Origin of the sequence: Thiothrix sp. (genome assembly GCF_028714775.1) — a bacterium.
Taxonomy (GTDB): Bacteria; Pseudomonadota; Gammaproteobacteria; order Thiotrichales; family Thiotrichaceae; genus Thiothrix.
Genome location: NZ_JAQTLS010000028.1, coordinates 1 through 41064 on the forward strand (window position 1 = coordinate 1; position 41064 = coordinate 41064).

At 54.1% G+C, this 41064-nt stretch carries 37 protein-coding genes and 2 pseudogenes; 25 read left to right on the forward strand and 14 right to left on the reverse strand.

All coding sequences use genetic code 11. From position 1 onward, the window contains the following. Positions 1-136 (forward strand): annotated as a pseudogene (locus PHE17_RS19005) (biotin synthase); the annotation flags it as partial. A 31-nt stretch (positions 137-167) separates the two neighbouring features. Here the strand turns inward: PHE17_RS19005 and moaA are convergent. From moaA to PHE17_RS19060, 11 genes are all read right to left on the reverse strand, one after another. Next, positions 168-1154 carry a GTP 3',8-cyclase MoaA gene (moaA, locus tag PHE17_RS19010; protein WP_301017494.1) on the reverse strand — a complete coding sequence of 329 codons (987 nt, stop codon included), beginning with the start codon at positions 1152-1154 and terminating at the stop codon, positions 168-170. A gap of 7 nt (positions 1155-1161) precedes the next feature. Continuing rightward, positions 1162-2418: a gephyrin-like molybdotransferase Glp gene (gene glp, locus PHE17_RS19015; protein ID WP_301017495.1), complete on the reverse strand. Its 1257-nt coding sequence runs from the start codon at positions 2416-2418 to the stop codon at positions 1162-1164. Between the two features lie 98 nt (positions 2419-2516). Next, the gene (locus tag PHE17_RS19020) at positions 2517-2825 is read right to left on the reverse strand and encodes a TusE/DsrC/DsvC family sulfur relay protein (protein WP_301017496.1); all 309 of its coding nucleotides are present in this window, start codon (positions 2823-2825) and stop codon (positions 2517-2519) included. 114 nt (positions 2826-2939) lie between these two features. Next, positions 2940-3635 carry a respiratory nitrate reductase subunit gamma gene (gene narI / locus PHE17_RS19025; RefSeq protein ID WP_301017497.1) on the reverse strand — a complete coding sequence of 232 codons (696 nt, stop codon included), beginning with the start codon at positions 3633-3635 and terminating at the stop codon, positions 2940-2942. A 16-nt stretch (positions 3636-3651) separates the two neighbouring features. After that, positions 3652-4170 carry a nitrate reductase molybdenum cofactor assembly chaperone gene (gene narJ / locus PHE17_RS19030; protein WP_301017498.1) on the reverse strand — a complete coding sequence of 173 codons (519 nt, stop codon included), beginning with the start codon at positions 4168-4170 and terminating at the stop codon, positions 3652-3654. A 10-nt stretch (positions 4171-4180) separates the two neighbouring features. Beyond that, a complete protein-coding gene (narH, locus tag PHE17_RS19035; protein ID WP_301017499.1) occupies positions 4181-5731 on the reverse strand; it encodes a nitrate reductase subunit beta in 1551 nt (516 codons plus the stop codon). Between the two features lie 10 nt (positions 5732-5741). Then, positions 5742-9500, reverse strand: coding sequence for a nitrate reductase subunit alpha (locus tag PHE17_RS19040; protein WP_301017500.1), 3759 nt, complete (start codon positions 9498-9500; stop codon positions 5742-5744). Between the two features lie 5 nt (positions 9501-9505). Further along, positions 9506-9898 carry a TusE/DsrC/DsvC family sulfur relay protein gene (locus PHE17_RS19045; protein WP_301017501.1) on the reverse strand — a complete coding sequence of 131 codons (393 nt, stop codon included), beginning with the start codon at positions 9896-9898 and terminating at the stop codon, positions 9506-9508. A 24-nt stretch (positions 9899-9922) separates the two neighbouring features. Beyond that, positions 9923-10129: a hypothetical protein gene (locus PHE17_RS19050; protein WP_301017502.1), complete on the reverse strand. Its 207-nt coding sequence runs from the start codon at positions 10127-10129 to the stop codon at positions 9923-9925. 2 nt (positions 10130-10131) lie between these two features. After that, positions 10132-11841: a hypothetical protein gene (locus PHE17_RS19055; RefSeq protein ID WP_301017503.1), complete on the reverse strand. Its 1710-nt coding sequence runs from the start codon at positions 11839-11841 to the stop codon at positions 10132-10134. A 51-nt stretch (positions 11842-11892) separates the two neighbouring features. Beyond that, positions 11893-13158 (reverse strand): nitrate/nitrite transporter, encoded by a 1266-nt coding sequence (locus tag PHE17_RS19060; RefSeq protein ID WP_301017504.1) that lies wholly within the window; start codon positions 13156-13158, stop codon positions 11893-11895. Positions 13159-13479: 321 nt separating this feature from the next. On the opposite strand from PHE17_RS19060, the gene PHE17_RS19065 reads away from it, so the two are divergent. The 23 genes from PHE17_RS19065 to PHE17_RS19175 all read left to right on the forward strand — a co-directional run bounded on the left by PHE17_RS19065 (position 13480) and on the right by PHE17_RS19175 (position 37990). Further along, positions 13480-15363 carry a histidine kinase gene (locus PHE17_RS19065; protein ID WP_301017505.1) on the forward strand — a complete coding sequence of 628 codons (1884 nt, stop codon included), beginning with the start codon at positions 13480-13482 and terminating at the stop codon, positions 15361-15363. Beyond that, positions 15353-16000, forward strand: coding sequence for a two-component system response regulator NarL (gene narL / locus PHE17_RS19070; RefSeq protein ID WP_301017506.1), 648 nt, complete (start codon positions 15353-15355; stop codon positions 15998-16000). The genes PHE17_RS19065 and narL overlap by 11 nt, the downstream gene beginning before the upstream one ends. Before the next feature lie 99 nt (positions 16001-16099). Then, positions 16100-16534 carry a cytochrome c gene (locus PHE17_RS19075; RefSeq protein ID WP_301017507.1) on the forward strand — a complete coding sequence of 145 codons (435 nt, stop codon included), beginning with the start codon at positions 16100-16102 and terminating at the stop codon, positions 16532-16534. A gap of 12 nt (positions 16535-16546) precedes the next feature. Continuing rightward, a complete protein-coding gene (locus PHE17_RS19080; RefSeq protein ID WP_301017508.1) occupies positions 16547-17920 on the forward strand; it encodes a cbb3-type cytochrome c oxidase subunit I in 1374 nt (457 codons plus the stop codon). Positions 17921-18039: 119 nt separating this feature from the next. After that, a complete protein-coding gene (locus PHE17_RS19085; RefSeq protein ID WP_301017509.1) occupies positions 18040-18759 on the forward strand; it encodes a glutamine amidotransferase in 720 nt (239 codons plus the stop codon). 69 nt (positions 18760-18828) lie between these two features. Next, entirely contained in the window at positions 18829-19776 is a 948-nt protein-coding gene (locus PHE17_RS19090; RefSeq protein ID WP_301017510.1) for a 4Fe-4S binding protein, read from the forward strand. Next, positions 19773-20984 (forward strand): NnrS family protein, encoded by a 1212-nt coding sequence (locus tag PHE17_RS19095; RefSeq protein WP_301017511.1) that lies wholly within the window; start codon positions 19773-19775, stop codon positions 20982-20984. The genes PHE17_RS19090 and PHE17_RS19095 overlap by 4 nt, the downstream gene beginning before the upstream one ends. 145 nt (positions 20985-21129) lie before the next feature. Next, the gene (nosZ, locus tag PHE17_RS19100) at positions 21130-23550 is read left to right on the forward strand and encodes a Sec-dependent nitrous-oxide reductase (RefSeq protein ID WP_301017512.1); all 2421 of its coding nucleotides are present in this window, start codon (positions 21130-21132) and stop codon (positions 23548-23550) included. 112 nt (positions 23551-23662) lie between these two features. Beyond that, on the forward strand, positions 23663-23986 hold the full coding sequence (locus tag PHE17_RS19105; protein ID WP_301017513.1) for a c-type cytochrome: 324 nt from the start codon (positions 23663-23665) through the stop codon (positions 23984-23986). A 16-nt stretch (positions 23987-24002) separates the two neighbouring features. Then, complete coding sequence (locus PHE17_RS19110) at positions 24003-25277, forward strand: c-type cytochrome (RefSeq protein WP_301017514.1); 1275 nt, start codon at positions 24003-24005, stop codon at positions 25275-25277. A 12-nt stretch (positions 25278-25289) separates the two neighbouring features. Further along, entirely contained in the window at positions 25290-26477 is a 1188-nt protein-coding gene (locus PHE17_RS19115; protein WP_301017515.1) for a hypothetical protein, read from the forward strand. A gap of 3 nt (positions 26478-26480) precedes the next feature. Beyond that, positions 26481-27770, forward strand: a complete 1290-nt coding sequence (gene nosD / locus PHE17_RS19120) for a nitrous oxide reductase family maturation protein NosD (RefSeq protein ID WP_301017516.1) — start codon at positions 26481-26483, stop codon at positions 27768-27770. Continuing rightward, entirely contained in the window at positions 27767-28576 is an 810-nt protein-coding gene (locus tag PHE17_RS19125) for a 4Fe-4S dicluster domain-containing protein (protein WP_301017517.1), read from the forward strand. The genes nosD and PHE17_RS19125 overlap by 4 nt, the downstream gene beginning before the upstream one ends. Further along, complete coding sequence (locus PHE17_RS19130) at positions 28573-29547, forward strand: NapH/MauN family ferredoxin-type protein (RefSeq protein WP_301017518.1); 975 nt, start codon at positions 28573-28575, stop codon at positions 29545-29547. Before PHE17_RS19125 ends, PHE17_RS19130 begins: the two co-directional genes overlap by 4 nt. After that, entirely contained in the window at positions 29544-30413 is an 870-nt protein-coding gene (locus PHE17_RS19135) for an ABC transporter ATP-binding protein (RefSeq protein ID WP_301017519.1), read from the forward strand. Before PHE17_RS19130 ends, PHE17_RS19135 begins: the two co-directional genes overlap by 4 nt. Beyond that, entirely contained in the window at positions 30410-30895 is a 486-nt protein-coding gene (locus tag PHE17_RS19140; protein WP_301017520.1) for a hypothetical protein, read from the forward strand. The genes PHE17_RS19135 and PHE17_RS19140 overlap by 4 nt, the downstream gene beginning before the upstream one ends. Further along, the gene (locus PHE17_RS19145) at positions 30892-31827 is read left to right on the forward strand and encodes an ABC transporter permease subunit (protein ID WP_301017521.1); all 936 of its coding nucleotides are present in this window, start codon (positions 30892-30894) and stop codon (positions 31825-31827) included. Before PHE17_RS19140 ends, PHE17_RS19145 begins: the two co-directional genes overlap by 4 nt. A gap of 2 nt (positions 31828-31829) precedes the next feature. Beyond that, the gene (locus PHE17_RS19150) at positions 31830-33233 is read left to right on the forward strand and encodes an isochorismate synthase (RefSeq protein WP_301017530.1); all 1404 of its coding nucleotides are present in this window, start codon (positions 31830-31832) and stop codon (positions 33231-33233) included. After that, on the forward strand, positions 33220-34893 hold the full coding sequence (gene menD / locus PHE17_RS19155; protein ID WP_301017522.1) for a 2-succinyl-5-enolpyruvyl-6-hydroxy-3-cyclohexene-1-carboxylic-acid synthase: 1674 nt from the start codon (positions 33220-33222) through the stop codon (positions 34891-34893). Before PHE17_RS19150 ends, menD begins: the two co-directional genes overlap by 14 nt. A gap of 11 nt (positions 34894-34904) precedes the next feature. Beyond that, a complete protein-coding gene (gene menB, locus PHE17_RS19160) occupies positions 34905-35729 on the forward strand; it encodes a 1,4-dihydroxy-2-naphthoyl-CoA synthase (RefSeq protein WP_301017523.1) in 825 nt (274 codons plus the stop codon). Next, positions 35729-36598 carry a 1,4-dihydroxy-2-naphthoate polyprenyltransferase gene (locus PHE17_RS19165; RefSeq protein WP_301017524.1) on the forward strand — a complete coding sequence of 290 codons (870 nt, stop codon included), beginning with the start codon at positions 35729-35731 and terminating at the stop codon, positions 36596-36598. Before menB ends, PHE17_RS19165 begins: the two co-directional genes overlap by 1 nt. Further along, on the forward strand, positions 36595-37614 hold the full coding sequence (gene menC, locus PHE17_RS19170; RefSeq protein ID WP_301017525.1) for an o-succinylbenzoate synthase: 1020 nt from the start codon (positions 36595-36597) through the stop codon (positions 37612-37614). Before PHE17_RS19165 ends, menC begins: the two co-directional genes overlap by 4 nt. Further along, positions 37601-37990: an acyl-CoA thioesterase gene (locus tag PHE17_RS19175; RefSeq protein ID WP_301017526.1), complete on the forward strand. Its 390-nt coding sequence runs from the start codon at positions 37601-37603 to the stop codon at positions 37988-37990. The genes menC and PHE17_RS19175 overlap by 14 nt, the downstream gene beginning before the upstream one ends. Here the strand turns inward: PHE17_RS19175 and PHE17_RS19180 are convergent. From PHE17_RS19180 to PHE17_RS19190, 3 genes are read right to left on the reverse strand one after another with little or no spacing between them, the layout of a single operon-like run. Next, positions 37947-39203, reverse strand: a complete 1257-nt coding sequence (locus tag PHE17_RS19180; protein WP_301017527.1) for an AMP-binding protein — start codon at positions 39201-39203, stop codon at positions 37947-37949. The two genes, PHE17_RS19175 and PHE17_RS19180, sit on opposite strands and share 44 nt — an antisense overlap. A 5-nt stretch (positions 39204-39208) precedes the next feature. Continuing rightward, positions 39209-39946: a class I SAM-dependent methyltransferase gene (locus tag PHE17_RS19185; protein ID WP_301017528.1), complete on the reverse strand. Its 738-nt coding sequence runs from the start codon at positions 39944-39946 to the stop codon at positions 39209-39211. Further along, positions 39943-40419, reverse strand: coding sequence for a hypothetical protein (locus tag PHE17_RS19190; protein ID WP_301017529.1), 477 nt, complete (start codon positions 40417-40419; stop codon positions 39943-39945). Before PHE17_RS19190 ends, PHE17_RS19185 begins: the two co-directional genes overlap by 4 nt. A gap of 278 nt (positions 40420-40697) precedes the next feature. On the opposite strand from PHE17_RS19190, the pseudogene PHE17_RS19195 reads away from it, so the two are divergent. Next, positions 40698-41064: pseudogene (locus PHE17_RS19195) on the forward strand (IS4 family transposase); the annotation flags it as partial.

The window sequence follows — 41064 nt, forward strand, 5'->3', positions numbered from 1 at the left end:
ATGGTGTTTTTTTGCAGGGGCAAATTCAATTTTCTATGGTGAACGATTGCTGACAACTGATAATCCATCTGAGGAAGGGGATCAGCAACTGTTTGCAAGGTTGGGACTCCAAGTAGAGGCTATGCCTCATCACTAGGAGTACCGCTCATAGTCCTGATGCGGTATTTCTAGCCGCCAGTCATCGACATAAAACGCATTACTTGTGAATGCCCGTTATTGAAAACATGCTGGAGTGGTTTCAATGCCAATGCTTGTTGGATAGTCGCTTGTAATTCCCTGTCACTGATCCCGGCGCGTAGTAGTGGACGCAGCGCAACACTGTGTTCATGACCTAAGCACAAGTACAGTGTGCCATCCACTCCCAGCCTGACCCGGTTGCAGGTTTCACAAAAATGCTGCGAAATCGGGGTAATGAAACCAATCCGCAAGCCAGTATTTCCAATCGTGAAATACTGCGCTGGCCCACCTCCGTCCATAATTGACGGCAGTAAGTTGTAGCGTTCCGCCAAGCGTGCCTTGACAGTTTGTAAGCTAAGGTAGTGGGAATCGCTGGTGCTGCGCCCAGTTTCTCCCATGGGCATGGTTTCGATGAAACGCAGGGTGAAGCGGTGTTCCAGACAAAATTCCACCATATCCAGCACTTCGTCATCATTGATACCCTTCATCACCACCATATTGAGCTTAATAGGAGCAAACCCGGCAGCTTTGGCAGCCATCAGGCCATCCATGATTTTACCCAATTTACCTTTGGTGATGAGTTGGAAACGCCGTGGCTGCAAGCTGTCTAAACTGACGTTGAGGCGTGTTATCCCTGCCTGCTTGAGGGTTTGGGCATCCTGTGCAAGGCGGTTGGCATTAGTACTTAGCGAAAGGTCGGTAATGCCCGGAAGGGCAGAGAGGCGACCAGCCAGTTCGGGCAAGCCTTTGCGCACCAGTGGCTCACCGCCAGTTAAGCGGATGCGGCTGACCCCCAACGTGGCAAAAGCTCCCGTAACCCGCTCAATTTCATCGAAAGTCAGCCAGTTATCCGGCACTGTATAATCGTGGAAGTGTTCTGGCATACAGTAGAAGCAGCGTAAGTCACAGCGGTCAGTGACCGATACCCGTAAATAGCTGATAGTACGTCCAAATGGGTCAACCAATCCCTTGCCCATAAATACCTCACAATAATTCCCTAAATGGAATGATACTAATGGTAGAGCCTGTTTCAAGATTTCCCATAAGCAGCGGCAGCACGATAAAGCAATTTGCCATACTCATAGAACGCAGGATGTGTGAACCCTGCATCCCGGTACTGCTGACTCGCCATTGTCCTTGCCCATCCAGATGGCAAATACCGCGCTGGTAGTCTTTTCTGCCCGGTGTTTTGTAGATTGGTGTATCGCAAATGGCTTGGTATTCCGGCAAATCTGTCACGGATTCCCCACGTAATTTCAAAATGGCAGACCGGGCAAATAGCAGGAAGGTTGCCATCACTGATACGGGGTTACCCGGTAATCCAAAGAACAGGCAATGGGCATTGAGTTTGCCAAATGCCAAGGGCTTGCCCGGTTTGACAGCAATTTTCCAGAAATCCACCGTGCCTGTTGTACGTAAAGTATCGGTTACATAATCTGCGTCACCCACGGATACGCCACCACTGGTAATCACTACATCAGCAAGCTGGCTGGCTCGTGTGAATGCACTTTCTACTGCCTGTGGCTGGTCAGGAATTACACCCATGTCTAGGATGTCTACTTCTAATTTACTGAGCATCCCGTACAGGGTGTAGCGGTTGCTGTCATAAACATCGCCTGGTTGCAGGGTCTCGCCAATACCTTTGAGTTCATCACCAGTGGAAAAAAAGGCAATGCGTGGGCGGCGCAATACATCCACTTCACCAATCCCTTGTGAAGCCAATAGGCCAAGGTCAGCCGCATTCAGTTTTCGCCCAGCAGGTAGCAGGGTAGTTTGTGCACGAAGGTCTTCCCCCGGATGGCGGACATTTGCGCCGGGCTTGGGGATACGTTGCAGGGTAATCAGATCACCTTCATGGGATACATGCTCCTGCATGATCACAGTATCAGCATCTGTAGGTACAATAGCCCCCGTCATGATGCGTACACATTGCCCTATATCCAGCGTATCGTGGAACGGATGTCCCGCCAACGATACACCGGCCACGTAGAATGCTGCGTGGATGTCAGTATCAATATGGCGGAAGGCGTAACCATCCATTGCTGAATTGCGGTGGGAGGGTACGTCCTGCCGTACCTGTACTTCACAAGCAAGGATACGTCCCAAACTCTGCCGTAAATCTACCCGCTCGGTAGCTACCAATGGCTGGATACTTTGCAAAATATGAGTTTGAGCTTCTTCCACGCTGCGCATGTGCTGTTCGGTGTTGTCATTACAGTAAGCTGAATCAGATTTCGGCATAAATTATCTCCAAAATAAAAAACGGGCGGTATCGCTACCGCCCGCCCCTCTCAGCCAGTGGCTTACTTCCGGCTGCTTACGGAGGGTGTAACTAAATTTCAGTGTTCGCCCTTGGTGCGGCGCACACCCGCCAGCCGGTTGCCCTGCTTTTGCGGCCCGCCCTTGGGGAAGATTTCATGCAGGTAATGGTTATTACCCTTTTCTTCCCCCCACGCATGGCGGAAATGCTTGAGCATGTCACGCACCGGGGCTTGCACCCCGTGTTCGTGCTGGTAATCGCGGATGAAATGGATCACTTGCCAATGCTCATCAGTCAGTTCCAAGCCTTCCTTGGCGGCGAGGGCTTCGACGAAACCCTCGCTCCAAGCGTCCATGTCTTGGATGTAACCTTCTTGGTCGATCAGCACTTCCTTGCCTCCACCATCACCGACAGGTTGTAGATGGCGTAAGGGTTGGTGTGCATCTTGGCTTTGATTTCCTAGGTAATTTGCACGGTCATGATGTGTATCACCTTAAGTCAATTACAGGCCGCGTTTGGTGCGCACAATCTGGTAAGCACGGAACAGGTACGGGATGGGGGCACTCCACACATGCACCAGCCGGGTGAACGGGAAGAACAGGAACACTGACATCCCGAAGAACACATGAACCTTGTAAACGGTGTCCACATTGCGGATCAGTTCCGGTTCGGGTTGCAGGATCAAGATGCTACGAATCCACTCACCCAACACCAACATGGTGGTGGCATTACCACCCACGGCATGACCGATGGAGAACGGGATAGTCAATAAGCCAAAGCAGGCGGTAATCACCAACCAACCGAGGATATTGATGTCCATCCAGCGGCTGGCAGCACGCACACGCGGGTTAAACATGCGCCGATGCCACAGCATTGCGCCACCCGCAACCACTGCGCCACCAAACACCAAACCCGCCAAGATCGCAATCCACTGGTGGGCGATGTCGGAAATACCCAACCCAACCCACAAGCCATGCGGGAACACCATCCCGGCGATATGCCCAAAGAAAATTCCCAGTATCCCCACATGGAACAAATTGCTCATCAGGCGCATGTTCTGTTTGGACAGCAACTGGCTGGAATCACTTTTCCACGTGTATTGCTCATGGTCGAAACGTATCCAGCTTCCCAGCAGGAACACCACGGTGGCGATGTAGGGGAATACCCCGTACAAAAACGTATGCAGATCAAAGTTCATCAGGTCATTCCTCCCTTCAGGCCGCTTTTGCAGTAACAAGCTGGCTGCGTTGTTCAATCAGGCGGATCAGCGGCGCGTAGGGGCTTTCCACCTTCTCCAGATTCAGGGCAAGCTGGCTGAACACCTTGGCCCATTGGCTCAGGAATACCTTGGCCTCCACCCGGCTCAATTGGTCGGCAAATTCCAGCACCAGCGGCAGGAAGTCTGGCAACTCGTTGGAATCGTTCGCCGCGAGTTCTAGGCCGTATTCCTTGTAGAATTCGCTCAGGTCAATCAGTGCTGGCCCCCGGTTTTTGTCATCCCCAAACAGGTGATGGGTCAGGTGTAAGGCATTGTCAGGAACCATGTCGAAAGTGCGCACGTATAAGGCTTGCCATTCGGTCATATCCTCCCAGTGCAGGTGGGCAAGGAAGTTGCCCACGACTTTGCGTTCCCCTTCCGGCAGGTTGTCCAGTTGCGCCCAGATTTCCGGCAGTGCGGCCTGTAATTCGGCAGTGGGGTAATCCAGCAACCTTGCGAGTAAACGGTAAAACATGGCTTGCCTCCTATGGCTTCATCTTCGCGAGGGGTTGGATAACGCAGACTTCCACTGTTTCCTTGCGCCGTTCCGGGAACAAGGAGGTTTTGGAAATGCCTGCGGAAGAGTCATTGCCGAAGGTAAAACCGTTCTGCCCCTGGAAGGCGTAGAAGTCTTCCAGCCGCACTTCCTCATGCCCGGTGGGGATGACGAAACGGTCTTCGTAATTGGCAATCGCTAGGTAACGGTACATTTCCTTGGCCTGATCTTCGGTAATCCCGGCTTTGTCGAGGGCGCGGGTATCGGCAATGCCTTCCACATGCACGGAACGCTGGTAACTGCGCATCGCAATCAGGCGGTTCAGGGCGCTTTCCACCGGGGCGGTTTTGCCTGCGGTGAGTAAGTTGGCAAGGTACTGGATCGGGGTACGCATCGTGCCAGCCAACGGAATTGCACCATCGGGGCCGACGGGCAAATTGCCTTGGTCGATCTGGGATTGCACCGGGGAAAGTGGCGGTACATACCACACCATCGGCAAGGTGCGGAATTCAGGGTGCATCGGGAACGCAATCTTCCAGTCAATCGCCATCTTGTAGATCGGCGACTTTTGCGCGGCGATAATCCAGTCTTCGTTGATGCCTTCGGCGCGTGCTGCTGCAATCACTGCCGGGTCGTTGGGGTCGAGGAAAATGTTACACTGGGCTTCGTACAAGTCCTGCTCGTTCTGGGTACTCGCCAGCGTTTCGATCTTGTCGGCGTCGTACAGCATGATACCGTTGTAACGGATACGCCCGACGCAGGATTCGGAACACACGGTCGGCATCCCGGATTCCACCCGTGGGTAGCAACCGATGCACTTTTCAGCTTTGCCGGATTCCCAGTTGTAAAACACCTTTTTGTACGGGCAGGAGGAAATGCACATCCGCCAGCCCCGGCATTTGTCCTGATCCACCAGCACGATACCGTCTTCCTCGCGCTTGTAGATCGAACCGGATGGGCAAGCCGCCACACACGCAGGGTTTAGGCAGTGGTTGCAGATGCGCGGCAGATACATATGGAACGTGTTCTCGAACTGGCTGTACATCTCTTTCTGGATGCCATCCATGTCCACATCCATGCTGCGCTTGGAATACTCGCCTGCGAGGTCATCTTCCCAGTTTGGCCCCCAATGGATTTTTTCCATCGTCTCACCCGTAATCTGCGATTGCGGGCGGGCGGTCGGGGTCGCTTCCAGCAACGGCGCGTTCTGCAAATGCGCGTAGTTGTAGGTGAACGGCTCGTAGTAGTCGTCAATTTCTGGCATATCCGGGTTGGCGAAAATGTTCAGCAGTTTGGATTTGCGGTCGCCGGATTTCAGCTCCAGCTTGCCGCCTTTAAGTTCCCAGCCACCTTTCCACTGGTTCTGGTCTGCCCAGTTTTTGGGGTAGCCGATGCCCGGTTTGGATTCGACGTTGTTGAACCAGGCGTATTCCACGCCCTTACGGTTCGTCCACACGTTCTTGCAGGTCACGGAACAGGTGTGGCAACCGATGCACTTGTCCAAGTTGAAGACGAATGCGAATTGTGCTCTTACTTTCATGTAAATCTCCTCACTTGCTGCCGATGCCATTGGGGTTGCGTTGCGCTTCGCGGGCTGGGGTGAGCGGGCGTTCCAGCCAGTCCACATCTTTGTCCGCGATCTTGTGCAAGGCCACCATCGTGTCGCGTTGGCAACCGACCGTGCCGTAATAGTTGAAGCTGTACGCCAACTGCGCGTAACCACCGATCATATTGGTCGGCTTGACCAGCACGCGGGTCACGGAGTTCAGGATACCGCCGCGTTTGCCAGTGGAAGGCGAACCCGGTACGTTGATGTTCTTCTCCTGTGCGTGGTACATCATCGCCATCCCGCGTGGGATACGCTGCGAAACGATTACCCGTGCAACGGTCGCGCCGTTGTGGTTGACCGCTTCGATCCAGTCGTTGTCTTCCAGCCCGATACTCTTGGCATCGTCTTCGGATACCCACACGTAAGGCCCACCCCGACCCAAGGTCAGCATCCGCAGGTTGTCCTGATAGCTGGAGTGGATGCCCCATTTGGAGTGCGGGGTAATCCAGTTCAGGCTCAGGTGCGGCTTGTTGAGGACAGCAGCAGGCAGACCCTTGAGTTCGCCCAAATCCACCATCGGCTTGTAGGTACAGAAACCTTCACCGAAATCCAGCATCCATTCATGGTCTTGGTAGAAATGCGCCCGTCCGGTCAGGGTACGGAACGGGATGTGTTCGTGGATATTGGTGTAACCAGCGGTGTAAGACACGTGTTCGGACTCAATCCCCGACCACGTAGGTGCGGTGATGATCTTGCGCGGCTGGGCTTGGATGTCGCGGAAGGTGATCTTGTCCTCGTGCCGTCCGGCGTACAGGTGATGATGGTCAATGCCGGTCTTTTTCGACATCGCTGACCATGCCTTGTGCGCCACTTCACCGTTGGTTTCCGGTGCCATGCGCATCACGGAATCACACACGTAGATGTCTTCTTCCAAGGAAGGCATCCCGAAGGAAACACCCGGCTCTTTCACCGTGTAATTGCACTTCTTCAGCTCTTCGTATTCCTGTTCGGTGTTCCAGTCCACGCCCTTGATGGTGTTGCCGAGCTTGACCATCAAGGGCCCTAGGGCGATGTACTTTTTGTAGGTGTCACCAAAATTGCGCTCGACCACTTTCAGGATCGGCATGGTCTTGCCGGGAATGGGGGCAACGCCGTCACGCTTCCAGTCCACCACTTGACCAAACGGTTGCGCCAGTTCCATTGGGGAATCGTGCTGCATCGGCAGGGCTACCACGTCCTTGCGTGTACCCAAGTGCTTTTCTGCCAGTGGCGAGAAAGTCTTGGCAATCGACTTGAAGATTTGCCAGTCGGACTTGGATTCCCAACCCGGTGATACCGCTTCTGCCAATGGGTGGATGAAGGGGTGCATATCCGTAGTATTGAGGTCGTTTTTCTCATACCACGTCGCGGTCGGCAGGATAATGTCGGAGTAAGCCCCAGTGGAATTGAGGCGGAAGTTAATGTCCACCATCAGGTCGAGCTTGCCGATGGGCGCATCTTCGTGCCATTTCACTTCCTTGTTGCCGCGCCCCGCGCCGCTTTCTTGCAGTACGCCATTTTGCGCACCCAGCAGGTGTTTGAGGAAGTATTCATGGCCTTTGGCGGAAGTCCCAATTAGGTTGGCACGCCACACGAACAGGTTGCGCGGCCAGTTGACCGGGTTATCCACGTCGGCGAAGGCCACATCCAGCGAGCCGTCTTGCAGCTTGCCGACAATGTGCTTGCCGATGCTGGCTTCATCCGTTGCCCCGGCTTTTTCAGCTTCAGCGACCAGTTCCAGCGGGTTCATGTTCCAGTGCGGAGCGGTTGGTAGCCAGCCCATGCGCGAGGCGGCAACGTTGTAATCTGCCAGTGAGTAGCCCTTGTTCTTGGCTTTCCCAGCAGGTGTCAACAGCGTGTCAGCATCAAGGGTTTCGTAACGCCACTGGTCAGTGTGGAAATACCAGTACGAAGTGGAGTTCATGTGGCGTGGCGGACGCTGCCAGTCGAGTGCGAAGGCAATTGGTGCCCAGCCTGCTTGTGGACGCAGCTTTTCCTGCCCGACGTAATGCGCCCAACCACCACCGGATTGCCCGACGCAGCCGCACATGTGCAGCAGGTTCATGATCGAACGGTAAGCGAGGTCGTTGTGATACCAGTGGTTGATCGCCGCACCCATGATGACCATCGACTTGCCTTTGGTTTTGGAGGCGTTGTAGGCAAACTCGCGCCCAGTGCGCTCAATGTCCGCCGCTTTCACGCCAGTGACTTTTGCCGCCCACGCGGGGGTGTAAGCTACACTGTCATCCGCGTAATCGGTGGCAACGTTATCACCACCCAAGCCCCGGTCGATGCCGTACTGGGCAATTTGCAGGTCGAACACCGAAGCCACCAGCGCGGTTTCACCATTCGCCAGTGTTACCTTACGCACGGGTACATTGCGGAACAGTAGGTCAGGTTCGTCATGGTTGAAGTGCGGGAAGCCAACGGAAACGATGTCGTCTTTGCTGCCAATGCAAGTCAGTTCAGCTTGGATGTCGCTTTGGTCAGCGGCATTTTTCGGCAACAGATTCCACTTGCCTTCCTCACCCCAGCGGAAACCAATCGAGCCGTTAGGGGCAACAAATGCCCCACTTTTGGCATCATAGACGATGGTTTTCCAGTCAGGGTTATTGGTTTCACCCAATGCGCCGTCGAAATCGGAAGCGCGTAACAGGCGGTCAGTGACAAAGGTTTGTTTGTCATGCTGGCGCAACATCACCTGCATCGGCAGGTCGGTGTAGGTGCGGGCGTATTCTTGGAAGTACGGGTCTTGATTGTTGATGTAGAACTCTTTCAGTGCTACATGACCCATTGCGAGGAACGCAGCCGCATCCGTGCCTTGGCGTACTGGCATCCATAAGTCGGCGGCTTTGACGTATTCGGCATAGTCAGGAGCCATTGAGACGATCTTCGCACCCTTGTAACGCACCTCGAAAGCAAAATGCGCATCCGGGGTCCGGGTCATCGGCAGGTTTGCGCCCGCAATGATGATGTAAGTGGAGTTGTACCAATCGGCTGATTCCGGTACGTCGGTTTGTTCGCCCCAAGTCTGCGGGGAAGCCGCTGGTAAATCGCAATACCAGTCGTAAAAAGAACCGCAAGCTCCTCCTATGAGGGATAAATAGCGGGAGCCTGCGGCGTAGGAAATCATCGACATGGCAGGAATGGGGGAGAAGCCGTAAATCCGGTCTGGCCCCCATTTCTTGATGGTGTGGACATTGGCGGCAGCAATGATTTCGGTCATCTCCTCCCACGTTGCCCGCACGAAACCGCCCAAGCCGCGCACTGCCACATATTTCTGGCGTTTGTTTTCATCAGCTTGAATGCTTGCCCACGCTTCCACGGGGTCTTTGCCCAGCTTACGTTCAGCGCGGTACAAATCCAGCAAACGACCCCGGATCAGGGGGTATTTGATGCGGTGCGGGCTGTACAGATACCACGAAAACGAAGCCCCGCGCTGGCAGCCACGCGGTTCGTGGTTCGGCAGGTCTTCGCGGGTACGCGGGTAGTCGGTTTGCTGCATTTCAAATGCAACCAAGCCATTTTTGACGAAAATTTTCCACGAACAACCGCCCGTGCAGTTCACCCCGTGGGTGGAACGCACCACCTTGTCGTGCTGCCAGCGGTGACGGTACGAATCTTCCCATTTGCGGTCTTCGATGGTCATCACCCCGTGACCGTTAGAGAAGCTTTCCTTCGGGCGGGTGAAATACATTAAGCGGTCTAAGAAATGGCTCATGGCAATCAATGCTCCCCTTTGGTTCTACGGATACCCGCCAAGCGATTGCCCTGCTTTTGCGGGCCGCCCTTGGGGAAAATTTCGTGTAAGTAATGGTTGGTGGCGAACTCTTCACCCCATGTCTTTTTGAAATGCTTGAGCATATCGCGCACTGGGGCTTGCACCCTGTGTTCCTGATGGTAGTTACGCAGGAACTCGATGATTTCCCAATGCTCGTCGGTCAGCACCAAGCCCTCACGTTCAGCGAGGGCTTCCGCAAAACCTTCGCTCCAGTCATCCATGTTCTGGATGTAACCCTCTTGGTCGGTGAGGATGGACTTGCCATCGACCTCCACCGACAGGGTGTAAATTGCGTAAGGGTTGGTTTGCAGGTTTTCGTCGTATTGTTGAATTGCCATGTTTATCTCCTTGGACAAATCACTTTAGCGGGACATCAAGGCATAGATGCCGTAACCCGCTACCAATAGCCCAACCAGAAGGTTCAATGGTCGGGTGTTTTCCGTATATCCCTTGATGAACAGCGCGTCGATGCGGAGGGCTTCGGTGAGGTTGCTGCGGATAAATACCGCAGCAACCAACAACGCGCCGTACAGGATGCCTATTACATTAACCAGTACGTCGGGGTTCATGTTTATGCCTTGTGCAAGTCAACTTGGCGCATATGTTCCTTTTCGCGTTCGCTGAGCTTGTCCCACCATGTGCCACCCGCGTTGCCATAGTCGAAGCGTTCCGCGCCTTTGCGGGTGTAGTAGTACCAGTTCACCAAGAAGGAATAGGCGTAGAACACCGCCACCCCGATGAAGAACAGCTTGGCATTACCCGTGGCAGTGATGGCAGCACCCACCAGTGAAGTCCACACAAACGGGCCGAAAGCTGCCCAAGCCCCTGTCCAGCCGAGCATTTGTGCGCCCTTGGCAGGTGAATAAGCAAACACGATGGGGTATTGGCGGAAGGTGGCAGCGTTATTGATGCCCGTCATCAGGAAAATCCACAGCATCCCGTACAGGAAGCTTGAGAACTGCTCAGTGCCTGTTGGAGTAAGCGCACCGCTAAGCACCAGATAAACACAGCCTGCAATTTGCCCCAAGGTTGTCCAGTGCATCCCTTTACTGCCGCCAATCTTGTCGAAGAAACCACCGGACAAAGCACGCACCGCACCACCGATCAAAGGGCCAAGGTAAGCGTAAGCCAGTGGGTCGGGCGCACCGTCAAAACCACCGTAAATGGTCTTAATCATCATCGGGAAAGCGGCGGCGAAACCCGCAAATGAACCGAAGGAGCAGATGTAGGTGATGGTGCAGTTCCACGTATGGACGGCAGCGCGGTTACGCATACTCAGGATTTCAAACTGCCCCATGAAACCGCGTGACGGCACCGAGATGCTTTTCAAACCGAACACGGCAAACAGGAAAGCCACCACGAGGAATGGTATCCAGATGAAGGCAGCGTTCTGTAACCACATCCCTTTCTTGACCACATTTTTGAAAGTTACATCAGTGATAGCCCCTTCTGGGTTTTTCACCACGTCCAGCTTGACCCCTTTGGTCGTCACCACTTCAGTGATAACGCCATTCGCATCCTTCTTGACATCCGGCTTGATGGCTTTGTAGGCATCGGTTTCCTTGAAGATAACATCCTTGATGACACCGTTTTCCTTCACCACCTCAATGGAAGAGGCAAATTCTGGTTTGACCACCACATCCCTGACAATGCCCGCTTCCTTGGTCACGGTGATCGCACCCTTGACCGCATCACCCTTGGTGAACACTTGCGGGCCACCCGCTACCATACCAATTGCCGCAAAACCGATGATCCACGGTGCGACGAACTGGACGATGCTTACCCCAAAGTTACCCAAGCCTGCTTGGATACCCAATGCCAGCCCTTGTAGGCGTTTCGGGAAGAAGATACTGGTGGAAGGCATAAAGGACGAAAAGTCACCACCACCCATGCCGCACAAGAAACCGATGACCATGAATGTTTCCCATGAGGTGTTCAGGTCTTGCACGGCAAACCCCAACCAGATCATCGGGAACACCTTGATAATGGTGGAAATGCTCACCACTGGACGTGTCCCCAATACAGGGATAAAGTTGGAATGAATCAGGCGCAAAATACCCGAAGCCAAGCCTGGAATCGCCGCCAGCCAGAACAGTTCCATGGTGGTGAACTTGAAGCCAATGGCAGGCATTCGTACCACTACTGCACTCATCACGAACCAAGTCGCAAACGAGAAAATCAGTGAAAAGGTGGTGATGGCGCAGGTACGCCATGCAATGGCTTTGCCGGTTTTTTCCCAGAAATCCGGGTTTTCCGGTTCCCATTTGGGCAGTTTAGACATAAACGTATACTCCTCAATTAACTAACTTGGGTTGTGCGCGAGCCTTGCCTTTCATTCCATCGGGTCAGCAGCGGGGATACGCCTGCTTTCCCGTTCCTTGTCCAGTGGGCGTACTTCCGTCCAGTACATCCACATCAGCGACACCCATACCACCCCGAACATCAGCATGAAGGCGGAGGAACGGATACCAGTTAGGTCAACCAGCGCCCCGAACATGATTGGCATCAGGAAGCCACCCAAGCCACCTGCCAAGCCCACCACGCCGGAAATCACTCCGATGTTGTGCGGGTAATCATCCGAGATGTATTTGAAAACCGAGGCTTTGCCGATGGCGAACACCACGCCCAAGCTGAACAGGATGATGGTGAAAACTGTGGGGGTCAGGCCGAAATGGAAGGTGGAAGGGCCATTGACCGTCTGGATGGTGATGTCACTTTGCGGGTAAGACAGGAAGAACAGGCACACCAATGAAATCCACAACACCCACCAAGTGATGGTGTGTGCCCCGAATTTGTCAGAGAAATAGCCGCCGATGGCCCGCAAAATTCCGCCGGGGATGCTGAATGCGGCTGCCAGCAAGGCGGCAGTCTTGAGGTCAAAGCCGTATTCGCTGACGTAATATTTTGTCATCCACAGTGCCAGCGCCACGTAGCCGCCGAATACGATGGAATAATATTGACTGTACCGCCACACCTTGGGGTCTTTGAACGCCGCAAGCTGTTCGCGCACGGTGACAGATTTGCCAACCACATGGGTCGGGTCACTGAAGGTGAAAAACCAGAAGATGATTGCCGTGACCAGCATAAGCACCGCGTAGACTTGCGGAACCATTGTCCAGCCGTACCCCACCACAATGATGGGTGCGAGTAACTTGGTGACAGCAGCGCCAGTATTGCCCGCGCCGAAAATCCCCATCGACAGCCCTTGGCGTTCCTTAGGGAACCAGCGGGCGCAATAGGCAATGCCAACGGTGAATGAACCGCCTGCCATCCCGACGAACAAACCCGTTACCAAGAAGTGCCAGAATTGGGTTGCCTGCGAGATCATCCAGATCGGGATTACCGTGGACAGCATCAGGATGAAAAACACGATGCGCCCGCCGAATTTGTCCGTCCACATCCCCAGCGGGACACGGATCAGCGAGCCTGTCAGCACCGGGGTGGCGATCAGGATACCGAACTGGGTTTCGTTCAGCCCCAGCAGTTGTTTGATGGGAATGCCGATGACCGCGAACATCATCCAAATCATAAAGCACACTGTGAACGCCAGTGTACTCATGATAACGACCGACCAAGCTTTGTAGTTCTGCGTTGCCATAAATCACCTCATAACAAAACCATGAGTGGTTTCAAGGTGGTTTCTACGCTGTTGTAAAAACGGTTTCTAGTGGGGTAATTAGTGTTCTGGATACGCCGCATACCACTAAAGTGGTATTGGTGGTACTCAATAACATGTTGTTATTTAATGTGTTGTTGTTGTCGGTGGTGACGTGTGTCAGTTGTTTGTATCTTGAGGTGGTACACCTTTTAATTCATCAAGCTACATAAGTGGGTATCCCTATTTTCTTTAACCTTGGTTTGGCAAATACTTACATCATGCTAGGAAGCCTATTGGCTGACTCAAAATGGGAGACGAACGTTGGTAAGCCGCTTACTGTGGAGAAAGTTACAAAACTCCCTGTTGCTACGGTTGGGGGGGATGATTGCTGCTATTACTGTCTTGGCAGTAGCCAGTATGTCCACCTCTTGGATGGTGGCAGAAACCACTCAAGGTAATGGGGGGGCTATTAATATTGCCGGTAGCCTGCGAATGCAAAGTTGGCGGATGGCCTCCCTTTACCAGCGTATATTGCAGGATAATAAACCAGAACATCACCACAGTCTGGCACAGGCTATCAAACGGTTTGATGCTGACCTAACAGCAGAGTCTATCCTGTCTGTTTTGCCAAAAGATGAAACAACCCCACTGAAGTACACTTATCGGCAGGTTGAGACAGGCTGGCGTACACAGATCAAGCCTAGCCTCCAGTCTACAGATACCTATAACGCCACGGTGTTAGATGATATTTCGCTGTTCGTTGCCCATATCAATGATCTGGTCAAGCAGATTGAAGAAGCGACTGAGGCTAAAATTTTTGTCCTGCGGGTTATCCTTGGCGTTGCTGTTATTGGTACGATTCTTGTGGTTATCCTGTCAATCTATTTAGTTAACAGTATTCTGGTGAACCCCTTGCGTGGGCTATTGGGACTGACTGACCAAATCCGTCAAGGGAACCTTGCCGTGCGTACTAATTTGATGGGGGAGGATGAAATTGGGCAGTTGGGGCAAGCTTTTAACCTCATGGCAGAGGACTTGTCCAAACTCTATCACGACCTTGAAATACGGGTTGAGCAAAAAACTGCCGAACTCACCCGTAGCAACTGCTCACTGGATTTGCTGTACCGTTCTATTACCCGGCTACATGGCACGGCTCCTGACCGTGAGGTATTCCATCATGTGTTGCAAGATGCTGAAGCTGTCTTAGGTTTAGGCAATGGTACGATTTGCCTGAAAGGGGATAATGACCAACAAGGGCATGTTGTCGCCACTACCGCCAGCGACAACATCAGCCCACTGTGTCGGCACGCCAACAATTGTACAGAATGTCATGACTCCCGCGTTGTCCGTATGGATGCGCTCCCAGACGGCAGACAAATCATGAGGATGCCGCTGACTGATGCCGAAAAACGCTACGGTATGTTGGCTATCGACATTCCTCCCAACACCCATGCGGAACTTTGGCAGGTGCAATTACTGGAAGCTTTGTCGCATCACATCGGTGTTACCATCGCTTCTGAACAACGTAGTGAGCAACACCGTCGTGTCTCCCTATTGGAAGAGCGTGCTGTTATCGCCCGTGAATTGCATGATTCATTGGCACAATCCTTGGCTTACATGAAAATTCAAGTCAGTCGTTTGCGTAATGCCCTAACGCATCCCGATGATGGTGGGGAAATTGCCGCTGCGCTGGAAGAGTTGAGGGATGGACTGAACAGTTCCTATCAGCAATTACGGGAACTGCTTTCCACTTTTCGTCTGCGCATGGAAGATGCTGACCTTGGAATGGCATTGGCGCAAACGACAACCGAGTTTGCTGAGCGAGGTAGTCTCCCTGTTGAGTTGGTTGTTAATCTGGGGAGTCTCAACCTCGGCCCTAATGAAGAAATTCACTTGCTGCAAATTGTGCGCGAGGCTCTGTCCAATACCTTGAAGCACGCCCATGCGAGCCATGCTTGGGTGATACTGCAACGGCAGAATAACGGTCATGTACTGCTACGGGTGGAAGATGATGGCATAGGCATCAATAAATCTGCTGCCATGCACCATTACGGCATGGCTATTATGGATGAGCGTGCCCGTGCTTTGCGCGGCATAATCCAGTGCTTGCCACGAGTAGGGGGGGGGACTTGTGTGCAACTGGATTTCTCCCCCGTTAATGGCGACCGACCGATTCTGAATACGAGGATTTCCTATGCCGCATGAAGCACTGCAACGCCTATTAATTGTTGATGACCATCCACTATTCAGAAAAGGTGTGCGTTACCTTGTCAATATGGTTCCCAGTTTTACCATTGTCGGCGAAGCCTCCTGCGGGCAAGAGGGTATCGACATGGCGCTGTCCCTAGCCCCTGATATGATCCTGCTTGACCTGAATATGAAGGATATGAGTGGCATTGACGTACTGAAAGTGGTTAAGGCATCTGCGCTGGATGCGCGGGTTGTGATGTTGACAGTTTCCGATCAAGTCGATGATCTGGTAGCGGCCTTGCGTGCTGGGGCGGATGGCTACTTATTGAAGGAGATGGAGCCAGAAGAATTAGTGGAAAAGCTGGGGGAAGCCGCTGCTGGACGTATCACGCTGACTGAACGTTTGATTAATTTGTTAGCACATGCCATGCGCTATGATGCCAACCCCAAGACCAGCATGGAGGCTGGCTTGACCGAACAGGAGCAACGTATCCTTGAACAGGTTGCTGCTGGCAAGAGCAACAAGTTGGTGGCGAAGGAGCTAAGTATTGCCGAAGGTACGGTCAAGGTGCATATCAAGCACATACTGCGCAAGCTCAACCTGCGTTCACGGGTGGAAGCCGTAGTATGGTTTGCAGGCCAGCACAAGTAAGGGAGTAGCTCCCTTGATTCAGGTCAAGGCGGCTTCCCCCACGATTCATTTAGTCTCGACTCGTATTCCACACTTTACAAATACGGAGGGACTTATACCATGCAGGAGATATTCACCAAAAGCATGGCAAGGAACATTTACTACGGCGGCTCAACTTTTTTCATTTTGCTGTTCCTTGCCCTAACGCTCGACACGCACCAAGCTTGGCCTGCGCGTGACAACCATCAAAACCTCACTGAACAGGTTGCCGCAGGCAAGCGCCTGTGGGAGCGCAACAACTGTATCGGTTGCCATACCCTACTAGGTGAAGGTGCGTACTTTGCGCCGGAGCTGGGCAATGTCTACAAGCGTTTCGGTGGCAGTAAAGATGCCCTCAAAGCCTTCATCCGTAGCCGTCCGGTAGAGGGTGTTCCCGGTCGACGCAGTATGCCGCAATTCAATTTTACCGATGCGGAACTGGATGAAGTCGTTGAATTCCTGAAATACACCAGTGAAATCAATACCAACAACTGGCCACCAAATATTCAGGGTTAAGGAGGAACTATTATGCAATATCAATCCCAGTCGGTTGCTAAACTGTATTTTATTGCCGCTATCGGGTTATTTTTAGCGCAAATACTGTTTGGCCTTATTATGGGTCTCCAATACGTGATGGGGGATTTTCTATTCCCTGAAATTCCGTTCAATGTGGCGCGTATGGTGCATACCAATACCTTAATTGTGTGGTTGCTCATGGGGTTTATGGGTGCATCCTATTATCTCGTACCGGAAGAGTCACAACGGGAACTGTATTCACCCAAGTTGGCGGTGCTGATGTTTTGGACGTTCCTGATAGCAGCGGCACTAACCGTGGTTGGCTACTTGGCTGTCCCGTATGCAACCTTGGCGCAAATCACCGGCAATGACTTATTGCCGACTATGGGGCGTGAGTTCCTTGAACAGCCAACCATTACCAAGATAGGCATCGTCATTGTGGCATTGGCCTTTTTGTTTAACATAGGTATGACTGTACTGAGTGGGCGCAAGACCGTTGTGACCATCGTATTGCTGACAGGTTTGCTCGGCTTGGCGGTGTTCTTCCTGTTCTCGTTCTATAACCCGGACAATCTGGTCAAGGATAAGTATTACTGGTGGTGGGTTGTGCATCTGTGGGTAGAAGGTGTGTGGGAACTGATTTTGGCCTCCATCCTAGCATTCGTGCTGATTAAGACGACCGGAATTGACCGTGAAGTGGTTGAAAAATGGCTGTACATTATCATTGCCATGACCTTGATTACCGGCATCATCGGTACGGGGCACCATTTTTACTGGATTGGTACGCCGGAATACTGGCAGTGGTGGGGTTCCATTTTTTCCGCACTCGAACCTATCCCGTTCTTCATGCTGACCCTGTTTGCCTTCAATGTCATCAACAAGCGCAAGCGTGAGCATCCGAACAAGGCAGCGGTACTGTGGGCGATGGGGACGGCAGTCATGGCATTCCTTGGCGCGGGCGTGTGGGGTTTCCTGCATACTTTAGCTCCAGTGAACTACTACACCCACGGTACACAGATCACGGCAGCACACGGGCACATGGCTTTTTACGGTGCGTATGTCATGGTGGTGTTGACGATCATTTCTTATGCCGTACCGCTGATGCGTGGGCAGGAAGCGAAAAGCAATGCCAAGCAAGTGATGGAAATGTGGTCATTCTGGTTGATGACTATTTCTATCGTCTTCATCACCCTGTTCCTGACAGGTGCGGGCATCCTGCAAGTGTATTTGCAACGTTACAGCGATGCGCCGCAAGCGTTCATGATGGTGCAGGAAAAAATCAGCCTGTTCTACTGGATGCGTGAGTTTACTGGATTGGTGTTCCTCGTAGGGGCTATCCTGTTTGTGCTGAGCTTCTTGCCGGATAAGAAAGCCCAACGGGCGTAAATTTTTCGTTAACTGAGCCGCTGACTCCTTTGGTGGTAGACGTGTACTAAAAGGCGGCATTATCTTCCGGCAGGGGAATACCCTGCCGGTTTTTCTATTTTTGACCAAGGAGTTTTTCCATGCCTAGAAAAAAGGTTGTTGCCATTCGTCATGTGGCATTTGAAAATATTGGGACGCTCAAGCCTGTACTGGAAAAACGTGGTTATGAAATTCAGTATTGTGATATTGGTGTCGATTCGTTAGCGGCACTTAGTAATGCCCGCATTGGTTTGTTGGTGGTATTAGGCGCACCGATTGGCGCTTATGACGATGCCTTATTTCCTTTTTTAGGGGATGAAGTTGCACTGATCTCCCAACGCTTAGAGGAGGGATTACCTACGCTGGGCATCTGTTTGGGGGCACAATTGATGGCTCGGGCATTAGGTGCGCAAGTTAGCCCGATGTCAAAGAAAGAAATCGGCTTTGCTCCGTTGACCTTGACGGCGGCGGGTAGATACTCGGTATTGCAAAATTTGCCAGCGGATTTTCCCGTCCTACATTGGCATGGTGATCAGTTTGAGGTTCCTGCTGGCCTTGATTCATTGGCACAGACCCCCCTCTGCCCAAATCAGGCATTCAGTTTGGGCAACTATGCATTGGCCTTCCAATTTCATTTGGAAGCAGATACCCGCTGTATTGAGCAATGGTTGATCGGTCATTCGGTAGAGTTATTGAATAATGGGATTGATCTAACGCGCCTGCGCAGGCAAGCAGAACAACACGGTGAGGCACTTCGACAGGCAGGGGAGACGGTGATTGGAGCATGGTTGGATGAGCTTGATTTTGGTCAAGGCGCGTAATAGTTGCTTTCCTTAGTGTGTTACTCAACAATTGTCATGAGATTTTTTGGTTAACTTTAGGTGTTGAGTATGCAGTATTACCGCACTTTATCCCGACTGGCTTTTTTTCTGCTATTCATGCTTGCCCCGCCGCTGGATTTATTTCGCTTTGACCTGAATGCTAACCACCTATTTTTTCTAGGGGAACCGTGGCGGCTGGGTTTCACCGCACAGAGTGACAGTATGCAAATGGTGGGCAGCATTTTCTTGCGTATCTTCATGCCGATCTTTTTGGTTGTGAGTATTGGTGGCTGGATTTCATGGAAATATGGACGCTTGTACTGTGGTTGGCTTTGCCCGCATTTTGCGGTGGTGGAAATCATCAATAGTCTGATGCGACGTGCATCAGGCAAACCCAGCTTATGGGAGAAGCAAAGCTTGCCAGAACAGCAGTCGGATGGTAAGCACATTCCGCGTAATCCTTGGTATTGGCCTGTAACGGTGCTGGTGGTCGGGCTGATTTCTTTTTTCTGGGCGGTGGTGCTGCTGACTTACCTGCTGCCTCCCAAAGAAATCTACGGTAACCTGCTGTTATTTTCCTTGACCCGCAATCAAGCTATTTTTATTGGGGTGGGTACGTTGCTGTTCATCCTTGAGTTTACCTTAGCACGCCATTTGTTTTGCCGCTTTGGCTGCGCTCTTGGTGTCGCCCAAAGTTTTGTCTGGATGACGAACCGCAAGGCATTGGTGGTGGGGTTCGACAGCCCACGCGCCAAACTATGCAGTGATTGCGATGCTTCCTGCGAACACGCCTGCCCGATGCGCCTAAAACCGCGCACCATCAAGCGAAATATGTTCACCTGCACCCAGTGTCATAGCTGCATTGATGCTTGCGGAAAGGTACAAGAATATGCCAGCGGGATTTCCCTGCTGCAATGGGTACAGGGCGAATGTGCCCAAGCAGTGGCAAAGGATGCTGGGGTGGCGGCGAACCCTCCGGCAAATTGTTTTCAACATGGCAAGAAGAAGTCCCTATGATCAAATTGAATAGTAAACCGCCCGTGACGGGCAAATATGCCCTTTCCCATCTCGGTTTTCGGCCTTTTTTTCTCGCTGCCGGATTATTTGCGGTGATAGGTATGGTGTTGTGGACAGGCATTTATGGCTTTGGTTGGGGTGGTTTACATAGCGGGTATCCAACCGTTACTTGGCACGCCCATGATATGGTATTTGGCTATGCGGTGGCGGTTGCTGCGGGCTTCCTGCTGACCGCCATCAAGAATTGGACGGGGCAACAGACCTTGTACGGTTTGCCTTTGCTGGGGCTGGCGGGTGTCTGGTTGCTGGCACGTATCCTGCCTTTCACAAGCTTGCCGCTGGCGTTTACAGCATTGGCGGATACGCTGTTCTTGCTGTGGCTGCTGGCGGCAACAGGGCAGCCGATTGTCCGGGTAAAACAGTGGCAGCATATGGCTATTGTTAGTGAGGTTGCCTTATTGCTGGCAGCTAATGCATTGTTTTACCTTGGCTTGCTGGGGTATTGGCCTGCGGGGATGCAAGTGGGGCTGTATGCTGGTTTTTACACCATTCTGGCACTGGTTTTCACGATGGGGCGACGGGTTATTCCGTTTTTTATTGAGCGGGGTGTGGGTTGCCCATTTGAGGCACGTAACAACGTATGGGTAGACCGCTTCAGTATGGGGCTGTTTGTGGCCTTCGCTTTGGCAGATTTGCTGGCGTTGGGGACGGGCAGTGCTATTGCTGCTTATTGCGTTGCCGCGTTGGCACTGGGGCAAGTTGGGTTACATGGCATCCGTCTGGCAGGCTGGTATCATCCCAATATCTGGCAAAAACCATTGCTGTGGGTATTGTATCTGGGCTATGGCTGGCTGTTGTCAGGGTTCTTGTTGAAATTCCTTTCGGTGGCGGTGGGTGTTTCCCCGTGGCTGGCGGTACATGCTTTTGCCTATGGTGGTATTGCGATGATAACGGTTGGCATGATGGCGCGGGTGACGTTGGGGCATACCGGACGCAATGTATTTGACCCGCCGCGCATTGTGATCCCGGTCTTTCTGCTGCTTTTCATGGGTGCATCCATTCGGGTATTGGCTGTGTGGCTGCTTCCGCAGTTCCATACTGTCTGGATAGTGGCAGCGCAACTTTTGTGGATAGCTGCCTTTATTTTGTTCGTTTGGCAATACGGGGCAATGCTAGTTCAAGCAAGGGTTGATGGGCATTATGGTTGAGGGTTTATCACAATTTTTGGCTTGACTCAGGTCAAGGCAGGTTTTCCTGCAAAACAGCATAGTGTGTGAAATCACACACCACCACGTGTGAAATGACACATCGTATTGACGCAGGTTTCCAAAAATTGTTGAGGATAAAATTACCATGAAAGTTATACGTAAAACCATGCTGGCATCCTGCATTGCCTCGCTGGTCACACTTGCCGCCCCGGTGCAGCAAGTGTGGGCAGAAGGCAATTTGCAGGATGTCATGAAAGCACGTGGGTTAACCGAGAAAGATATTCTCGCCGCAGCCAAAACCTATACCCCTACTGGTGGGCGCGACGAATACCTTGCGTTCAGTTCTGGCGGGCAAAGCGGACAGGTGATCGTGTACGGTATCCCGTCCATGCGCATTCTCAAATACATCGGGGTATTCACCCCTGAACCGTGGCAAGGCTACGGCTTTGATGACGAATCCAAGGAAGTCCTTGCCCAAGGCAAGATCAACGGCAAGGACATCAACTACGGTGACACCCACCACCCGGCCTTCTCCGAAACCAACGGGGATTACGATGGGCGTTACCTGTTCATCAATGACAAAGCCAACCCGCGTATTGCCGTCATTGACCTGAAAGACTTCGAGACCAAGCAGATTGTGGTCAACCCTTTCATGAAATCGGCACACGGCGGCGCATTCGTCACCACCAACACCGAATACGTGATGGAAGCCAGCCAGTATGCGGCACCCTACAGCAAGGATTTCGTGCCCTTAAGCAAGTTCAACGACGAATACCGGGGGGCATTGACCTACTGGAAGTTCGATAAGGAAAAGGGGCGGATTGACCCGGAAAAGTCATTTACGTTTGAGCTTGCCCCTTACAGCCAAGACTTGTCCGATGCGGGCAAAGGGCCATCTGAAGGCTGGGGCTTCACCAACTCGTTCTGTTCCGAGCGTTATGTCGGCGGTATTGAGAAAGGCCGCCCGCCCTATGAGGCAGGTTGTTCCGCCAAGGACACCGACTTCATGCACGTCACCAACTGGAAAAAGGCTGCTGAACTGGTGGCAGCGGGCAAAGTCCCCAAAGTCAATGGCGCTTACCTGATTACCCTGAAGCAAGCGACTGAGGAAGGTTTGCTGTACCTGATCCCTGAACCCAAAAGCCCGCACGGGGTTGATGTCGTGCCAACCGGCGACAAGATTGTGGTAGGTGGCAAACTGGACAGCAATACTTGGGTATATGACTGGAAGAAAATTCAGGATGCCATTGCCAATAAGAAGTTTGAAGGCAAGGATGACTACGGTGTACCCATTATTTCGCTGCAAGACGCGCTGCACAAATCCGTGCCAGTGGGCTTGGGGCCATTGCATACCCAGTTTGACTCCAAACCGTGCGTGGCCTACACCTCCATCTACGTCGATTCGATGATCACCAAATGGGATTACTGCGAAGGCAAGGTGCTGGATCAGTTGGCCATCCACTACAACGTCGGTCACTTGATGACGATGGAAGGCGATACCGTTAGCCCGGACGGCAAGTACTTGGTTGCCCTGAACAAACTGGCGATTGACCGCTTCAACCCGGTCGGGCCGTTGCATCCACAAAACCATCAGTTGATCGACATTAGTGGCGACAAGATGCAACTGTTGTATGACATGCCCATCCCACTGGGGGAACCGCACTATGTGGCAGCGATCAAGGCTGACAAGCTCAAACCTGAAATCCGTTACAGGTCTGGCTGGAACTCACGTACAGACACAGAATCTCCCTACAAGACCCGTGCCGGTCAGGAAAAGACCGTGCGTGAAGGTACCGATGTGCATGTTTATGGCACAACCATCCGTTCCCACATCACCCCTGAAACCATTGAGGTACAGGAAGGCGATACCGTGCATATCCACCTGACCAACTTGGAGCGGGCGGAAGATGAAACCCACGGTTTTGCGATGTACGGGCAGAATGTCCAGCTTTCCCTCGAACCGGGCAAAACCTCCTCCGTTACTTTCAAGGCTGAGAAAGCGGGTGTTTACCCTTACTACTGCACCGAGTTCTGTTCCGCGCTGCACTTGGAAATGCAAGGCTATTTGTTAGTCCAGCCTAAGGGTTACGTCGCACCAGCAGGTGAAGGCGAAGTGACCGACGGCACGCAATACACCCAAGCGGACTACGACAAGCAAACCAAGACCAACGTTGAAACTCAGGCGGTTATCGACTCGGTGGTGGGCTTCATTACCAGCCACAACTACAAGGACTTCCCTGAAGTGGTGGCACTGGTTGAGGACGCAACCGACCAGCTTGGTTTCGCTAAGGATGCCAAAACCAAGGGCGAAGAGTTCGCGGCAAAAGGCGACTGGAACAAGGCAATGGGTTGGGCGAACCAGTGGTGGCAGTATCAGGTGAAAACGGCTGACATGGGCTTGCGTGCCAAGACCTTCCTTGAGGAACATGGCGCGAAAGCGGCTGATCCGGCGGCGGCTCCAGCTCCGGCGGCAGCGCCTGCACCAGCAGCGGCTCCAGCAGCAGCTCCGACAGCACCTGTGCCAGCGACTCCAGCAGCGCCCGCACCAGCTCCAGCAGCCAAGTAGGGAAATCTCCCCCTTGATTTGAGTCAAGGCGGGAATATAAGTAATAGTTGATAAAGGGGGCAGTCTACCTGCCCCTTACTTTTGGGCTAACCCAATTCGAGGAGAACCGTTCATGTTCAAGTTTACCAAAACCGCTTTGCTGACAGCCGTGGCACTGACAGCCTTTTCCAGCGGAGCGTTGCAAGCAGCCGATGGCGCAGCACTGTACACCGCCAAAACCTGCGTTGCCTGTCACGGTGCGGATGCCAAAACCCCGATCCTGCCCGCTTACCCCAAAATTGCGGGGCAAAATGAAACTTACGTCCTGCAACAGTTGAAAGACATCAAGTCCGGGACGCGCAGCAATGGCATGTCAGCAGCGATGAAAGCGGTCATGGCGACTGTTTCCGATGAAGAAATGGCAGCCTTGGCAACGTATGTTGCTGGCTTGAAGTAATACGGGGAGAACCATCATGACAGGAATCAACAAAATCACCCTCGTGCTGGTGGCGCTGTTTGCCAGCACTGCGGGCAGCCATGCACTTGCCGCCGATCTGGATGGCGCAAAACTGTTTGCCGACAAGACCTGTGTCACTTGCCACGGTAAGGATGCCAATACCCCGATCATGGCAGGCTACCCAGCGATTGGCGGTCAAAGCGCCGAATACGCCCTCCAGCAAATGAAGGACATCAAAAGCGGCGCACGCAAGAATGGTCAGGCAGAAGCCATGAAGGTCGTCATGCAACTCGTCAGCGACGAGGAAATGGTAGCCTTGGCAAAATACGTTGCCACCTTGGAATACAAGCCGGGGATGGCGGTTTCTAGGCTGGAAAAGAAAGATGCAGCCCCTGCTGCTGCGGCTACCCCAGCGGCAGCAGCACCAGCTACGCCTGCGTCCGCACCCACGGCGGAAGCCAAACCCGCCGACAGCATGGAAGAGCAGTTGAAAAAGATTGCAGCGGCAGGCAAAACCGATGCACCAGCGGCTGCACCCGTAGCAGCAGCAATGCCCGCAGCGGCAACCACCACCCCATCCGCAGCCCCCGCCACGGGTGAGAAACCCGCCGCCGCCATGACTGGCAAAAGCGGTGAAGGCAAGAACGTGTGGATGGCGGAAGGCTCGGAGCGCGAAGCGGTCATGGACTTGAAACCCGACCTGAAAAATGGCCTTGAAGTCTACGAAGTCTGTTCCGGCTGCCATCTGGGCGAAGGCTGGGGCAAACCAGACGGCACCTTCCCGCAACTGTCCGGGCAACACAAGGAAGTGCTGATTAAGCAATTAGCGGACATACGCGCCAAAAACCGCGACAACCCCACCATGTACCCGTTTGCCCTGCCCGAAGCCATCGGCGATGAACAGGCATTGGCGGATGTGGTCGGTTACATCGAAAGCCTGCCCATGAACCCGGACAATGGCAAAGGCGAATGGGCGGAAGGTACACCCGAATTTACCAAGGGCAAGCAACTCTACGCCGACAACTGCGTGAAGTGCCACGGTGAGGACGGCATGGGCAAGGCCGACAAGTTCTACCCGCGCATTGACGGGCAGCATTACAACTACATGCTGCGCCAGTTTGAATGGATTCGTGATGGCAAGCGCCGCAACGCCAACCCGGAAATGGTGGATCAGATCAAAGTGTTCACTGACATGGACATGAAGATGGTGGTCAACTATGCCTCGCGCCTGCCAGTTCCCAAGGATGACGTAGCGCCCTCGACAGACTGGAAAAACCCTGACTTTAACTAGGGATGGAACATCATGAGCATTGGCAAAAATCGGGTGCTGTTCGCCAACCTGTTAATCATCGGGGCGATTGTCACGCTGGTGGCAATCTATTTTACCCCGGTGTGGTGGGTATCGCTGACCGCGCCCAATTACCCTGAGGAAGCGTTCCCCGATGGGGTGCGCATCCACTTCGGCATGAGCGGCGTGACCAACGGCTGCCAAAAAGTGGAAAAGGCCGAGATCAGCGAAGGCGAGGCACTCGATTGTGTGCATGAGATGGACACCATCAACCACTACGTGGGCATGTACCCGATTGCCGCAGGCGGGGTGGTGGAAAAAGCCTTTTCCCCGTTCCTGACAGGCTTGCTGGTGGTGATGTTACTGGGCTTTTTGTTCTCCAACCCGAAAGCACGGGCTGGGGTCATGGCTCTCGGATTTGGCGGCATTGTGGTGTGGATGGCGATGACATGGTACGGGGCAGATGGCTTGAAGTACCAAAGCACCGGCTACGTCTACGCTTTGGTCACGTCACTGGATCAGGACACCTCCAAGGATGAAGGTGCGGCGGATGCGGAATCGGATGGGGGGATTGTGGCACGCCTCAAGGCTTCAATGGCGAAAAGCACCGGGGAAGCCGCTCCCGCTGCTGCTGCCCCCAAGGCAACTCCGGCGGAAGGGGTGGAAAAGGACGGTTACATCCAGCATTTGCAGGTGATGTTCGAGAAAGCGCAGGAACGCAAACCCGCCAATGAGCGCCAGACTTGGGATGGCAGCGGCTCACAGGTGATGTCGTGGCATTATGGGCAGAGTCTGGGGCGTTACTTCAACAACCCGGCGGAAATCCTGCCGATGGTAAGTACCATGTCGGTGGTTGCCCAAGTGGTGTTCTGGGGCATCCCGCTAGCCATGCTGCTGTTGCTGTGGGGGGCTTGGAAAGGTATCCGCCCGCTGTACTGGTTGCTGATTCTGGTGCCGCTGGCATTGCCGCTGTTTTTCATCATCGAGTATTCCGGCTGGCTGTGGTGGTACGGGCATAGCCTGAATGCAATGGGTGCGTTTACTGTCAAGCCGTTTATGCCGACGGTGTTTGGGCAGGGCAAGGTGGCGCAATTCACCACCCATTCCTACCCCTACATCGGCTTCTTCCTGATGCTGTTGTCGGCGGGGATGCTGAGCTTGGCGGCCTTGTTGCGGCGTAAGCAAATGCAAGCGGGGGAATAAGGTATGAAAATCGGGGGGATGCTTCTGGTTCTCTTGCTGCTGTCACCCCTGCCAGCACTGGCAGCCTTCCCCTCCTTCCAAGCCTTGGTCGATGCCACCGCAGAAGGCGGCATCCTGACCCCACCCGCCGGAACGTATGCAGGCCCAGTGGTGATCAACAAACCCATGCAAATCGACGGGCGCAATGAAGTCACCATTGACGGCGGCGGCAAAGGCACGGTGGTATTGCTGGACACCGACAATGCTACCCTGAAAAACCTGCACCTGACCAACTCCGGCGTATCCCACAATGACATTGATTCAGGGGTGCAAGTGCGCGGCAAAAACAATGTCATCAAGGACAGCGTGATCGACAATTGCCTGTTCGGGGTGGACTTGCAGCAGTCGGAAAGCAATGTGGTGCGCCGCAACCACATCAGCTCCAAGCCGTTTGAACTGGGCTTGCGCGGCGATTCGGTACGCCTCTGGTACAGCTTCTACAACAAGATTACTGACAATATTGTGGAGGACAGCCGCGACATGGTGGTGTGGTATTCCGCCAATAATGAAATCAAGCACAACAAGGTGACAGACAGCCGCTATTCGCTGCATTTCATGTACTCCAAGACCAATCTGGTGGAAGACAACGAGTACTACAACAATGCGGTCGGCATTTTCCTGATGTACAGCGACGGGGTGGTGGTGCGCAACAATTCGATCACCCATGCGGCAGGGCCAACCGGGGTGGGGATTGGTTTCAAGGAAACCTCCGACCTGATGGTCGAAAACAACAAGGTGTTGTATTGCGCCAGTGGGTTTTACATTGATATGTCGCCGTTCCAGCCGGACACCACCAACCAGTTCAGGAACAACCTGCTGGCGTATAACGACATCGGGGTGCGGTTTTTGAATGACTGGCGCGGCAATACCTTCCAGCAGAACCAGTTTGTGGACAATATGACCCCAGTGGTGGTGTCCGGGCGCGGCACTGCCAATAACAATGTCTGGGATGATAATTACTGGAGTGATTATCAGGGTTTTGACCGTAACCATGATGGGGTCGGCGATACCCCGCATGAAATTTATTCCTATGCCGACCGGCTGTGGCAGCAAGTCTCGGATGCACAATTCTTTAAAGGATCGCCCCTGCTGGAGGCGCTGGATTTTCTGGAACGCCTTGCGCCATTTTCCAAGCCCACCCTGTTGATCCGCGATAAAACCCCACGCATGGCGATGCTGCAAGCGATGCCTGCGGCAGCCGCTAAACCGCAGAAAAAAGATGCACTGGAAATGTTACTGGAGGCACAACAATGAGTGTCCTGAACCCGCTGATAAAACAGAAACAACGCCGCCAGTTCCTGCGGTCTGCCTTGCTGATGGTAGGCGTAGTGGGCGTGTCCCTGCTGGGGGCAATACCCGTGCTGGGGCAATGGGCCAAACGCCTGCGCCCGCCCGGTGCGTTGAAGGAACGGGAATTTCTGGCCTCCTGCATCAAGTGCGGACAATGCGTACAGGTCTGCCCGGTCAATGCCATCAAGTTGGCAGATTTGGATGAGGGCTTTGGGGTCGGTTCGCCCTATATTGATGCCCGCGCCCAAGCCTGCGATTTTTCCTGTGACGGGCTGCAATGTGTGCTGGCGTGTCCTACCGGAGCCTTGACCCACCACATCAATTACCCGCATGAAGCCAAGATGGCAGTTGCCAAGGTCGTTTCCCCGCAAACCTGCCTTGCTGTACAGGGCAAAGGCTTCAAGGGGCTGGCACGCGGGGCGGATTACAGCGGGAAACTACGCTTTGAAGAAATCGACCGCTGGAACCCTATCCCGCTGGCAGAACACCCCTTCGACCTAGAAATCTGTGACCTGTGCGTGCGTTTATGCCCCATCGAAATCCGTGCCAACCAGTGCGATGCAGGCAAACCACCTTCCGGCGACCCCGGTCAATGCCCGCCACGCCACGCTATCCGGCTAGTGGATATTGATCAGGATGGCAGCACCAAAAAGATGCGCCCCGAAATACTCGACGGTTGTGTCGGCTGCGGGGTATGTGAAATGGTTTGTCCGGCAGAACCCGCTGTCATTGTGATGGACAGTACTGCCAGCCGGGGGTTATCCGCATGAAACTGAAAGACTCATTACTGGAGCTGCTGGGGCGTGACCCGATAAAGCCTGTCAAAGAGGATATTTCCGCGCCCGCGCAGGTGATCCACAAGTTGCACCGCGAGGACAAAAGCCGCATCACCCAAATCCGTGCCGAACTGGCACACAAAGCTGCACATGATGCGCCCCAGAAATGGCGGCGGCGGCGCTGGGCAGTGTTGATCGTGGTCAACTTGCTGTTCGTGCTGTCCTACTGGCTGGACATCCAGATGCTGGAAGGCGCGTTGACTGGCTCACGTTTCGTCGGTTTCCACATGGCTGACCTGAATTCTGCCCTGCAAGTGATGTTGGCGTTCAAGGAGGTGGTGATCAACCTGCTGATCGGCATTGTCACCGTGGCACTGATGTGGTGGCTACTGGGCGGGCGCACCTTCTGCTCGTGGGTTTGCCCTTACCATCTGCTGGCGGAATGGGCGGAAATCCTGCACCTGAAGCTGGCGGATAAAAAGCTGGTCAAAGACCACCCATTCGACCGCCGTACCCGTACTGCCTTCTGGCTGGTGTTTGCCTTGCTGGCGCTGGTCACGGGTTACACCGTATTTGAAACCATTTCACCCGTAGGCATTTTGAGCCGGGCGCTGATTTATGGCCCCGGAGTGGCGCTGGCATGGGTAGCCACCCTGCTGCTGTTTGAAATTTTCTATTCACGCCGTGCATGGTGCCGTTACGCCTGCCCGATTGGGCTGACTTACGGGTTGGTCGGTTCCACCTCGCCGCTGGTTGTCACCCACAAACTGGAAAACTGTTTCCACGAGGGCGAATGCCGCAAGGTTTGCCTCGTCCCGCATGTGCTGGATACGGTGATCAAGGGACGGGCGAAAGACGTGCAGACTGAAATCGGCGCAGATTGCACCCGTTGCGGGCGCTGCGTGGATGCTTGCCCCACCCAGTCGCTGACCTTCAAATTCAAGGGCATCGGAAAACATCTATGACGAATCCAATTTCCATCCAGTTTGACAAGGTGTCGAAAACCTTCCGGGGCAACAAGGTGCTGGACGACATCAGCCTTGGCATCCAGCAGGGCGACCGGGTGGCCTTTGTGGGTTCCAACGGCGCGGGCAAAACCACCCTGTTCCGCTGTTTGCTGGGTGAATATCTGCACGGCGGCACGGTCAGCGTCAATGGCAAAGCACCGCGCAATCACCGTCAGGAAGTGCTGAAACAGATCGGTTTCGTGCCGCAATTGCCGCCACCGCTGAAAATGCCGGTTGGGCAATTGATCCAGTTTGCCGCAGGGGTGTGTGATAGTGATGCCGGGCGCATGTTTGCGGTTGCCACCCAACTAGGGCTGGATGCCCATGCGATCCGCCGCCAGCCTTTCGTCAAATTGTCCGGCGGGCAAAAGCAGAAATTGCTGATCAGCATTGCGCTGGGACGTGACGCTGATCTGCTGGTGCTGGACGAACCTGCCGCCAACCTCGATCCCGCCGCCCGCCATATTTTTTTCCAGTTGCTGGCACAAAAGCAGCGCGAGGTGGCAATGATCATTTCCAGCCACCGTCTGGATGAGGTCGCCGCATTGGTGAACCGGGTGGTGGAACTGGATCAGGGGCGCATTGTGCTGGATGACCACGTTGCCGACCAAGTGGCGATGGACAGCTTGCTGGATTGCCGCATTACCCTGAGCAGCGCCAATAGTGCCTTTGCTGAAACCGTGCGTGAATGGGGTTTCCAATCCACACCCGCAGGTAATGTCTGGGAAGGCAAGGTGGCAGGGCCAGACCGGCTGCGGTTTCTGGGGGTGCTGTCGCGTTATGCAGGGTTATTGAAAGGGATCAGCATGGAGGAGAAGAAATGAAACAGTGGTGGTTGGTATTAATGCTGCTATTCCTCACTGCCTGTTCCGGCAAACCCGACACAGGGCCGGAGAAAGTCCGCTGGGATAGCGATACCTGTGTGCGCTGTGCAATGGCAGTCAGTGATCGGCATTATTCGGCGCAAATACGCGGCAGTGTGCCGGGGGAAAAAACCAAGGTCTACAAATTTGATGACATTGGTTGCGCCGTCATCTGGCTGGATGAGCAGGCGTGGAAGGATAACCCGGCGGTGGAAATCTGGGTGACAGATTTCAAAAGTGGGGAATGGATTGATGCCCGCAAAGCGTGGTATGCCCCGAACAAGATTACCCCAATGGCCTACGGGCTGGGTGCGCAAGCTGAGCAACAGCAAGGTACGCTGGATTTCACCCAGGCCAAGGCACACGTCTATAAAGTTGAAGAAAAATATAACATCCACGGAGGGGCAGCACACCCCCCACCCGTTGAGGAACCCGCCCGATGAAAGCCCTGAAAGCCCTGAAAGCCCTGAAAGCCCTTAACCTGCCTAACTTTGCCATGATGACCAACAAACATCTGCGCTTGCCCAAGTGGCCGGACAGTGGGCAGTTGCATCACCTGCGCTTGACGGCGATGGCGGACATTAACGAATCGCTGCGTTCGCGCTGGTTTATTGTTTACAGCCTGATCTTTGGCGGCATTGTGGTGGCACTGTTCATGACGGGCTTAACCGAATCGCGGGTGATGGGTTTCACCGGGCTGTCGCGCTTGCTGGTGACTTACCTGCAAATCACGATGGCGATTTTGCCGATTTTTGTGTTGCTGACCACGGTGCGCTCGGTGGCAGGCGACCGGGAGGCGGGGATTTTTGAATACCTGTTGTCGCTGCCAGTGTCCTTGTCGGCGTGGTATTGGGGCAAGATGGCGGGGCGTTTTCTGGTGGTGTTCCTGCCGGTGGTGCTGGCTATGCTGGTGGCGGTTGTCTGGGCAGCACTCAAGGGGGCAGACATTCCGTGGACGCAAGTGTTGTTTTACACCGGATTTTTGCTGTCGCTGGCGTGGTGCTTTTTGGGCATTGGCATGTTGATTTCCACTTTGGTGAGGGCGGCGGATGTGGCGCAAGGCGTGGCTTTTATCTTGTGGCTGGTGTTGTTGCTGTTCCTGGATTTGATCCTGCTGGGGGCATTAGTCAATGGTGGGATGGAACCTGATAACGTGATTGCCATTGCGCTGGCGAACCCACTGCAAGTGTTCCGCACTGCGTCGATGATGTTGTTTGACCCGCAACTGGTGATGCTGGGGCCTTCGGCTTACCTGATTCTGGATATTTTTGGCAATACCGCTTATTTGCTGTGGGCGCTGTTTTACCCGATTGCGTTGGGGATGGGGTGCGCGGGGCTGGGGTATTGGTTGTTCCAGCGTGGGGATTTGCCTTGAAGATGTTGCCGGAACTGCCGTTGCTGGCGTGGTTGCGGCGGCGGTTGGCTGAGGAGGGTGTTGGGGAGGGCGCACACGGGGGTGCGCCCCTACGGGAGGATGCGCTGTTCAGTGTTACGTTGGTCGTGCCGTCGGGATTGTGTCCACTGCCTGATTTGCGTACCGATTTTCTCCAATCCTGTTTTTACTGGCATCGGCCTGAGCAACAGCATGGTGTGGTGGGGCTGGGCGAAGCTGTACGCTGTGTGGCAACGGGGGAAAGCCGCTTTGCTGACCTGAAACAGCAGTTTGCCCAACTGGATAGCAACTGGCACAAGGTCGGGGAGGCGATGCCCATTGCTGCCATGACGGGCTATGCGTTTGATGCCACAGATACAGATGGGGATGGCTTGTGGCAAGGGTTTCCCAATGCCCTGTTATATGTGCCGGAACTGGTGATGGAGCAGCGGGGGCAACGCACGACGTTGACATTGACGGTGCGGCTTGGTGGCAAGGCATGGCAGGAGGTGTTGGTGCGGTGGCGGGAATTGGTGGCAGGGTTGGATGTAGGGTGGGTGGAGCGAATGCGATACCCACCGCTCCGAATGGTGGGTATCGCTACGCTCCACCCACCCTACGTATCTTCCTCCCAACAAGACTGGTTTTCCTTGGTCAACCAAGCCAAAGCCGCCATCCACAACGGTGAACTGCACAAGCTGGTAGTCGCCCGCCGCACCCGCCAGCCGCTCCTGCCCGGTGTTGATGCCGCCGTGCTGATGCGCCGGATGCAGCAACATTACCCCTCCTGCACCCTGCTGGCAGTTTCCTTTGGCACTAGCTGGTTGCTGGCAGCCACCCCCGAACGGCTGGTATCGCTGCGTGATGGCAGGGTGAGCTGCGACGCGCTGGCTGGAACCATTGCCCGCAAGCCGGGACGGGCGAATTTCCCCGCCCGGATGCGCGAAGCGGAACACCCGCCCGTAATCGCAGCTATCCGTCAGGCACTCACCAAGGTGTGTAGCGAAGTCAGTGTCGGCCAGCAGATGCAGACCCTTTCCCTGCCACATTTGCAACACCTGTGGACAGAAATCAGCGGCAAGGCACTACCGGGTATCCGGGTACTGGACTTGCTGGAATGTCTGCATCCCACCCCCGCCATCAACGGTTTCCCCGCAGCCCCGGCGCGGCAATGGCTGCGCACGCATGGCAACCACCAGCGTGGCTGGTACAGCGGCGGGGTCGGCTGGTTGCGGCATAATGGGGAAGGCGAACTGTCGGTGCTGTTGCGCTGCGCCCTGCTGCAAGATGGGGAAGCCCACCTGTTTGCCGGGGCAGGCATCGTGGCGGATTCCGACCCCCAGCAGGAATGGGATGAAACCGAACTGAAACTGGACACGCTGCGGAGGCTGCTGGATGCAGGCAACTGATACCGGAACCGTCAACCTGCTCTGGTGTGCTGCCTTGTTGGCAGGGCTGGTGGAGGCAGGGGTGGAAGAAATCGTCATTTCCCCCGGCTCACGCAACACCCCGATGACGCTGGTAGCCGACCTCAACCCCGACTTGCGTTGCTGGGTACAGATTGATGAACGCAGTGCTGCCTTTTTTGCCCTTGGCATGGCAAAAGCCAGCTGCAAGCCCGTAGCCTTGCAATGTACTTCCGGCACGGCTGCGGCCAACTGGTTCTCTGCCGTGGTCGAAGCCAGCCAGAGCGGTATCCCGCTGATCCTGCTGACGGCTGACCGCCCGTGGGAATTGCAGCAGTGCGGCGCAAACCAGACCATCGACCAGATCAAGCTGTTCGGCTCCCATGTGCGGGCTTTCCACCAACTCTCCGAAGCAGACGGTTCGGACAAGGCATTGCGGCGTGTCCACCAACTGGCAGTACAAGTGGTGCAGGAAAGCCTGTGGCCCAAACCGGGGCCAGTGCATATCAACGTGCCGTTGCGTGAACCATTGCTACCTACAGGTAAAATCCCTTCCCTCTTGCCCCCTTCACCCCTTGCGGGGGAAGGGCTGGGGACGCGGGGGAATGCGTGTGGTACGGTCTATGCCCCACCCGCCCAATTAACCCACATCTGCGACACCATCAGCGGCAAGCCGGGATTGATCGTGTGCGGTGAAGGTGTTTACGACGACACATTCCCCGCCGTACTGATGCATCTGGCGCAAACACTGGATGCCCCGGTGCTGGCTGACCCCCTTGCCAATCTGCGTTTCGGGGGGCATGTCAGTGGACACTTGTTGTCCCGTTACGATGCTTTCCTGCGGGATGTCACCTTCACAGGTAGCCATATACCGCAATGGGTGCTGCGTTTCGGCACGATGCCCGTATCCCGTGCTTTGCAGCAATACTTGTCGGGCAGCCAGCTCCCTTTGCACATTGTGGTGGATGGGCAAGGTGGCTGGTCTGACCCGCTTTTCCAACAGTCACTGATGGTCAGGGCTTCCCCGAAGGCTTTTTGCCAGCAGCTTGCCACACTGAAACCCCAGCCTGCCGCAAGGTCGTGGCTGGAAAGTTTCAGGCAGGCGGAACAGGAAAACGGGGCAGTACTGGATGCTGACCCACGAACCGAAGCCGTTATTATCCGCCAGATGCTCAATACCTTACCGGAAGGTTCGCTGCTGTTTTCCGGCAATTCCATGCCCATCCGCCACCTTGACCATTATTCGGGTAAGGGAGTAAAGGGGTTGAAAGTTGCCGCCAACCGTGGGGCAAGCGGGATTGATGGCAATATTTCCACCCTGCTGGGGATGGCTGCGGTGCATCCCGGCAAAACCGTGGCTTTGCTGGGCGATCTGACCTTTTTCCACGACATGAATGGCTTGCTGTTGGCGAAACAGGCCAATGCGGTCATCGTGTTGCTGAACAATAATGGTGGGGGGATATTCCGCCAACTGTCGCAAGCCAAACTGGAACAAGCGCAGTTTGAACGTTACTGGCTGACCCCGATTGGGTTGGATTTCTCGCTGGTGGCGCAACTGTATGGACTGGGGTTTGAGCGCATCCACGGCGCGGACGGTTTTGCGGCGGTATTCGACCATGCGCTGGGGCAAGAACGGACGTGTGTGATTGAAGTCATGCTTTAAAGGAAATAGTTATGGAATGGATACCCGTAGCGGGTAAGGTGTTTGAAGACATCCTCTATCACCACAGCGGTGATGGAATTGCTAAAATTACCATCAACCGCCCGGAAGTGCGCAATGCCTTCCGCCCGGAAACCGTACTGGAACTGATGCAAGCTTTCCACCATGCGCATGTGTCGTCGGACATCGGCGTCATTATCCTTACCGGGCAGGGAGACAAGGCGTTCTGTTCCGGCGGCGACCAGAAAGTACGCGGTGAACACGGTGGCTACTGCGACGGGCAAGGGGTGCAAAGCCTGAACGTGCTGGATTTGCAGCGCCAAATACGCACCCTGCCCAAGCCGGTGGTGGCAATGGTGGCAGGCTACGCCATCGGCGGCGGGCATGTGCTGCATTTGGTCTGCGACTTGAGCCTTGCGGCAGATAATGCCCGTTTCGGTCAGACTGGCCCCAAGGTGGGCAGTTTCGATGCCGGGTTGGGTGCTGGGTTGTTGGCACGGACTGTTGGTATGAAAAAGGCTAAGGAAATCTGGTTCCTGTGCCGCCAGTACGGGGCGGATGAGGCTTTACAGATGGGGCTGGTGAATGCGGTCGTGCCACTGGCGGAACTGGAGGCCGAAACCGTGCGCTGGTGCAGGCAGATGTTGCAGCATTCGCCGACGGCTTTGCGGATGCTGAAAGCCGGTTTCAACGCTGACACCGACGGGCTGTCTGGAATCCAGGAACTGGCGGGCAATGCCACCGCGCTGTTCTACATGTCGGTGGAGGCACAGGAAGGGCGCAATGCCTTTGTGGAAAAGCGCCAGCCGGATTTTTCAACTTTCCCGCGCCGTCCCTGATGATGCAGTTGCAGGCGTGGCTGCTGGCAGTGCGCCCCAAAACACTGGGGATGGCGGTGATCCCGGTGGTGGTGGGGAGTGCGTTGGCGTTTGCCCAAACCCACGGCTTCCAGTGGTTGCCTGCCTTGGCTGCGTTGCTGGTAGCGGTGCTGATCCAGATGGGAACCAACCTGCACAATGATGTTGCCGACCATGCCAATGGGGTGGATACAGCCAATCGGTTGGGACCATTACGGGTGACGGCTGCGGGGCTGTTGATAGCGGCACAGGTGATGCAGGGGGTGAAACTTTGTTTTCTGCTGGCTTTTTGCCTTGGCGTTTATCTGGTGGCGGTGGGTGGCTGGGTGATACTGGTAGCGGGCTTGTTGTCGCTGGCGGCTGGGGCTGCTTATTCAGGTGGAAAATACCCCATTTCCCATTCACCGTTCGGGGAAGTGTTTGTGCTGGTATTTTTTGGCGTGGTGGCGGTGGTCGGTAGCTATTACCTACAAACCTTGCAGGTGGACAGTAAGGCATTGCTGGCGGGCTGTATCTTGGGTTTGCCCGCAGCGGCGGTGCTGGTGGTCAACAATACCCGTGATCGGGAGTCTGACCAGCAGGCGGGGCGACGCACCTTGGCGGTGATCATGGGTACGGCCTTTTCCTGTGTGGAATATGCCAGTTTGCTGCTGTTGCCGTTTGTTATGGTTGCTGCTAGCGGGTTGGGGAAATATTTGCCCTTGCTGGTTTTGCCGTGGGCAGTTTATCTGGTCAGGGCTTTTTGCCGGGTGCAGCAGGCGGGGGAATTTAATCCCCTGTTGCCGCAGACGGCGCAGTTCCAGTTAGTGCTGGGTTTGTTACTGGCTGTAGGGGAGGTTCGCTACGAATGATAAAACTGAAACGCATCATGCTACGCCCTTATGCCCTACCGTTGCAGATACCATGGCAGAGCAGCCGGGGGAACATGGCCTGTCGACGGGGTTGGCTAGTTTGCCTAAAAACGGCGGATGGTCATGTGGCTTACGGTGATTGCCCTCCCATGCCGGAAGCGGGGACAGAAACCGCCGCACAAGCGTGGGTAAGCCTGCAACACTTGCAACGGCAGTTAACTGGCTTACCCGTGGTGACTGCGTTGGAAGAAATGGGGCATGTTACACCTGCTGCCCGCTACGCAGTTGAAACCGCTTTATTGGAACTATGTGCTCGGCAACGGCAGATACCAATTGCCCACTTACTCAACCACGCAGCACCGATGGCTATTTCGGTCAATACGGTATTGGGTGGCTTAGGGCAGGGGGGGCTTACTCAGGTTATTCAGGCTGTCGAAGAGGGATTTAGTATTCTTAAATTCAAAGTTGGTTTGCAGAGTGTACGGCAAGAACTGGATGGGCTACATCAGTTAGTGGATTCTCTGCCTCCTAATGTACGCTTGAGGCTGGATGCTAACCGGGCATGGCCTTTACCGCTGGCGCGTCAGTTTTTGCGGGAGATTGCAGATTTGCCCATTGAGTCACTGGAAGAACCTTTACAACAAGCTGATGCGGACGATTGGTTGGGTTTGCAGGCATTGGTGTCTTTCCCATTGGCATTGGATGAGTCTTTGCCCCGGTGGCAACACGGTATTACTGCCCATCCTGCCCAACGGTTAATGCTTAAACCGACGGTATTGGGCGGGCTAGTTCCCGCTTTCCGGCTGGCACAGCGGGCTATAGATGCTGGCAAGGAATGTGTGGTGACAACGGTAGTCGACAGCGCCGTAGGGGTGAGGGCGACTGCACATCTAGCCACAGCACTAGACAATGGTCTGGCACATGGTTTGGCAACGTCTTCTTGGTTATTAAAGGATGTGACCCAACCACCCCAAATTATGGGGGGGATGCTACGGTTAAACCATGATGTTTCCTGAAACTTTCATTTACCGTTTCCGCGTGCCGTTTCATCAGGTTGATAGGGCGGGAATCCTATTTTTTGCGCATGTATTTACTCATGCCCACGATGCCTATGAAGCCTTTATGCGGCAAGAAGGGTTGGAACTGGGTGAGGTCGTAGATGCTGGGAAGGTTAGTATTCCGTTAGTACATGCGCAGGCAGATTATCATTATCCCTTACGGCATGGGGATGACATTCGGGTGGAATTATCGGTTGGGGCGACGGATAAAACTTCAGTGGCAGTGGAATATGGCTTCTTTAATGCTGAGAATATCCGTTGTGTCACGGTCAATACCGTGCACGTGTTTGTTAGGAAAACAACAGGTGGTAATCCGGCTTATGTTGGGCATTGAGGGGAAGGCTATCCAGCTTGATAAAGTGGCGAGGCCGGAATGCGCCATGTAAATGTTGCTTGCTCCAACTTGCCAGTTCAGTTTCCTCTATTTGTCCGGTGAAGGCTGCCACCAGTGTTTCCCCCCACGTAGCATCTGGTTTGCTGCCAACCATGACATTTTCCACACAAGGATGTTGTAACAGGGATTCCTCTACCTGCCGTGGATGGATGTTTTCACCGCCGCTAATGATGATATTATCCAGCCTGCCTTGCACCACCAATTGCCCTTGGGTATCCAGATAACCAGCGTCCCCACTTTCCAGCCATACACCTGATGGCTGCGGTATAAAAGGGCTGTCCGGGTAAGCGTAACCCTCCATGATGCTATTGCCGCGCACGAGGATGCGTTGTTCTTCCCCAAAACCAATGTCCAAATGTTCCAGTGCTTGCCCTGCCTGACCTGCCATCCAGCTTTTAGGGGGAGGATAGCAAACTGCCACCATGGAGCAGGTTTCGGTCATGCCATAAGTTGGGCAAATCGGCCAACCGGATTTGATAGCCTGTTCCGCCAATTTTTCTGGCAGCGCGGCTCCCCCAATTAAGGCGATACGAAGGGATTTGGGGAGCGGGGAACAGTCTTGTGCTTCCAATAAGCGTTGTAACATACTGGGAACCAAGGAAATGCAGGTAACGTGGTAACGCTGGATGTCCTGCAAAACCCTTAATGGGTCAAATTTATCGTGCAGTAACAGGGATGCACCACTAACAGCGCAACGGTGTAGGATGGCAAGCCCACCAATATGAAATAGTGGTAGGCAGCATAGCCACATGTCATTGGCAGATATTTCAAGGCGTTGGCAAACTGCGCGGGCACTGCTGTGGATTGCATTTTCTGTTAGCAGCACAGCTTTGGGTTGGCCTGAGCTACCGCTGGTTGCCAGCGCCAGCCGAATGTCTGGATGGGTTGGGGAGCAACGGATGCGGGCGGCGCTGATAAAACCTTCACGCTGGGTTTCAAGCCAGTTCGGGTCGAAACTCGCCAAACGGCAATCCAACCGTTCGGCGGCATAGGTCAGTAGGACGGTAGGTAGTGGGGAAGCGTCGGTTATCAACGTGTCCCCAGCTTTGATCCCGTCTTGTTGTAGGTCTTTGCACAGTGTTGCTACCCGTCGGTTCAGCCAAGCCGGGCTTAGTGACACGCGCTGATAAATGATGCCGTGGCGGATAGCCATGCCCTTCAACCTTTCAGTGGCTTGACGCCGCTATGAATGCAAGCAATACCAAAACTCAGGTTATGGTAGCTAACCTGTTCTAGTCCGGCCTGTTCCATGATGTGGCAAAGTTCTTGTTGGTTGGGGAAACGACGGATGGATTCTACCAGATAGGTGTAGGCAGTAGGCTGGCGGCTGATCCATGCCCCTAGTCTGGGGATGATGTAGAAAGAATGGAAATCGTAAAAAGGCTTGATTAGCCAGTGCGGATGGGAAAATTCCAAGCACCAATAACGCCCGCCTGGTTTTAATACCCGCACAATCTCTGTTAGGGCGGTTTCCATACGGGTCATATTGCGGATACCGAAAGCGATGGTTAGCACATCCACAGAATTGTCCTGCAATGCTAAGTTTTCGCCTGTACTGGCAATGCAGCGCAAGTTTGTTGCCTGTGGGGCATTGCCTGCCCGCATCATGGCTAAGCTGGGGTCTATCAGTAGGGTGTTATGTCCACTACCCGCCAGTTTCAAAGCAATGTCACCCGTTCCCCCTGCCAGATCAACAACTGTTTGCCCTTTTTGAGGTTTGACCCGCTGGGTAAAACGGTGTTTCCACAAGCGGTGGATACCAAAACTCATGACATCATTCATGAGGTCATAACGGGGGGCAACTTTATTGAATACGTCGCGGATACGTTGCTCCCGCTCTACGTTTGAAACTTGCTGGTAGCCAAATGTATCATCCAGTTGGTGTTTCTCCGTCATTTGCCAGTCCAAAAACGGTAAGGGACAGCAATGATGCCATTTGGGGTATGCAATAGCACCTTGGCTTCCCACTCCATGCTGTCACGGATACAGACGGGGATGGTGATCGTGCCGTTGAACTTGCCCTCCCCCGCAGCGGGTAACTCGGCATGGTTCAGCCCCATGTTCATGTCTACGCCATTGAAATTGGCTTCAACCCGGCGGGTTATCACCCCTTCGACGCTGACGCTGAGGGCAAGGGGTTTCAGCACTGGCAGGGTGCGGGGTTCGATGCCGAATGTGACCTTGCCGCCTTCCGGCAAATTGCTGGTACAACTGCCCAGACGCAGGTCGCAGGCAGGGTCATGCGGAAGTTCGAGCAGGATTTCCGGTTGTAAGCGCCCGGACAGCCAATGCCCCGCTATGACCAGCAGAAAACTGCTGACCAGTACAATCATGAAAACCCATCGGGATGAAATTTTGACCATGAGCATAACCCCACTCTTTCAGCTATACCAACACGCCCCATCAAAACATGGGGAGGGGGGCTTATCCTTGACCTGAATCAAATACCCAGCAACTCCGGCGCAGGGCATATTCGAGCTAGTGCCGGAAAGGGTGGTGGGGTTGCGGGTGAGGCCAATTAGAAATTATTTGCCTGCTCTCTGTACACGACAAAAACATAACCCATTGATTTTATAGACGCCAATACCAAGGCTTGAAAGCCCGCCGCTAACCTGTTCCACTCTCTTGCGACCAAACAGGAGATGATATGGAACTGGGCGACGGGCTGCGGGACAGTCTAAAAGTACGTCTGGATTGGGGTAAGCCCCGTCTGGAATGTTTTGTGGGCATGTTGTTGGGGCTGTTGCGGCTCAAGCAGGTGAATTTGACGCAATTGGCACTGGGTTTTGCGGGTGATGCCGGGGTAAAATCGCGTTACCGCCGCCTGCAACGGTTCTTTGCGAGGGTGTGGTTTGATTACGATGCCATCGCCCGCCTACAGATGGACTTGTTTGATTTTCCAAGACAAAAATACTACCTGACACTCGACCGGACTAACTGGCAATGGGGCAAGACGGACATCAACATCCTCACCTTGGGTGTTGTGTACAAAGGTTCGGCGATCCCCGTGTATT

Bases quoted from the DNA above. Each gene is read 5' to 3' on its own strand.
- moaA (WP_301017494.1), bottom strand. From the start codon at position 1,154: ATGGGCAAGGGATTGGTTGACCCATTTGGACGTACTATCAGCTATTTA.
- glp (WP_301017495.1), bottom strand. From the start codon at position 2,418: ATGCCGAAATCTGATTCAGCTTACTGTAATGACAACACCGAACAGCAC.
- narI (WP_301017497.1), bottom strand. From the start codon at position 3,635: ATGAACTTTGATCTGCATACGTTTTTGTACGGGGTATTCCCCTACATC.
- narJ (WP_301017498.1), bottom strand. From the start codon at position 4,170: ATGTTTTACCGTTTACTCGCAAGGTTGCTGGATTACCCCACTGCCGAA.
- narH (WP_301017499.1), bottom strand. From the start codon at position 5,731: ATGAAAGTAAGAGCACAATTCGCATTCGTCTTCAACTTGGACAAGTGC.
- PHE17_RS19040 (WP_301017500.1), bottom strand. From the start codon at position 9,500: ATGAGCCATTTCTTAGACCGCTTAATGTATTTCACCCGCCCGAAGGAA.
- PHE17_RS19045 (WP_301017501.1), bottom strand. From the start codon at position 9,898: ATGGCAATTCAACAATACGACGAAAACCTGCAAACCAACCCTTACGCA.
- PHE17_RS19050 (WP_301017502.1), bottom strand. From the start codon at position 10,129: ATGAACCCCGACGTACTGGTTAATGTAATAGGCATCCTGTACGGCGCG.
- PHE17_RS19055 (WP_301017503.1), bottom strand. From the start codon at position 11,841: ATGTCTAAACTGCCCAAATGGGAACCGGAAAACCCGGATTTCTGGGAA.
- PHE17_RS19060 (WP_301017504.1), bottom strand. From the start codon at position 13,158: ATGGCAACGCAGAACTACAAAGCTTGGTCGGTCGTTATCATGAGTACA.
- narL (WP_301017506.1), top strand. From the start codon at position 15,353: ATGCCGCATGAAGCACTGCAACGCCTATTAATTGTTGATGACCATCCA.
- PHE17_RS19075 (WP_301017507.1), top strand. From the start codon at position 16,100: ATGCAGGAGATATTCACCAAAAGCATGGCAAGGAACATTTACTACGGC.
- PHE17_RS19080 (WP_301017508.1), top strand. From the start codon at position 16,547: ATGCAATATCAATCCCAGTCGGTTGCTAAACTGTATTTTATTGCCGCT.
- PHE17_RS19085 (WP_301017509.1), top strand. From the start codon at position 18,040: ATGCCTAGAAAAAAGGTTGTTGCCATTCGTCATGTGGCATTTGAAAAT.
- PHE17_RS19090 (WP_301017510.1), top strand. From the start codon at position 18,829: ATGCAGTATTACCGCACTTTATCCCGACTGGCTTTTTTTCTGCTATTC.
- PHE17_RS19095 (WP_301017511.1), top strand. From the start codon at position 19,773: ATGATCAAATTGAATAGTAAACCGCCCGTGACGGGCAAATATGCCCTT.
- nosZ (WP_301017512.1), top strand. From the start codon at position 21,130: ATGAAAGTTATACGTAAAACCATGCTGGCATCCTGCATTGCCTCGCTG.
- PHE17_RS19105 (WP_301017513.1), top strand. From the start codon at position 23,663: ATGTTCAAGTTTACCAAAACCGCTTTGCTGACAGCCGTGGCACTGACA.
- PHE17_RS19110 (WP_301017514.1), top strand. From the start codon at position 24,003: ATGACAGGAATCAACAAAATCACCCTCGTGCTGGTGGCGCTGTTTGCC.
- PHE17_RS19115 (WP_301017515.1), top strand. From the start codon at position 25,290: ATGAGCATTGGCAAAAATCGGGTGCTGTTCGCCAACCTGTTAATCATC.
- nosD (WP_301017516.1), top strand. From the start codon at position 26,481: ATGAAAATCGGGGGGATGCTTCTGGTTCTCTTGCTGCTGTCACCCCTG.
- PHE17_RS19125 (WP_301017517.1), top strand. From the start codon at position 27,767: ATGAGTGTCCTGAACCCGCTGATAAAACAGAAACAACGCCGCCAGTTC.
- PHE17_RS19130 (WP_301017518.1), top strand. From the start codon at position 28,573: ATGAAACTGAAAGACTCATTACTGGAGCTGCTGGGGCGTGACCCGATA.
- PHE17_RS19135 (WP_301017519.1), top strand. From the start codon at position 29,544: ATGACGAATCCAATTTCCATCCAGTTTGACAAGGTGTCGAAAACCTTC.
- PHE17_RS19140 (WP_301017520.1), top strand. From the start codon at position 30,410: ATGAAACAGTGGTGGTTGGTATTAATGCTGCTATTCCTCACTGCCTGT.
- PHE17_RS19145 (WP_301017521.1), top strand. From the start codon at position 30,892: ATGAAAGCCCTGAAAGCCCTGAAAGCCCTGAAAGCCCTTAACCTGCCT.
- PHE17_RS19150 (WP_301017530.1), top strand. From the start codon at position 31,830: ATGTTGCCGGAACTGCCGTTGCTGGCGTGGTTGCGGCGGCGGTTGGCT.
- menD (WP_301017522.1), top strand. From the start codon at position 33,220: ATGCAGGCAACTGATACCGGAACCGTCAACCTGCTCTGGTGTGCTGCC.
- menB (WP_301017523.1), top strand. From the start codon at position 34,905: ATGGAATGGATACCCGTAGCGGGTAAGGTGTTTGAAGACATCCTCTAT.
- PHE17_RS19165 (WP_301017524.1), top strand. From the start codon at position 35,729: ATGATGCAGTTGCAGGCGTGGCTGCTGGCAGTGCGCCCCAAAACACTG.
- menC (WP_301017525.1), top strand. From the start codon at position 36,595: ATGATAAAACTGAAACGCATCATGCTACGCCCTTATGCCCTACCGTTG.
- PHE17_RS19175 (WP_301017526.1), top strand. From the start codon at position 37,601: ATGATGTTTCCTGAAACTTTCATTTACCGTTTCCGCGTGCCGTTTCAT.
- PHE17_RS19180 (WP_301017527.1), bottom strand. From the start codon at position 39,203: ATGGCTATCCGCCACGGCATCATTTATCAGCGCGTGTCACTAAGCCCG.
- PHE17_RS19185 (WP_301017528.1), bottom strand. From the start codon at position 39,946: ATGACGGAGAAACACCAACTGGATGATACATTTGGCTACCAGCAAGTT.
- PHE17_RS19190 (WP_301017529.1), bottom strand. From the start codon at position 40,419: ATGCTCATGGTCAAAATTTCATCCCGATGGGTTTTCATGATTGTACTG.